Here is a 42850-nt window from a genome sequence, read left to right as displayed (position 1 = left end):
GGTGGCCTTGAGCTTGACGATGTGATTATCGATCGTCGGCTCGCTGGTCTCATAGCCTTCCTCGGCGATGATCATCGAGGCCTTGGGACCGAACCCGTCCTTGAGGCCCTTCAGATAATCCTTGCCGAAATCGTCATTTTGATAGAGCACGCCAATTTTGGCGTCCGGCTTCGCCTTCAGCAAATATTTAGCGTAGATCCGCGCCTCGCTCTGATAGCTCGGCTGCCAACCCATGGTCCACGGGAACTCCTTGGGCTCGTTCCATTTGGTGGCGCCGGTCGCGACGAACAGCTGCGGCACCTTCTTGCCGTTCATGTATTTCTGGATCGCCGAGTTCGGCGGCGTGCCGAGCGAATTGAAGATCAGCAGCACGTTATCGCTTTCCACCAGCTTGCGCGCCTGCTCGACCGTCTTCGGCGGCGAGTAGCCGTCGTCGTAGGAGATGAAGTTGATCTTGCGGCCGTTGATTCCGCCCTCGGCATTGATCTTGTTGAAATAGGCGGCTTCCGTCTTGCCGATCACGCTGTAGGAGGAGGCCGGGCCACTATACGGCATGATGTTGCCGATCTTGATTTCGGTGTCGGTGGCGCCGGTGTCGTATTTCTTTTGGTCAGCAGCGCTGACGCTTGTCACTGCAAGGATCGCGATGGCAGCGGTATACAGCCCCAATCGCGCGTGAATGGCAGGCATGTTGATCTCCCTGGACCTGGATGATGTGTCGATTTTCTTGGAGAGGGAACTCTTCGCGGCTCCTGTTCCCATTCAATACCCGCTTTCGGAGGGCGGCAAGGAAAAGCCCTCCGCACGGGTCAGCGTGGAGGGCGTCATTTAGTCGAAGTTGGGGCCGGTGCGCCGTTAACCAGAATGGTTATTCGCCCGGCTCACCCGAGATGATGTCGCCGAACAGCTCCCATTTTTCACCCTTAAATCGCATCATCTGCAATTGCTCGATCGGCGCGAAGTCGGCCGGGGAGGTGTTGATCTTGATGCCCGGCAAGAGCGTGTCGGGCACGAAGTCGTGGAGGCTCGCCGCCTGCTTCATGATGTTTTCGCGGGTGAGATCGTCGCCGCACATCTTGAGCACCTTCGCCATGGTCTGCGCTGCGGCGTAGCCGTACGCGGTCGAGGCGTCGAGCCGGTTGCCCTCCGGATAATACTTCGCCAGGAATGCCAGGAATTTCTTCATGCCGGGATCATCGTCCCACTGCGGATCGGCGCCATCCTTGAGATAGGCGGCCGAGAGGATCCCTTGCGAATTCTCATAGCCCGCCGGCTTGGTCACGCCGCCGACGGAAGCCGAGACGTTGGAGAGGATCTGCAGCGGGTGCCAGTCGATCTCGGCAATCTTCTTGATCGCTTGCGCTGCGAATTTGGGCGTGGTGATCGAGATGAAAACGTCGGCGCCGGCCGCCTTCAGCTTGACGACGTGTTCGTCGATCGAGGGCTCGGAGGTCTCGTAGCTTTCTTTCGCCACGATCATCGAGGCCTTGGCGCCAAGTCCGTCGTTCAGGCCCTTCAGATAATCCTTGCCGAAATCGTCGTTCTGATAGAGCACGCCGATCCGGGCGTCCGGCTTCACCTTCAGGATGTACTTGGCGTAGATGCGGGCCTCGCTCTGGTAGGAGGGTTGCCAGCCCATGGTCCAGGGAAAGTTCTTCGGATCGTTCCACTTGGAGGCGCCGGTTGCGACAAAGAGCTGCGGCACCTTCTTCGCGTTCATGTATTTCCGGATCGCTGAGTTCGAGGGGGTGCCGAGAGAATTGAAGATCAAGAGCACCCCGTCGTCCTCGACGAGCTTGCGGGCTTGCTCCACGGCCTTTGGCGGCGAGTAGCCGTCATCATAGGAAATGAAGTTGATCTTGCGGCCGTTGAAGCCGCCTTCGGCGTTGATCTTGTTGAAGTAGGCCTGTTCGGTCTTGCCGATCACGCCATAGGCCGAGGCGGGGCCGCTATAGGGCATGATATTGCCGATCTTGATCTCGGTATCGCTGGCGCCGGTGTCGTATTTCTTCTGGGCGAGGACGGCCTGGGATGCGCACACCAAGGCCGCCGCCGCGATCGCGGCGGCGCCAAGAGCTTTCAAACGCATAGTTTCTCCTCGTTGTTGCTCTTGTCCTTCAGGCCTATCTCTTGAACCGGGCCGCCAACTGCTGGCTGGCGATCGCGATCTGCCTCGCGCCGTGCGGCACGAGGAAGATGACAAGGAAGAGCAGCACGCCGAACACGGCGCCGGACAAGCCCTTGGAGACGCTTTCGGCGATGTTCGGGACGAAGATGATGAAGGCCGCGCCAATAAAGGAACCGGGCAGCCAGCCGACGCCGCCGACGACCATGCCGAGGAATAGCTGGATCGCGAGTGCATAGGTGTAGCTGTCGGGCGCCACGAACTGCACCGCGATTGCGCCGAGGGCGCCGGCGACGCCGGTGATACCGGCGGAAACGCCGAAGGCCAGCGTCTTGTACAGGGCGACGTTGACCCCCATGGCGGACGCCGCGATCTCATTGTCGCGGATCGACATCATGGCCCGCCCGGAGCGGGACCGCAGCAGATTGACCGACAAGATGTAGATTGCGACCGTGATCACCAGCGTGAAGTAATAGAGCCAGGTGTCCTGCCCGATCGGAAGTCCGAACGGCGCGTCGGGCTTGTCGACGACCTGGCCCTGAACGCCGCCGGTCCAGGGTTCGAGGAAATTGAGCTTGAGCAGTTGCGGCATGGCGACCGCCAGCGCGAAGGTCGCCAGCGCCAGGTAAATGCCGGACAGCCGCAGCGCCGGCTGGCCGAACAGGAAGCCGACCGCGAAGCAGAGGACGCCTGCGATCGGGATGGTGAGTGCATAGTTGACGTTATATTGCTCGATCAGGATCGCCGCGCAGTAGGCGCCGATGGCATAGAACGCGCTCTGGCCTAGCGAGAACTGGCCCGAGCCGCCGGTCAGGATGTTGAGCGCCAGCACGGCAACACCGTAGATCAAGAGCATCGTCATCTGGAAGACGACGAAGTTCTTGGCGAACAGCGGCACCGCGAGCAGGAGCACGAGCACCGCGAGCGAGGTGCCGGTACCCAGTGTCATGGCCCGTTTCGGAACGGCCTCTACCGCCTGACCTTCCGTGACGACTTCCTCAGCAGCGCTCATGATCAGACTCGCTTGATGATGGGCCGGCCGAGAAGTCCGGCGGGCTTGACGATAAGGACGCAGACGATCAGTGCCAGCGCGATCGGCAATTTCAGCTCGTTGCCCGCGCCGGGGATGTAGGTGCCGCAGAGATTTTCGACGATGCCGACGAGAAAGCCGCCAACCACGGCGCCAAGGGGGCTGGTCAACCCGCCAAGGACGGCTGCGGCAAACCCGTAGACCAGCACGCCGAGCATCATGTTGGGCTCGAGGAACACGACCGGGGCGATCAGGATACCGGCGATCGAGCCAATCCCGGCCGCCATGCCCCAGCCGAGCGCGATCATCCAGGATGTGTTGATGCCGACGAGCCGCGCGGATTCAGGCAATGCCGCCGCCGCGCGCATCGCAAGGCCGATGCGGGTGTACGTGAAGAAGAGGTAAAGCCCGATCAGCATCAGCACGGTGACGCCAATCATGCCGGCCTGATGGGTCGAGATGAGCTGGCTGCCGAGGAAGGGCGCGTCGCCGAACGGCGTCGGAAATTGCTTGATGGTGAAATCCCAGATCAGGCCGGAGCACGAGTTGATGATCGAGAACAGCGCAATGAAACCGGCAACATTGGTCAGGATGGGCGCCTTTGCCAGCGGCCTGAACAGCACCCGCTCCAGCGCAATGCCGCCGACAAAGGAGAAGGCGATCGTGATCACGAAAGCCCACCAATATGGCATTCCCCATTGCATCAACTGCCAGGAGATGAAGGTCGAGAACGTCGCCATTTCGCCTTGCGCGAAATTGAGATGATCGATCGCCTGGTAGATCATGACGATCGCGAGTCCAATGCAGGCGTAGATCGCGCCGGTCGAGATACCGGAGACGATTTGATTGATGAAAAGCTCCATCGTCCTCGGGCTCCCTAGTATCCGAGATAAGATTTGCGAACGTCTTCGTTGTTCGCGATGTCCTTGGCGGCGCCGGCCATCACGATGCGGCCGGTTTCGATCAAATAGGCCTGGTCGGCGAGCTCGAGCGCAAGTTGCGCGTTCTGCTCGACCACCAGGATGGTGACCTTGTCCTCGCGATTGATCTTGCCGAGAATCTTGAAGAGGTCGCGCACGACGAGCGGCGCGAGCCCGAAGGACGGCTCGTCGAGCAGCATCAGGCGCGGCCGCAGCATCAGCGCCCGTGCCACCGCGAGCATCTGTTGCTCGCCGCCCGACAGTGTGCCGGCCTGCTGGGTATGGCGCTGCTTCAGCACCGGGAAGTGCTCGTACATGCGCTCGATATCGGAGACGATCGCGGCGCCGTCGCGCCGGGTGATCGCGCCGAGCTGCAAATTCTCTTCCACCGTCAAGCTGGTGAACGTGCCGCGGCCCTGCGGCACATGGGCGATGCCGAGGCGGACGATGTTCTCGGTGGAGCGGCCCAAAAGCGGCTGGCCGTCGAACTCGATCGCGCCGGTTGAGCGCACCATGTTGCAGATCGCGCGCAGTGTCGTGGTCTTGCCGGCGCCGTTGGCACCGAGCAGCGTGGTGAGCGAGCCCTCGTTGAGGGAAAAGCTGAGCCCGTGCAGGGCCTGCACCTGGCCGTAATAGGCGCGCAGATCCTTGACGTTGAGCATCGCCGTCATTGATCCTTGCTCCCTAGATAGGCCTTGATGACGTCGGGGTCGGCCTGCACCTGGGCGGGCGTGCCTTCCGCAAGCTTGCGGCCGAAATTGAGCGCCACCACGTGGTCGGCGATCGACATCACGAGCCCCATGTGATGCTCGACAAGGAGCACGGTGATCTTGCGGTCGCTGCGGATCTTCCGGATCAGGTCGCCGAGGACGTGGACTTCCTCATGGTTGAGGCCGCCGGCCGGCTCGTCCAGCAGCAGGATCTTCGGGTCGGCGGCAAGCGCGCGGGCGAGCTCGACGCGCTTCTGGGTGCCAAAGGGCAGGCCCGCCACCGTGGTATGCGCCACGCCTTCGAGGTCGAGATAGTCGAGGATGTCATGAACTTTCTTGTTCACGGCAGCCTCGCCGCGGCGGACCCAGGCGAGCTTCAGCGAGTCGCTGATGATGTCGCTGGAGGTGCGGGAGTGGGTGCCGACACGGACGTTGTCCAGCACCGAGAGGTTGGGGAAGAGGGCGACGTTCTGGAAGGTGCGGCCGATGCCGATCTCCGCAATCCGATGCGGCGGCCGCGTCAGAATGCTCACGCCTTCCATCAGGATATCGCCCTTGCTCGGCTGATAGAGCCTGGAGAGGCAATTGAAGAGAGTGGTCTTGCCGGCGCCGTTCGGACCGATCAGGCCAAGGATCTTGCCCTGATGCATGTCGAAGGACACGCCATTCAACGCAACGATGCCGCCGAACACGACGCTGACGTCGCGGACCGCGAGCAGGGGATCTCGTCCCTGCGCGAGCTGGGCCTGCGTCATGTCGTCCCGTCCAGCTCGATCATCGGGCCGGATTGACCAAACGATAGGCATCGCCGGTCGCGCCTGGGCAGGCTATCTGATGTCCTCGGCCACACGTGCAAATTTCCCTCCTGACTTCAATTTCCTGCCTTGTTGTTTTTTTGATTGTGTCGGTTGCGGCGCCATTCCACCGAGGGCCGCTTCGATGTTCCTTACCATCGCCACGAGACGAGGTCCAATATCGCTGACCAGCCGGTCTTCCGTGAAGCGGAATGCCGGCGCGCCACAGTTAAACGCATAAGGGCCGGTCCCGTCATTTAACTTTAGTGCTACGCCGGCCGCGGCGACGTCGGCCTGCCAGTCGCCGGTCGACATCGCAAAGCCGCGCTTGGCAATCTGATCGCCGGCGCGCTCGATGCCGTCGCGCATCTTGGGCCAGCGGCTGCCGTAATGCTCGCGCAGGTCGCGCATCACGGCGGCGCGCTCCTCCGGTGGCAGCGCCCAGATATAGGCCCGGCCCATCGCGGTGGTCGCAATCGGAATGCGCGAGCCGACATCGAGCTGGACGCCGAGCGTCAAGCCGTTACGGCTCTGGCCGAAATAGATCATGCTGTGACGGTCGCGCCCGCCGACCGCCACTGCGCCGCCGGTTGCACGCATCACCTCCTCGCGGAACGGCTCGGACAAATGCCGAACGCCGAGATTGGCCAGCGCCGCATAGCCGAGCGCCATGGCGGAAGGGGCAAGCTGATACTTCTCAAAGCGAGGAACCGGCGTAAGATAACCGAGCTTGGTCAACGTATAAGTCAGCCGCGACACCGTCGGTTTCGGCAGATTGGTTCGGGCCGCGATCTCCTGGTTGCCGAGCAGTCCGTCGTTGGGCTGGAAGGCGCGCAGCACATCGAGACCGCGGGAAAGCGCGACGACAAAGCTGCGATCGGTCGCGCCTTTCTTGCCTGAACGTTTCATGCCCCTGTCGCAGGTCCTGCGGTCCTCGTTGACAACGGACGTGCTTCAAAATAACCCTCGCTGTCAAGGTGTGGAATTTAGTTTCGCTGTGCGAAATTAGTCGGAGACGTAGCCGGTAAACGCAAGCGAGGCGGCGGCTCAACACAAATCAGCAAGCAACCAAGAACAACATCCAAGGAGCGTAGCGTGAACGAAGTGGTCAAGCTCGAACGTCGCGACGTCATCGGCATCGTCACCGTCGACAGTCCTCCCGTCAATGCACTGAGCGCCGCCGTTCGCGGCGGCATTCTGGAATGCGTGAAGGCCGCAATCGCCGATCCCGAAATCAAGGCGATCGTGCTCACCTGCGCCGGCCGCACCTTCATCGCCGGTGCCGACATCACCGAATTCGGCAAGCCGCCGAAGCCGCCCGGCCTCAATGAAGTGCTGACCGAGATGGAGAACTCGCCGAAGCCGATCGTGGCCGCGATCCACGGCACCGCGCTGGGCGGCGGCCTCGAGGTCGCACTCGCCTGTCATTTCCGCGTCGCCGTGAAGGAGGCGCGGCTCGGCCTGCCCGAGGTCAAGCTCGGGCTTTTGCCCGGCGCCGGCGGCACGCAGCGCCTGCCGCGCGCGGTGGGACCCGAACTCGCCGTCAAGATGATCGTCGGCGGCGATCCGATCTCGGCCTCCGAAGCGCTCAAGAACGGCCTGATCGAGGAGATCGTCGAGGGGCCGGCAGCCGGTGGCGAAGCGTTTGCGCGAAAAGTGCTGGCCGAGAAGCGGCCGCTCCGCAAGCTGCGCGATGACGACTCCAAGCTCGCCGCCGCCAGGGCCGACCGTTCGATCTTCACCAATGCGGTCGCCGCCATGACCAAGCGCGCACGCGGGCTGGAAGCCCCTTTCGCCGCCGCTGACGCCGTCGGCGCCGCGATCGACCTGCCGTTCGACGAGGGGTTGAAGAAGGAGCGCGAGGGCTTCCTCAAGCTCGTCTCCAGTGACCAGTCGAAGGCGCAGCGCTACGCCTTCTTTGCCGAGCGCGAGGCCAACAAGATCGCGGGCGTGCCTGATGGCACCAGGCCGCGCAATGTGGCGCGCGTCGCCGTCATCGGCGCCGGCACTATGGGCGGCGGTATTGCGATGTCGTTCGCCAACGCCGGGGTCCCGGTCACGCTGATCGAGACCGGCGAGGAGCCGCTCAAGCGTGGCATGGGCGTGATGCGCAAAAACTACGAGGCGACCGCCGCGCGCGGCGGCATCCCGGCCGATGCGCCGGCCAAGCGCATGGCGCTGATCAGCGGCGTCGTCGGCCTCGAGAACGTCAAGGACGCGGACCTCGTGATCGAGGCCGTGTTCGAGACCATGGCGGTGAAGAAGGAGGTGTTCGGCAAGCTCGACCAGTATGCCAAACCCGGCGCAGTGCTTGCCTCCAACACGTCGTATCTCAACATCGACGAGATCGCGAAAGAGACCAAGCGCCCGCAGGACGTATTGGGCATGCATTTCTTCTCGCCGGCCAACGTCATGAAGCTGTGCGAGATCGTGCGCGCCGCGAAGACCGCGCCGGATGCGCTGGTGACCGCAGTGACGATCGCTCGCAAGATCGCCAAGGTGCCGGCCGTGGTCGGCGTCTGCGACGGCTTTGTCGGCAACCGCATGCTGGCCCAGCGTGGCAAGCAATCGGAGAAGCTGCTGTTCGAAGGCGCCTTGCCGCAACAGGTCGACGCCGTGGTGACGAAATTCGGCATGCCGATGGGGCCGTTTGCGATGAGCGATCTCGCCGGCCTCGATATCGGCTGGCGCTCGCGCAAGGACCGCGGCATCAAGTCGGAGATTGCCGATGCGCTCTGCGAAGCCGGCCGATTCGGCCAGAAGACCGGCAAGGGCTATTACAAATATGAAGGCGGCTCGCGCAGCCCCTTGCCCGATCCCGACGTCGAGAAGCTGATCGACGAGACGCTGACACGCCTCGGGCGCAAGCGCCGCGTCGTGAGTGACGACGAGATCCTCGAGCGCATGATGTACCCGATGATCAACGAGGGCGCCCGCATCCTTGATGAAGGCATCGCGGCGCGTCCGAGCGACATCGACGTGGTCTGGCTCTACGGCTACGGCTGGCCGATCTACCGCGGCGGCCCGATGTACTGGGCCGATACGGTGGGACTGAAGCACATCGCCGATCGTCTCTCCTATTATGCCAGGGAGACCAACGATCCCTCGCTCGAACCCGCGCCGCTGCTCAAGCGCCTCGCCGCCGAAGGCAAGACCTTCGCGTCGCTGGCAACAGAGAAATCGAAAGCGGCGTGATTGGTGCGTCAAGCTCTCACCCTCGTCATTCCGGGATGGCCCGTAGGGCCAGGCCCGGAATCCATAACCCCAGGGCGCGCTTGGCCCTTGGGCCATTCGCGCAAACAAAGACGAGGGCGCGCCTGGCTCTTTTTGCCGCGAATCCGGCAAGCCGCACGCGCCGGTGGTTATGGATTCCGGGCTCGCGGCTTCGCCGCGCCCCGGAATGACGACCTCATTTGTTTTGCTCGCTGAGTCCAACATGACCCATCCCGGCGAACAATTCTATCCCGAGGGCGTGCACTGGAGCGATCCGATCATCCGCGGCACGCTGCCGGACCTGCTGTCGAAGGCGGCAGCGGATTATGGCGATCGCGTCGTGATCGAATTCCGCGACCGCCCGATCTCCTATAACGAGCTCGAAGAACTCGTCGAGGTCGCAGCCTCCGCCTTCCTGCGTGCGGGCTACGGCAAGGACACCTCCGTTGCGCTGTTCCTCGGCAACACGCCGGACCATCCGATCAATTTCTTCGGCGCGCTGAAAGCGGGCGCGCGCATCGTGCATCTGTCGCCGCTCGACGGCGAGATCGCGCTGTCGCACAAGCTCTCCGATTCCAACGCGCGGGTGCTCGTCACCAGCAATCTCTCCGCGCTGCTGCCGACTGCGCTCAAATTCCTGGAGAAGGGTCTGCTCGATCGCCTGATCGTTTGCGAGGACGATCACTGGGGCAAGGCCGGCACGCCGCAGACCGCGCTGCCGAATCATGCGGCGATCATCACCTACAGCCAGTTCATCGACGGCGCGACGAAGCCGGTGCATTGGCCCGCGATCGGCGTCGATGACGTCGCACTGTTGCAATACACCGGCGGCACCACGGGCTTGCCGAAGGGCGCCATGCTGACCCACGGCAACCTCACCGCGGCAGTCTCGATCTATGACGTCTGGGGCAAGCCTTCCCGCGCCAAGCGCGGCGGCGTGATCGAGCGCGTGATCTGCGTGCTGCCGCTGTTCCACATCTTTGCGCTGACGGTGGTGATGCTGTCCTCGATCCGGCGCGGCAACCTGATCTCGCTGCACCAGCGCTTCGACGTCAACGCGGTCATGCGCGACATCGAAGTGAAGCGCGCGACCGCGTTCCCGGGCGTGCCCACGATGTGGATCGCGATCGCAGCCCTTCCCGATCTCGACAAGCGCGATTTCTCCTCGCTGGTGAGCGTCGGCTCCGGCGGCGCGCCGTTGCCGGTGGAGGTGGCAAAGTTCTTCGAGCGCAAGGTCGGCATGAAGCTCCGGAGCGGCTGGGGCATGACCGAAACGTCGCCCGCCGGCACCGCGCATCCGGAAAGCGGGCCGGACAAGCCGGGCTCGATCGGCGTGGCCTTGCCGGGCATCGAGATGGATGTGGTGTCGCTTGACGACCCCGCGAAGGTGCTGGCGAACGGCGAAGTGGGCGAGATCCGCATCCGGGGGCCGAACGTCACCAAGGGGTACTGGAACCGGCTCGAGGAGACCGCGCAGGCTTTTGTCGGCGACCGCTTCCTCACCGGCGATATCGGCTATCGCGATGACGACGGCTACTACTTCCTCGTCGACCGCAAGAAGGACATGATCATCTCCGGCGGCTTCAACGTCTATCCGCAGATGATCGAGCAGGCGATCTACACGCATCCCTCCGTGTATGAGGTGATCGTGATCGGCATTCCCGATGACTACCGCGGCGAAGCGGCAAAGGCCTTCATCACGCTGCGCGAAGGCGCCAAGCCCTTCAGCGTCGACGAGCTGCGCGCGTTCCTGACCGGAAAGCTCGGCAAGCACGAACTGCCGTCCGCGGTCGAGTTCGTCAAGGAATTGCCGCGCACGCCGGTCGGAAAGCTCTCGCGCCACGAATTGCGGCAGCAGCAGGCCACGGTCAGGAAGAAGATCGCGTAGGACAATTCATTCGCTTCAAAAGGAGGATCCGATGGATCTCGCTTTCACCAAGGAAGAAATGGCGTTCCGCGAGGACGTGCGGGCGTTTTTCCGCGACAACGTGCCGCCGGACACAAGGCGGAAGCTGCAGGAGGGCCGTCATCTGTCGAAAGACGAGATGATCACCTGGTGGCGCATCCTCAACAAGAAGGGCTGGGGCGTCTCGCACTGGCCGAAGGAATATGGCGGCACGGGCTGGACCTCGGTGCAGCACTACATCTTCAACGAGGAGTTGCAGATGCACCCCGCGCCGGCGCCGCTCGCCTTTGGCGTCAGCATGGTCGGCCCGGTGATCTACACCTTCGGCAATGAGCAGCAGAAGAAGCAGTATCTGCCGCGCATTGCGAACGTCGACGACTGGTGGTGCCAGGGCTTTTCCGAGCCCGGCTCCGGCTCCGACCTCGCTTCGCTGAAAACCAAGGCCGAGCGCAAGGGCGACAAGTGGATCATCAACGGCCAGAAGACCTGGACCACGCTTGCCCAGCACGCCGACATGATCTTCTGCCTCTGCCGCACCGATCCCGCCGCGAAGAAGCAGACCGGCATCTCCTTCATCGTCTTCAGCATGAAGTCGAAGGGCGTCACGGTGCGTCCGATCGAGACCATCGACGGCGGCCACGAGGTCAACGAAGTGTTCTTCGACGACGTCGAGGTGCCTTACGAGAACCTGATCGGCGAGGAGAACAAGGGCTGGGACTACGCGAAGTTTCTGCTCGGCAATGAGCGCACCGGGATCGCGCGCGTCGGCGTCTCCAAGGAGCGCATCCGCCGCATCAAGGAGCTCGCCGGCAAGGTCGAGTCGGGCGGCCGCCCCGTGCTGCAAGACCCGGCTTTCCGCGAGAAGCTCACGGCCTGCGAGATCGAGCTGAAGGCGCTTGAGCTGACGCAGCTTCGCGTCGTCGCGGATGAAGGCAAGCACGGCAAGGGCAAGCCCAATCCGGCGTCCTCCGTCTTGAAGATCAAGGGCTCGGAGATCCAGCAGACCACCACCGAGCTTCTGATGGAAGTGATCGGCCCGTTCGCCGCGCCCTATGACGTGCATGGCGAGGACGGCTCCAACGAGGCGATGGACTGGACCGCGCAGATCGCGCCGAGCTACTTCAACAATCGCAAGGTCTCGATCTACGGCGGCTCCAACGAGATTCAGCGCAACATCATCGCCAAGGCGGTGCTGGGGCTTTAGTCCGCGCGCGGGCGACCACATACGTCATCATGGCCGGGCTTGACCCGGTCATCCACGTCTTGACGAGAAGGAATGCGTGGATGCCCGGCGCAAGGCCGGGCATGACGAAGAGTAGAACCGGGGAGAGTGAGAGAAAATGGATTTCGATTTGTCCGAGGAGCAGCGCCTTCTGAAAGAGAGCATCGACGGCCTGCTCACCGATGCGTACGATTTCGAGCAGCGCAAGAAATACATGAAGGAGAAGGGCGGCTGGAGCAAAGCCATCTGGGGCAAGCTCGCCGAGCAGGGCTTGCTCGGCCTTCCGTTTGCGGAAGCCGACGGCGGTTTCGGCGGCGGCGGCGTCGAGACCATGATCGTGATGGAAGCGCTGGGAAAGGCGCTGGTGCTCGAGCCGTATTTGGCTACCGTCGTGATCGGCGGCGGCTTCCTGCGCCACGGCGGCTCCGCCGAGCAGAAGGCGACGCATATCCCGGGCATCGTCGACGGCAGCAAGACCCTTGCGTTCGCGCAGCTCGAGAAAGGCTCGCGCTACGATTTGCATGACGTCGCCACGACGGCGAAGAAGAAGGGCAACGATTGGGTCATCGACGGCGAGAAGTTCGTCGTCATCAATGGCGAGAACGCGGATACGCTCATTGTCACCGCGCGCACCAAAGGCGAGCGCCGCGACAAGACTGGCATCGGCGTGTTCCTGGTGCCCGCGAACGCCAAGGGCGTCACGAAAAAGTCCTATCCGACGCAGGACGGCCTGCATGCGGCCGACATCTCCTTCACCGGCGTCGAGGTCGGTGCAGATGCTGCGATCGGCGATCCCGAAAATGCGCTGCCGCTGATCGAACGCGTGGTGGATGATGCCCGCATCGCGCTCTGCGCGGAGGCGGTCGGATTGATGGACGAGTCGCTGAAGACCACCGTCGAATACATCAAGACGCGCAAGCAATTCGGCGTGCCGATCGGCAGCTTCCAGTCGCTGCAGCACCGCGCCTCCGACATGTTCGTTGCGCTGGAGCAGGCGCGCTCGATGTCGATGTTCGCGACCATGGCGATGGATTTCGAGGATGCGAAGGAGCGCGCCACGGCGATCGCGGCCGCGAAGGTGCAGATCGGCAAATCGGGCAAATACGTCGGCCAACAGTCGATCCAGCTTCACGGCGGCATCGGCATGACCCAGGAGGCGAAGATCGGCCACTACTTCAAGCGGCTGACCATGATCGAGAATACCTTCGGCGACACCGACTACCAGCTCCGCCGCGTGTCTGAAGGCGGGGGATTGGTGTAGCTAACCGTCATTGCGAGCGCAGCGAAGCAATCCAGAGTCACGCAAGCGGTCTGGAGTGCTTCGTCGCTTGCGCTCCTCGCAATGACGAGGGAATCAGGAGGAAACCAACAATGAAAAACACCCCGTTCGATCTCACCGGCCAGGTCGCCGTCGTCACCGGTTCGAGCCGCGGCATCGGCCGTTCTTCGGCGGAGCTCCTGGCAAAGCTCGGCGCCAAGGTCGTGATCTCCTCACGCAAGGCTGACGCCTGCAAGGACGTCGCCGATGGCATCAACAAGGCCGGCGGCGAGGCCATGGTCATCCCCTGCAACATTTCGCGGCATGACGAATGCAAGGCGCTGATCGATGGCGCGACGAAGCATTTCGGCAAGATCGACATCCTGGTCTGCAACGCCGCCGTGAACCCGTATTACGGTCCGCTGCTCGACATCAAGGACGAGGCCTTCGACAAGATCATGGGCTCGAACGTCAAGAGCAACATCTGGCTCTGCGCGCTCGCGATCCCGCAGATGGCCGCGAGGGCCAAGGGCTCGGTCGTGATCATCTCCTCCATCGGCGGCATGCGCGGCTCGACCGTGATCGGCGCCTACGGCATCTCGAAAGCGGCCGACTTTGCGCTGTGCCGCAGCCTCGCTGGCGAGTGGGGACCGAAGGGCGTCCGCGTCAATTGCGTGGCGCCGGGTCTGGTCAAGACCGATTTCGCGCGCGCGCTGTGGGAGGACGAGGAACGGCTGAAGCGCCGCTGCGCCACCACGCCGCTGCGCCGCATCGGCGAGCCAGACGAGATTGCCGGTGCGGTGGCCTATCTCGCCTCCGATGCCTCGACGTTCATGACCGGCCAGACGATTGTGGTGGATGGCGGCGTGACGACGGCTGCGGCGTAGTTCAGTTTCGTCATTGCCGGGCTTGACCTGGCAATCCATCACTAAACAAAGAATCTTTTTGAGTTGATGGATGCCCGGGTCAAGCCCGGGCATGACGATGGATATTGACGAACTAGCGCCAATCCGCTGTCTTTGGCCGCGACACAACCACCACAACAAGAACGCCCCAAGGAAATTCCAATGTCTTTCGTGCTGGCCATCGATCAGGGCACCACCTCCTCGCGTGCCATTGTGTTTCGCGAGGACATTTCCATCGCGGCGGTGGCGCAGCAGGAATTCCCGCAGCATTTCCCGGCCTCCGGCTGGGTCGAGCATGAGCCGGAGGACATCTGGACCTCGACGCTTGCGGTCTGCCGCGAGGCGCTGAAGAAGGCCGGCCTCACGGCGAAGGATATCGCCGCGATCGGTATCACCAACCAGCGCGAGACCACGGTGGTATGGGACCGCGCCACGGGCCAGTCCGTGCACCGCGCCGTCGTCTGGCAGGACCGCCGCACTGCAGACATCTGCGCGCAGTTGAAGCAAGAAGGCTGCGAGCCGGTGATCTCGCAAAAGACCGGGCTGATCATCGATCCCTATTTCTCCGGAACGAAAGTCGCGTGGATCCTCGATCACGTTCCCGGCGCGCGAAAGCGCGCGGAAGCAGGCGAACTCCTGTTCGGCACCGTCGACTGCTATCTGATGTGGCGGCTCACCGGCGGAAGGTCGCATGTGACGGATGCTACCAACGCCTCGCGCACGCTGCTGTTCAATATCCACACCGGCCAGTGGGACGACGAGCTGCTGAAGATCCTGCGCGTGCCGCGCTCGATGCTGCCTGAAGTGAAGGATTCCTCCGCCAAGTTCGGCGAATGCGTGCCCGATATCTTCGGTGGTGCGATCGTGATCTCCGGCATCGCCGGCGATCAGCAGGCTGCGACGATTGGACAAGCCTGCTTCACGCCAGGCATGATCAAATCGACCTACGGCACCGGCTGCTTCGCGCTGCTCAACACCGGCGCAACACCCGTTGCCTCGAAGAACAAGCTGCTCACCACCATCGCCTATCAGCTCGGGGGAAAGCGCACCTACGCGCTCGAAGGCTCGATCTTTGTCGCAGGAAGCGCGGTGCAATGGCTGCGCGACGGGCTCGGTATCATCAAGCAGGCCGCCGAGACCGGCCCGCTCGCCGACAAATCGGACTCCATGCAGAGCGTTTATCTCGTGCCGGCGTTCGTTGGCCTGGGCGCGCCCTACTGGAATCCGAACGTGCGCGGTGCGCTGTTTGGCCTCACGCGCAACACCGGCCCCGCGGAGCTTGCGCATGCCGCGCTGGAAAGCGTCTGCTACCAGACCTTCGACCTCTGGGCCGCGATGCGCGCCGACTGGCCGGATGCGAAAGCCGCCAACATCGTGCTCCGCGTCGACGGCGGCATGACGGCCTCCGACTGGACCATGCAGCGCCTCGCCGATCTTCTCGATGCGCCGGTCGACCGCCCGATGATCCAGGAGACCACGGCGCTGGGCGCGGCCTATCTCGCGGGCCTGCAAGCCGGCGTCTATCCCGAGCCCGCGAAGTTCGCCGACAACTGGCGGCTGGAGCATCGCTTCAAGCCGAACATGAGCGCAGCCACGCGCGAGCGCAAATTGAAGGGATGGGCTCGCGCGGTGAAGGGCGTGCTCGCCAGCGATGCGGGGGAATAGGCGTCGCCGCACGCCGCTCATAACCACGACAGGAGCCAAGACGATGAACACGGATTTCAACCGGGTCGTTCGCACGCTGTTCGGCGCTGCGCTGTGCGTCGCGCTGATCACCTCAGTCGCCGCAGCGCGCGAGAAGGAAAACTCCAAGCAAAGCCGGATGCCTGCGGCGCGGCGGACCACCACCTCCGTCGCCGGCCTGAAGGCGCCCGGCGAGATCCTGGTCGATGTCTGGGGCATCCCGCACATCTATGCCGGCAACGAGCACGACCTGTTCTTCCTGCAGGGCTTCAATGCCGCGCGCGACCGGCTCTGGCAGATCGACCTCTGGCGGAAGCGCGGGCTCGGCCTGCTCGCGAAGGATTTCGGCCCGGCCTATGTGGAGCAGGACCGGGCTCTGAGGCTCTTCCTCTACCGCGGCGACATGAACGCGGAATGGGCGGCTTATGGACCGAAGGCGAAATCCTATGCCGAAGCCTTCGTCGCCGGCGTCAACGCCTATGTCGCCGACGTGCGAGACGGCAAGCGACCGCTCCCGATCGAGTTCAGGATCGCGGGCAACCTGCCGGACCTGTGGTCGGCGGAAGACGTCGTGCGTATCCGCAGCCACGGGCTGACGCGCAACCTCGCCTCCGAGGTCAAGCGGTCGCTGGTTGCCTGTGCCGCCGGCCTCGAGGCCGACCGCTTCCGCGTCAAGCTGGAGCCGGCCTGGACCACCAAAATTCCTGATGGACTCGACCCCTGCAGTGTGCCGAAAGACGTGCTCGCGGCCTATCATCTCGCCACGCGTCCGGTGAGCTTTGCGGCGCTGAAGGACCACCGCGCCGCGATCACGGACGATCCCGATACTGATCTTGCCGAAGCCGACGATGAGCGCGACACCGTCGGCTCCAACAACTGGGTCGTCGCGGGCTCGCGGACCGTGACGGGACGGCCGATCCTGGCCAACGATCCGCATCGCACACATTCGGTGCCGTCGCTGCGCTACATTGTCGGCCTCAACGCGCCCGGGATCAGCGTGATCGGCGCGGGCGAGCCGGCGCTGCCCGGCATCTCCATCGGTCACAACGAAGCCATCGCCTTCGGCCTGACCGTCTTCGACATCGATCAGGAGGACCTCTACGTCTACGAGCTCAACCCGGCGAACCCGAACCAGTACCGTTACGGCAACGGCTGGGAGGACATGCGCATCGTCCACGAGAAGGAAGTAGTGAAGGGCGAGGGCGAGCGCGATCTCGAGCTGAAATTCACCCGGCACGGTCCCGTCATCTATGTCGACGAGGCGAACAAGCGTGCCTTTGCGGTGCGCTCGATCTGGTTCGAGCCGGGCACCTCGGCCTATTTCGGCTCCTCCGACTACATGACCGCGAAGGACTGGAACGGCTTCCTCGCCGCGATGCGGCGTTGGGGCGCTCCGTCGGAGAACCAGGTCTATGCCGATACCAGGGGCAATATCGGGTGGGTACCGGCCGGCAAGGCGCCGCGGCGCGTGAATTACGACGGCCTGATGCCGGTGCCCGGCGACGGCCGCTACGAATGGCAGGGTTTTCTCTCGTTCGATGAATTGCCGCGCGCCTATCGGCCCAAGCAGGGCTGGATTGCCACCGCCAACCAGATGGATCTCCCGAGCGGCTATCCGATCAAGGACCGCAAGATCGGTTTCGAATGGGCCGATAGCGCGCGCTGGCAGCGCATCGCCGAGGTGCTCAAGGCCAACGACAAGTTCTCGCTGGCGGACGCGATGGACCTGCAGAACGACGACACCTCGATGCTGGGGCGGCGGCTGGTCGCGCTGCTGAAGCCGCTCTCTTCCGACGATGCCAATGTGAAGAAGGGGCTCGAGCTGCTGAAGAGCTGGGACGCGCGCGACACCGAGGGGAGCGCAGCCGCCGCGGTGTTCGAGGTCTGGATCCGCAATCATCTCGGCGCGACGCTCTTGAAGACCGCAGCCCCCAAGGCCGCCGGCCTCATCGCGCCCGAGATATCGAGCATGCCTGTCATCGTCGCCTATCTCGAGGCTCTGGATTCGGCGCTCGGCGCCGACCCCAAAGCAGAGCGCGATCGCATCCTGCGCGACAGCCTGGGGGCTGCGGTCGCCGAGGTGACCGGGAAGCTCGGTGCGGATTCCTCCGCCTGGCGCTGGGGCCGCCTGCATATGGCGAAATTCGATCACGCGCTGATGCCGCTCGCAGACCCGGCGACCGCCTCGCAGCTCTCGGTCGGCCCGTTCGCGCTCGGAGGCGCGAGCAACGTGCCACATGCCGCAACTTACCGCCGCACCGATTATCGGATCACCTCCGGCGCCTCGTTCCGCATGGTGCTCGACGTCGGCGCCTGGGATAACAGCCGCACCATCAACACGCCCGGCCAGTCCGGCGATCCCTTCAGCGGACACTATCGCGACCTGGCCCCGCTCTGGGCCACCGGGCAATACGTGCCGCTGCTCTACACCCGCGCTGCCGTGGAAGCCGCGACCGCGGAGGCGATCACGCTGACGCCGAGGTGAGGGGGCGGGCACGTTTAACTGTCGAAATTCACCGCCGTCGTATTGGCTCCACAAACCAGCACCGCGACGCGTTCGCCTTGCGCTGGGCGATATCGGTCGGAGAGGAGCGCTGCAAATGCCGCCGCGCCGCCGGGCTCGGCGACCACGCGCAGGCTCGACCACAGCGCGGCCTGCGCCTGCCGGATGGCGTCATCGCTGACCAGCAGGACTTTCTCGACATAGGCGCGCGCGATCGGAAACATCAATTGGCCGACCTGGCGCGGCGCGAGCGAGTCGGCCGCGATGCCGCCCGCGGGCGCATCGACCGGAGCGCCGGCCGCAAGCGCAGCGTGCAGCGTCGGCGATAGCTCCGGTTCGACGGCGATGACGCGCATCCGCCCCGAGCACCAGGCCGCGACACCGCCGATCAGCCCACCGCCGCCGACTGCGACCAGGAGCGTATCGATGGCCGGCGCATCCTGCTCCAGCTCCATTCCGACCGAGCCTTGGCCGAGCAGCGTCTCCGTCTGGTCATACGCATGCACCGCCATCGCGCCCGTCTTGTCGACATAAGCTTCGCTCGCCGCCAGCGCATCGGCGTAGCGCGATCCCGCGATCACCAGCCGCGCACCGTAATTCCTGATGCGCTCGGCCTTCGCGGGCGAGGTGATGTCGGGCACAAAAATCGTCGCGGGCACGCCGAGCCTTTGCGCGGCATAGGCCACGGCGACGCCGTGATTGCCGCCGGAGGCCGCAACCACGCCGGCTTCCGGCGCCTTGCGCAAGAGCAGATTGGCGAACGCGCCGCGCGCCTTGAACGAGCCGGAATGCTGCAGCATTTCGAGCTTGAAGGTCGCGGGCGCTGAAGGTAGCCCAAAATCGGCGAGGTCGGCGTGCAGCAGCGGCGTGCGGCGGACATAGGGGCGGATCACGGCTTCGGTCGCCGCAATGCGCTCGCGCGTGATCTCCGTGATCGCTGCCATGATGTCCCCTGGATAGCGCATCCGGGCCTTGACATCAATTAGGTAATTAGCAAAATGGCTAAATGAAGATCGCGATCGCCCTGCGCGCGCTGGCCAACGAGCGGCGGCTGCAGATCCTGGAATGGCTGCGCGAGCCGCGGAAGCATTTCCGCGAGCAGGTCGACGGCGACCTGGTCGAGGACGGCGTCTGCGGCCTGCTCATTGCCGAGAAGCTCGGGGTCAGTCAGCCCACGGTCAGCGAGCACATGCGGGTGCTGACGGCGGCAAAATTGGTGCGCGCCAAGCGCATCAAGCAGTGGACCATGTACCGCCGCAACGAGGCGGCGATCGAGGCGGTGAAGCGCGCGATCGAGGAGAAGGTGTAGGTGCAAACACATCTCGTCATGCCCGGACTTGATCCGGGCATCCATCACGTTAAGAATCGGTTTTAAGAATCCGTTTTGAAGATCGATGGATTGCCGGGTCAAGCCCGGCAATGACGAGGTGAGAGGAGTGCAGCATCCATGTTCCTGATCGGCCAGTACGACTCCCCCTTCGTGCGCCGCGTCGCGATCGCGATGCGGCTCTATGGTGTCGCCTTCGAGCACAAGCCGTGGTCGACCTTCGGCGATGCCGACAAGATCGCGCCCTATAATCCGTTGCGGCGGGTGCCGACCTTGGTGCTCGACAGTGGCGAAGCGCTGATCGAGAGCTTCATCATTCTTGATTATCTCGACGAGCTGGTCGGCGAAGCGAAAGCGATGATTGCGCCCCATGGAGGGGAGCGCCGGCGGGATTTGCGGCTCTGCGCGCTCGCGACCGGGCTCGGCGACAAGTCGGTGAGCCTCGTCTACGAAAGCGTGCTGCGCAAGGAGCAGCTCAAGCTGTGGGTCGAGCGCTGCGAGGCGCAGGTCTCGGGCGCGCTCGACGTGCTGGAGCAGGAGCGCGCCGCTGTGCAGACGCCATACTTGTTCGGCGATCGCATTGGTCATTCCGACATCGCGATCGCCTGTGTGCTCCGCTTCACCAGCGAAGCTCATCCGCACCTCTACAGCGCCGCACGCTATCCGGCGCTGGCCGCGCATGCGGCGCGCTGCGAAGCGCTGCCGGCATTCAAGGAGATCGTCCAGCCGCTCGCGCCGCCAAAGGGCTAATCGGTTCGTTGTCCGGATGAGATCGTAGGGTGGCAAAGCGGAGCGCGCCCACCATTCAAGAGGACCGATGTCGAGAGAGATGGTGGGCACGGCGCAAGTGCGCCTTTGCCCACCCTACGCTCACTGCCATGTCGCGATATTGCGAGACGTGGATGGCCGGGACAAGCCCGGCCATGACGACGACATAAGGTTGACGGTGGAGATGCGGCGCCGACGGAGTTTACCCTGCACCCACGGCCTTCTTGCGCCAGGCGAGGTGCACGGCGCAGGTGCAGCCGGGCGGATGCGAGGCGATATCGTTGGCCGGAGCGGCGGCGGGCTTGACCGTCGGCATTGCCTCTTTCACCGCGCGCACCTCGGCGGATTGATCCTGCGAGGGAATGTAATTCAGGATCGGCGCGAGCCAGCGCTCGACCTCCGCTGCCGTCATGCCCTTGCGCGCGGCGTAATCCTCGACCTGATCGCGCTCGATCTTGCCGACGCCGAAGTAGAAGCTCTCGGCATTGCCAAGGTAGAGACCGGACACGGACGAGCCCGGCCACATCGCAAAGCTCTCGGTCAGCTTGACGCCGGCGTTTGTCTCGGCGTCGAGCAGATGAAACAGCGTCGCCTTCTCGGTGTGATCGGGTTGCGCGGGATAGCCGGGCGCGGGACGAATCCCGGCGTATTTCTCCAGGATCATCTCCTCGTTGGTGAGGCTCTCGTCCGGCGCGTAGCCCCAGAACTCGCGGCGCACGCGTGCATGCATGTGCTCGGCAAAGGCTTCGGCAAGCCGATCGGCGAGCGCCTTGGTGAGGATCGAGGAGTAATCGTCATTGGCATTCTTGAAGCGGTCGGCGATCACGTCCTCGCCGATCCCCGCGGTAACCACGAAGCCGCCGACATAGTCGGGTACGCCGGAGGTCGCGGGCGCGATGAAGTCGGAGAGCGCGGCGTTGAAGCGGCCCTCGCGCTTCTCGAGCTGCTGGCGCAGCGTGTGCAGCGTCGCGATCTTGCTCGTCCGCGCCTCATCGGCATAGACGACGATGTCGTCGCCGACCGCATTGGCCGGCCAGAAGCCGATCACGGCGCGCGCGGTGAACCATTTCTCCTTGACGATGCGGTCCAGCATCTTGCGCGCGTCGTCATAGAGCGCGCGGGCCGCCTCGCCGACCTTGGGGTCGTCGAGAATGGCGGGGAAGCGACCGGCAAGCTCCCAGGTCTGGAAGAACGGCGTCCAGTCGATGGTCTCGACGAGCTTGGTCAGATCGTAATCGGCAAAGCTCTGCACGCCCAGGAAGGTCGGTTTCTTCGGCAGCGCTGCGGCAAAGTCGATCTTCACGGCATTGGCGCGGGCGGCGGAAAGCTTCAGCCGCTTCTTGTCCGCCTGCGCGCGGAAATGCGCCGCCGAAATCTTCGCATACTCGGCGCGCACGTCGGCGGCATAGGCCTCGCGCTTGTCCGGAGACATCAGCGCGGAGGCGACGCCGACCGCGCGACTCGCGTCGTTGACATGCACCACCGGACCAGCGCGATAGTTCGGGTCGATCTTGACGGCGGTATGCACGCGGCTCGTGGTGGCGCCGCCGATGAGGAGCGGCACCTTCAGCCCTTCGCGCTCGAGCTCCGAGGCGAAGAAGGCCATCTCGTCGAGCGAAGGCGTGATCAGCCCGGAGAGGCCGACGATGTCGGCCTTCTCGCTCCTGACGGTCTCGACGATCTTGGCGGCCGGCACCATCACGCCGAGATCGATGACCTCGAAATTGTTGCACTGGAGCACGATGCCGACGATGTTCTTGCCGATGTCGTGGACGTCGCCCTTCACTGTCGCCATCACGATCTTGCCGGCGGAATGGCTGGCATCGCCGACCACGCCGCTTGCGAGGTTACGCGCCTTCTCCTCCTCCATGAACGGCATGAGGTAGGCGACCGCCTGCTTCATCACGCGCGCGGACTTCACCACCTGCGGCAAAAACATCTTGCCGTCGCCGAAGAGATCGCCGACGACGTTCATGCCGGCCATCAAGGGACCCTCGATCACGTCGAGCGGACGCGACGCGTTTTGCCGCGCGGCCTCGGTGTCCTCCTCGATGAACTCGGTGATGCCGTGCACCAGCGCATGAGAGAGGCGCTTCTCGACCGGCCATTCGCGCCAGGCGAGGTCGCTCTCCTTGGCCTGTGTCTGCTTGCCCCGGAATTTCTCGGCGAGCGCCAGCAACCGCTCGGAGGCACCGGGGTCGCGGTTGAGGACGACGTCCTCGCACACCTGGCGCAGCTCCGGATCGATGTCGTCATAGACGATCATCTGCCCGGCATTGACGATGCCCATGTCCATGCCGGCATGAATCGCATGATACAGGAACACCGAATGCATCGCTTCGCGGACCGGCTCGTTGCCGCGGAACGAGAAGGAGAGATTGGAGACGCCACCGGAGACATGCGCGCCCGGCAGGTTCTGGCGGATCCAGCGCGTGGCCTCGATGAAATCGACGCCGTAATTGTTGTGTTCCTCGATCCCCGTCGCGATCGCGAAGATATTGGGATCGAAGATGATGTCTTCCGGCGGGAAGCCGAGCTGGTCGACCAGAATGCCGTAGGCGCGTTTGCAGATTTCGGTCTTGCGCTTGAACGTGTCGGCCTGGCCCTTCTCGTCGAAGGCCATCACCACGACCGCCGCGCCGTGGCGCCGCGCGATCTTCGCCTCGTGGATGAACTTCGCCTCGCCTTCCTTCATCGAGATCGAGTTCACGATCGCCTTGCCCTGCACGCATTTCAGGCCGGCCTCGATCACATGGAATTTCGAGGAGTCGACCATCACGGGGACGCGCGCGATGTCGGGCTCGGCAGCGACGAGGTTGAGGAAGGTCCGCATCGCGGCTTCGGAATCGAGCAGCCCCTCGTCCATGTTGACGTCGACCACCTGGGCGCCATTCTCGACCTGGTCGCGTGCGACCTGAAGCGCCGCGGTGTAATCGCCCGCGGTGATCAGCTTGCGAAAGCGCGCGGAGCCCGTGACGTTGGTGCGCTCGCCGACATTGACGAAGGGGATGGCCGGCGTCAGCGCAAAGGGCTCGAGGCCGGAGAGGCGGAGCCGCGGCTCGATGGCTGGGACGATGCGCGGCCTGTGCGGGGCGACGGCCGCGGCAATTGCGGCGATGTGCTCCGGCGTAGTGCCGCAGCAGCCGCCGACGATATTGACGAGGCCGTCGCGGGCGAACTCGCCGATCAGGCGGGCCATGTAGCCGGGCGTCTCGTCATATTGCCCGAATTCATTGGGCAGGCCGGCATTGGGATAGGCGCACACCAGCGTATCGGCGACGCGGCCGATATCGGCGATGTGGGCGCGCAGGTCCTCGGCGCCGAGCGCACAGTTGAAGCCGATGGTGATGGGCTTCGAATGCCGGACAGAATTCCAGAATGCCTCCGGCATCTGCCCCGAGAGCAGACGGCCGGATTTGTCGGTGATGGTGCCGGACACCATCACGGGCACGTCGATGCCGCGCTCTTCGAGGAGCTCGGAGATCGCGTAGAGCGCCGCCTTGGCATTCAACGTGTCGAAGATGGTCTCGACCAGCAGCAGGTCGACGCCGGCGTCGAGCAGGCCTCTCGCCTGATCGCCATAGGCCCGGCGCAGATCGTCGAAGGTGACGGCGCGGTAGCCGGGATTGGAGACGTCGGGCGAGATCGAAGCGGTGCGGTTGGTGGGGCCAAGGGCGCCGGCGACAAGGCGCGGCTTGCCGTCCTCGCGTGCGACGCGCTCGGCTGCCGCGCGCGCGAGTTTTGCGCCCTCGCGGTTCAGCTCATAGGCGAGGTCCGACATGTCGTAGTCGGCCTGCGCGATCGCGGTCGAGGAAAAGGTGTTGGTCGCGACGATATCGGCGCCGGCGCGCAAATAGGCAGCGTGGATGTCCTCGATCGCCTTGGGCTGGGTGAGGATCAGAAGATCGTTGTTGCCGCGAACGTCGCGATGGAAATCCTTGAAACGCTCGCCACGGAAGGCGGCTTCGTCGAGTGCGAGGGCCTGGATCATGGTGCCCATGGCGCCGTCGAGCACGAGGATGCGTTCGCGGGCGGCGGCGATCAGCGCGGTGCGTTTGGGCGAGACGGATACGGACATCAGGCGGCCTTCGTTAAGCAGCTTTCTTGGCGCCGTTCGGACGGATGCCGAGCAGGTGGCTGATCGCGAACACGAGATCGGCGCGGTTCATGGTGTAGAAATGGAAGGTGTCGACGCCATGCTTGGCGAGCTTTTGCACCTGGCCGGCCGCGACGGTGGCGGCGACCAGCTTCCGTGTCTCGCCGTCGTCGTCGAGGCCTTCGAATTTTTCCGCAAGCCAGCCCGGCACGGAAGTACCGGCGCGGGTGACGAAATTGCGGGCCTGCTTGAAATTGTGCATCGGCATGATGCCGGGCACGACCGGAATGGTGATGCCGCGCCCGCGCACGCGGTCGAGGTAGCGGAAGTAAAGGTCGTTATCGAAGAAGACTTGCGTGATCGCGCGCGTCGCGCCGGCGTCGACCTTGGCCTTCAGCGTGTCGATGTCGGCGTCGAGGTCACGCGCCTCCGGGTGCTTCTCGGGATAGCCCGCCACCGAGATTTCGATGTCGGGATGGCGCTTCTTGATGCCGGCGACGAGCTCGGGCGAGGTCTTGTAGCCGTCGGGATGGGCGACAAAGGCCGTGCCGATGCCGGTCGCGGGGTCGCCGCGCAGCGCCACGATATGGCGGACGCCGACCTCGTGATAACGGTCGACGATCTCGTCGATCTCGCCGCGCGCCGCTCCCACACAGGTCAGATGCGCGGCCGGCAGCAGCGCGGTCTCGCGCAGGATACGAGCGATGGTCGAATGGGTGCGCTCGCGGGTCGATCCGCCCGCGCCGTAGGTCACGGAGACGAAATTCGGCGCCAGCGGCGCCAGGCGGTTGATGGTCTCCCAGAGGTTCTTCTCCATCTCCGCGGTCTTGGGCGGAAAGAACTCGAAGGAGATATTGGGCCGTCGCGGCGCATGGGGCCCGTCGTGGCTGGTCGGCGGTACCTCGGTCATTGCAACATCAACTCCGCTTCGTTCGGCTCGGGGGCGCCGGATTTAGCTTGGGAAGCGCTAAGATAGGTCAAACGCGGTCGCCCAGACAGCCCAATAGCAATGGGAAATTGCCCAATTTACGCAGAAAATTGCTACTTTGGTTCGAATAACGCATCAATTGGGCCAAGCAGTAAATAATAAATATGATTAATATCAATGTGATATTTGATATCGTGGAGTTGGGCAGTCCTGAAACATGATTGAATAGTCCATTCCATGTCCCAATAGCTCAGTCGTCGGCTGTTGCTGCAGCGCATCGGCTATGCCCGCCAATCCCCATTGCCCGCCCGCGCGCGGCCACTAGCTTACAGCCATGATCCCGCTCTCCGTCCTCGACCTCTCCGTCGTCACCACCGAGACCAGGCCCGCGGCGGCGCTGCGCAACAGCATCGATCTGGCGCGCCATGTCGATGGGCTCGGCTATGTGCGCTACTGGCTCGCCGAGCATCACAATCTGGCTTCCGTCGCTAGCCCCGCGCCGGACGTGATGATCGGGCAGATCGCCGCCGTCACGAAAAATCTTCGCGTCGGCTCCGGCGGGGTGATGCTGCCCAACCATGCGCCGCTTGTCGTCGCCGAGCGCTTCAAGATGCTGGAGGCGCTGTTTCCGGGCCGCATCGATCTAGGGCTCGGCCGCGCCCCAGGGACCGATGGCGCCACGGCCTATGCGCTGCGCAGCCGGCTCGACCGCCGCGAGGGCGACGATTTCCTGGAGCGCTTGCATGAATTGACGCTGTGGGAGACACGCGATTTCCCGCAAGGTCACCCCTACAACAGCGTGGTGGCGATGCCGGACGATACGCCGCTGCCGCCGATCTGGCTGCTTGGCTCGAGCGACTATAGTTCGGAGCTCGCCGCGCAGGTGGGGATGGGTTTCGCCTTCGCGCATCATTTCGCCATGCACGACGCGGTCGATGCGATGATCAACTACCGCGCCCACTTCAAGCCGTCGGGCTGGCGCACCACGCCGCATGCGATCCTCGCGGTCGCCATTGCCGCAGCCGAAACCGACGCGGAAGCCGAGCGGCTGGCATCATCAATGGATCTCAATCGGCTGCGCCGCGACCGCGGCCAATATGCGCCGTTGCCGAGCCCGGAGGAGGCGTTGACCTACGGTTACACGGATTCCGAACGCGCTTCGATCGCGCGCAACCGCTCGCGGCTGTTTGTCGGCAGTCCTGCCACCGTGATGGCCAAGCTGCAGCCGATGATCGATGCGAGCAAGCCGGATGAGCTGATGGTGATCAGCGCGATCTACGACCACGAGGCACGCAAGACGTCATATTCGCTGCTCGCGGAGGCGTTTGGGCTGGCGAAGCAGGTGGCGGCCTGATTGTCATTCCGGGGCACGCGCACAGCGCGTGAACCCGGAATCCAGAAGTGATGTGGGCCGAGATCCCGGGTCTGGTCCGGAGCCTGTCATCGGGCCGCGCTTCGCGCGGACCCGTTGGGACCATCCCGGAATGACCTTGGCTCACTCCAGCTTCTCGCTGAATGTCGCGCGGAAGGGGTGGCCGGGATAGACGCCGACGATGCGGAATTCGCGCGAGAAGAATTTCAGCTCCTCCAGCGCAAAGGCGAGCGCCTTGTCGTGGGGATGGCCGTCGACATCGGCGTAGAACTGCGTGGCGAAGAAATTGCCGTCGACCATGTAGCTTTCGAGCTTGGTCATGTTGACGCCGTTGGTGGCAAAGCCGCCAAGCGCCTTGTAGAGCGCCGCGGGCAGGTTGCGCACGCGGAAGACAAAGGTGGTGACCAGCGGCCCGGAGCCCTGCTCGGCCCATTTCTCCTCGCGCGCCAGCACCACGAAGCGCGTGGTGTTGTGGGCCTCGTCCTCGACGTCCTCGGCGAGGATGTCGAGGCCGTAGATTTTCGCCGCCAGGCGCGAGGCGATCGCAGCAACGGTCTTGTCGCCGCGCTCGGCGATGTCACGGGCACTGCCCGCGGTATCGGCTGCCACGATCGGCTTCAAGCCAAGCTTGCGGATGATGCGGCGGCATTGCCCGAGCGCATGGACATGGCTCTCGACGGTCTTGATGTCCGCGAGCCGGGCGCCCTTCGGCGCCATCAATTGGTGGCGGATCGGCAGGAACCATTCGCCGACGATATGAAGCCTTGAATCGGGCAGGAGGTGATGAATGTCGGCGACGCGGCCGGCAACCGAATTCTCGATCGGGATCATGCCGAGATCGGCATCGCCCGAGGAGATCGCGGCGAGCGCATCCTCGAAGGTCGCGCAGGGCAAAGGCTCGGCGTCGGGATAGGCCTCGACGATGGCGATGTGGGAATTGGCGCCCGGCTCGCCCTGGAACGCGATTTTCAGCTTCTGGGTCATGGTGTTGTTACTATCGTTTCTCGGTCGCCTTGTAGCAGCCGCTTAAGGTTTCGCCAGTATCCGGCGGGCGGTTTCGAGGTCGGCGAGGGTGTCGACCCCGCGCGGCACGGTATCGACGATGGTGATGTCGATCCGCATGCCGGCTTCCAGCGCCCGGAGCTGTTCCAGGCTCTCCTGCATTTCCAAGGGCGAGGGCGGCAGCGACACGAAGCGCTCCAGCGCCGCCCGTCGATAGGCGTAGAGGCCGATATGGTGATAGCGCGGGCCGTCGCCGTGGGGGGCGGTCGCGCGGGTGAAATAGAGCGCCCGCATCCGCCGTCCGCCGAGCGAGGTTCCCACCGCCTTCACCACGCTCGGTGCGCGGTCTTCCTCCTCGGTGTGGATCCGGGAGGCCAGGGTTGCGATGTCGACGGCGGGATCGGCCAGCGGGGGCAGCACGTCGCGGATATTGTCCGCCGAGATGGTCGGAAAATCGCCCTGCAGATTGACCACGATCTCGGCCGCGGCTTTCGGATCGAGCTTCTGCATGGCCTCATGGATGCGGTCCGACCCCGAGGGGTGGTCGGGACTGGTCATGATGGCCTCGCCGCCATGGGCTTTCACGACGTCAGCGATCTCGGGCGTATCGGTGGCGACAGCCACGCGTCCGATTGCGGCTTCCTCCGCTCGTCGCAACACGTGCACGATCATGGGCAGGCCGGCGATCTCAAGGAGCGGCTTGTATGGCAGCCGGGTCGAGGCGAGGCGGGCCGGAATCAGCACCAAAGTGCGGTCTGGGGTCATCGGAGGCGCGTTCTGGAGGCGGTTGACAGGGGACGGAAATGGTGGGGATGGCGAAAAAGTCGGCGCGTTTATACGGGTTGCCAGAGCCTGGGCAAACCGATATCTCCTGCCTGCCCGGGATGCGCTGCGACAGCGAATCCTGGGCCTTTCCTGCGGCCGGTTCGGCCGTATTTCTCGACCCTTTCCGGCCTGGAGCCTGAGCCAAGATGGACTCCTTCGAACTGAATAAGATCATCGGTGCGGTGCTCGCCACCTGTATCGTCTTGCTGGTGACGAGCTTTACCGCCAGCGCGCTGTTTGCCTCCAAGCCGCCGCAGAAGCCGGGCTTTGCCATCGCCGTCAAGGAGAAGGGGGCAGCGACCAAGGAGGCCGCGGCCGCTCCCTCCGAGCCGATCGAGAAGCTCCTGCAGACCGCTTCGGTCGAGAAGGGCCAGGCCGCCGCGAAGGTTTGCCTGACTTGCCACACCTTCGAGAAGAACGGCCCCAACCGTGTTGGTCCCAATCTCTACGGCATCGTCGGCGACAAGAGAGGCGAGGGCCGAAACGGCTTCAATTTCTCGGCTGCCATGAAGGCCAAGGGCGGCACTTGGACTTATGACGACCTGAACAAGTTTCTCACCAACCCCAAGGCCTTTATTCCCGGAACAGCAATGGGTTTCGCCGGTATTCAGAAGGACAGCCAGCGCGCCGACGTGATCGACTATCTGCACACGCTGTCGGACAACCCGGTTCCGCTACCGGTTGCCTCGAAGTGAAGACGTGCGGCTGACGGTCCTCCGCACCTTGTGAACATCGTTTCGAAACGGCCAGGCTTGCCTGGCCGTTTTCATTTGCGACTTTGGTCTCGCAACCCGGTCATTGGGACGTTTCGCCGCACAAGCGCCTGCTTACATGAGGAAAAAGCAACGTCAGTGGTCGAATCGTTGCCTTATATTGCCCTGAAATGGCAGGGCGATCGCACGAAAAGGATTTCTGATTTGGCAATTACCCGACGGCAGCTCCTGCAGAGCGGCACTTTTGCCGCTGTCACTCCGGCCCTCGGTACGCTCGCGGGCGTGCCCATCATCGAAACCGCCAAAGCCCAAGCGCAAACCGAGCTGCCCTGGCACCACGCACTGTCGCTGTTCGGCGGTGTGAAGTACCCCGCCGATTTCAAGCGTTTCGACTATGTCAATCCCGATGCCCCCAGGGGCGGTTCGGTGCGGCAGTATCAGGTCGGTACCTTCGATAATTTCAACATCGTGGTCGCCGGCTTCAAGGGAAACACGGCCGGCGCCGTCGGGCTGATCTATGAGACGCTCTTGACCCCGTCGCTTGACGAGCCCGACGCCAACTACGGCCTGCTGGCTGAGGCCGCGGCCCATCCCGAGGATCGCTCCTACGTGATCTACCGCCTGCGCACGGCGGCGCGCTGGCACGACGGCAAGCCGGTCACGCCCGACGACGTGATTTTCTCCTTCAACGCGCTGAAGAAGAACAGTCCGATGTTCAGCGCGTACTACCGGCATATCACAAAATGCGAGCAGGTTGGCGACCGCGACGTCAAGTTCACGTTCGACGGCCCGGGCAACCGCGAGCTGCCGACGATCACCGGGCAGCTCACCGTGTTTCCGAAGCATTGGTGGGAGGGCACGGACGCGCAGGGCAAGAAGCGCGACATCACCCAGACGACGCTGGAAATTCCGCTGGGCTCTGGACCCTATCGCGTCAAGCAATTCGACGCCGGCCGCAGCATCGTGCTGGAGCGGGTCAAGGATTATTGGGGCAAGGATATTCCCGTCAATATCGGTCAGAACAACTTCGATGAGCTGCGCTGGGACTATTTCCGCGACGATCTGCCGGCCCGGGAAGCCTTCAAGGCCGACGACATCGACTGGATGCTGGAGCGCAGCGCCAAGGAATGGGCATCGTCCTATGACTTTCCCGCAGCGCGCGACAAGCGAGTGATCAAGGAGCTGTTTCCGATTCGTAACAGCGGCCGGATGCAGGGCTGGGCGATCAATCTCCGCCGCCCGCAATTCCAGGACGTGAGGGTGCGTCGCGCGCTCAATTTCGCCTTCGATTTCGAGGAAGAGAACCGCGTGCTCTCCACTGGCGTGTACAAGCGCGACGACAGCTATTTCGACGGTATTCCGGAGTTCATGGCTACGGGCCTGCCCGAAGGCAAGGAGCTGGAGATCCTTGAGCCGCTTCGCGACAAGGTGCCGCCGGAAGTCTTCACGACGCCTTATCAGAACCCGGTCAACGGCAATTCGGAGAACGTGCGCACCAACCTGCGCGAGGCCCTGCACCTTCTGAAGGACGCGGGTTTCGTGGCCAAGGATCGCAAGCTGGTCGACGCCAAGGGCCAGCCCGTCAGCCTGGAAATCCTTTGCAGGGATCCAAATGACGAACGCATCGCGCTGTTCTACAAGCAGGGCCTGGACCGGCTCGGCCTCACCGTGAGCGTTCGTACCGTCGACGATGTGCAGTATCAGAATCGCATCCGCAGTTTCGACTTTGATCTCACAACCACACTGTGGGGGCAGTCGATCTCGCCCGGCAACGAGCAGCGTGATTACTTCGGCTCCGCTTCCGCCGACCATCCCGGCAGCCGCAACCTTCCCGGCATCAAGAACCCCGCGATCGACACGCTGATCGACCGCATCATTTTTGCCAAGGATCGCGCGGAACTGGTCGCCGCCTGCAAGGCGATGGACCGCGTGCTGTTGTGGAATTTCTACGTGGTGCCGCAGTTCACCTATGGCTTTGAGCGCTATGCGCGCTGGGACCGCTTCAGCCATCCCGATCCGCTGCCCAAGTACGGCGTTTCGGCCTTCCCCACGGTGTGGTGGTGGGATGCCGCGAAGGCGGCCAAGACGGGCGGACGCTCTTGAACCGGCCGCCTCGCCCGCTTCTGCTGTCGCGCCGGCACGCGCTCGGCCTTGCTGCCGGTGCGCTATCGGCGCCATGGTTGCGGCCCGCTATAGCGGCGGACCCAGAAGGCGGCGCCGCGGCCGCGGCCGAGGTTCATGGCCTCTCGTCCTTTGGGGATCTGAAATACGCTGCGGATTTCCCTCACCTCGATTACGTCAATCCGAACGCTCCCAAGGGTGGCCTCTTTTCAACGATCCCATCGACCCGCGCCTATAACCAGAACTTTTTTACCTTCAATTCGCTCAACGCCTATGTGCTGAAGGGCGAGGGGGCGCAGGGCATGGACCTGACCTTTGCGTCCCTGATGGGGCGGGCCAACGACGAGCCGGACGCGATGTATGGCCTTGTCGCGAAGTCGGTGCGGATTTCGCCGGACAAACTCACCTATCGTTTCACGCTCCGTCCCGAGGCGCGGTTTCATGACGGCTCGAAGATCACCGCGGCCGACGTGGCCTTCTCGTTCAATACGCTGAAGGAAAAAGGTCACCCGCTGATCGTGGTTCAGCTTCGCGACTTCGTGAAGGCGGAAGCGGTTGACGATGCCACCGTCGTCGCGACCTTCAAGCCGAAGCGCGCGCGCGACGTTCCGCTCTATGTCGCGGGCCTGCCGATCTTCTCGAAGGCCTATTACGCCACACGTTCATTCGAGGAGAGCACGCTCGATGCGCCGCTCGGCTCGGGCCCCTACAAGGTCGGCAATTTCGAGATCAACCGCTTCATCGAGTTCAATCGGGTGAAGGACTGGTGGGCGGCCGATCTTCCGATCAACCGTGGAAGCTACAATTTCGACACGGTGCGCTACGAATTCTATCGGGACCGCGACGTCGCCTTCGAAGGCTTCACCGCGAAGAGCTACCTGTACCGCGAAGAGTTCACCGCGCGCATCTGGGCCACGCGGTACGACTTCCCGGCGATCAAGGACGGGCGGGTCAAGCGCGAATTGATTCCGGACGACACGCCGTCGGGCGGTCAGGGCTGGATGATCAATACCCGCCGCGAGCAGTTCAGGGATGCGCGGGTGCGCGAGGCGCTGATCAACTGTTTCGATTTCGAATGGACCAACAAGACCATCATGTACGGCGCCTATACGCGCACCGTCTCGCCGTTCCAGAACTCCGATATGGTGGCCGCAGGCGAGCCTTCTCCGGAAGAGCTGAAGCTGCTCGAGCCATTTCGCGGTCAGGTGCCGGACGAAGTGTTCGGCGAGCCCTATGTGCCGCCGGCTTCCGATGGCTCGGGACAGGACCGCGCCATGCTGCGCAAGGCGCAGCAATTGCTGCAGGACGCCGGTCTGCCGATCAAGGACGGCAAGCGCGTTCTGCCGAACGGCAACGTGCTGAAAATCGAGTTTCTGATCGACGAGCCCTCGTTCGAGCCGCATCACGGGACCTTCATCAAGAATCTCGCTCGTATCGGAGTTCAAGCCGAGATCCGCCTCGTCGACGCGGTGCAGTACCGCGCCCGGGTCGAGGAATTCGACTTCGACGTCACAATCCAGCGCATGAATTTCTCGCCGACGCCGGGCGACAGCCTGCGTTCATATTTTTCGTCGCAGGTTGCCGCCATCAAGGGCTCGTATAACCTGTCCGGCATCGCGAGTCCGGCCATCGACGCGCTGATCGAAAAGGCCATCGCGGCTGGAACGCGCCAGGAGTTGAACATCGCTTGCCGCGCCCTCGATCGCGTGTTCCGCGCGGGGCGCTATTGGGTGCCGCAATGGTATCGCACCACGCATCCGGTCGCCTATTGGGATCAGTTCAGTCACCCGGAGAAGCCGCCGAAATATGCGTCAGGGACGGGTGCGCCCGAGAACTGGTGGTTCGATGCCGTCAAGGCGGCCAAACTTGATCAGGCGAAGTAGATCATGAGCGCCTATATCGCCCGCCGAATCCTGCTGATGCTGCCGACCCTGCTCGGGATTCTCTTTGTCTCCTTCCTGGTCGTGCAGTTTGCGCCGGGCGGTCCGGTGGACCGCGTCATCGCCCAGCTCTCGGGCGCTGACACCGGCGGCCTGTCGCGCGTCTCCGGCGGCGGCGGCGATCTCGCCAATCGCGGCCCGGTCAACGGCGCCGGGGCGGAAGCCGTCAACTCGAAATACCGGGGCGCGCAGGGCCTCGATCCGGAATTCGTCAAGAGCCTGGAAAAGCAGTTCGGCTTCGACAAGCCGGCGCCGGAACGCTTCGCGCTGATGGTGTGGAACTACGCGCGGTTCGATTTCGGCAAGAGCTATTTCCGCGACATCAGCGTGATCGACCTGATCAAGGAAAAGCTGCCGGTATCGATGTCGCTCGGCATCTGGATGACGCTGCTCGGCTATCTCATCTCGATTCCACTCGGCATCCGCAAGGCGGTCAAGGACGGGACGCCGTTCGACACCTGGACCTCGGCCGTGATCATCATCGGCTTTGCGATCCCGGGATTCCTGTTTGCGATCCTGTTGATCATCCTGTTCGCCGGCGGCTCGTTCCTCAACTGGTTTCCGCTGCGCGGCTTGACCTCGGACGGCTGGTCGCAATTTCCCTGGTACTGGAAGATCATCGACTATTTCTGGCACCTCACGCTGCCCCTGATCGCGATGGGGCTCTCCGCCTTCGCGACCATGACGTTGCTCACCAAGAACTCGTTCCTCGACGAGATCCGCAAGCAATATGTCATGACCGCGCGCGCCAAGGGCTGCAGCCAGCGGCAGGTGCTCTACAATCATGTGTTCCGCAACGCCATGCTGATCGTGATCGCGGGCTTCCCGGGCGCGTTCATCCACGCCTTCTTCTCCGGCTCGCTGTTGATCGAGACCATCTTCTCGCTCGACGGGCTCGGCCTGCTCTCATTCGAAAGCGTGCTCAACCGCGATTATCCCGTGGTGTTCGGGACGCTCTACATCTTCGCGTTGCTGGGCCTCGTGGTCAATCTGATCTCCGATCTTACCTATATGTGGGTCGATCCGAGGATCGATTTCGAGGCGCGGGAGGTCTGATGACGATTACGGAGCGCAAGCCCGTTGAGAGCACCACGACCTCGCCGCTCGGCGAGGCCGCGCCGGCCACACAGCATGCGTTTGTCCCTTCGCCGCTGAATCGTCGACGCTGGGAGAACTTCAAGGCCAACAAGCGCGGCTACTGGTCGTTCTGGATCTTCCTCGTCCTGTTCGTGACGTCGCTGTTTGCCAATGTGATCGCCAACGACCAACCGCTGATGGTCAGGTATGACGGCCATCTCTACTGGCCGGTGCTGTTCAGCTATGCCGAAACCACCTTCGGCGGCGACTTCGAGACCGCGGCCGACTATCGCGATCCCTATTTGCAGAAGCAGATCGCGGCCAAGGGCGGCAGCATCATCTGGCCGCCGGTCCACTATTCCTACAGCACCATCAATCGCGACTCGCCGACGCCAGCGCCCTCGCCACCGACCTGGCATTTGACCGAGAAGCAGTGCAAGCCCATTGTCGAGCAGAAGCACTTGAGCGGCTGCCGCGACCTCGAATACAACTGGCTCGGCACCGATGCGAACGGCCGCGACGTGCTGGCGCGCCTGATCTACGGCTTCCGCATTTCCGTGCTGTTCGGCCTCAGCCTGACCGTGATCTCCTCGATCGTCGGCGTCATCGCCGGCGGCGTGCAGGGCTATTTCGGCGGCTGGATCGATCTCGGCTTCCAGCGCTTCATCGAAATCTGGAATTCGATTCCCTACCTCTATCTGCTGCTGATCATCTCGGCTGTGCTGCCGCCGGGCTTCTTCGTTCTGCTCGGCATCATGGCGCTGTTCTCCTGGGTGACGCTGGTCGGCCTTGTGCGCGCCGAATTCCTGCGCGGCCGCAATTTCGAGTACATCCAGGCTGCCCGCGCGCTCGGCGTCTCCAACGTCACCATCATGTTCCGCCATCTGCTGCCGAACGCGATGGTTGCCACCATGACTTTCCTGCCTTTCATCGTGTCGTCGTCGGTGATGACGCTGACCGCGCTCGACTTCCTGGGCTTTGGCCTGCCGCCGGGCTCGCCGTCGCTCGGCGAATTGCTGTCGCAGGCCAAGGCCAACATCCAGGCGCCGTGGCTCGGCCTTGCCGGCTTCTTCTCGGTCGCCATCATGCTGTCGCTGTTGATCTTCATCGGCGAAGCGGTGCGCGACGCCTTCGATCCACGCAAGACGTTTGTTTGAGGGGATCGCATGGACGCCGTCAACCAGCCGCTGCTCACTATTCGCGATCTCTCGGTGGCCTTCCGCCAGCAGGGCAAGACCTCGCTCGCGGTCGACCGCATCTCGTTCGAGATCAAGCGCGGCGAATGCGTGGCCCTTGTCGGCGAATCCGGCTCCGGCAAGTCGGTCAGCGCGCTGTCGGTGCTGAAGCTCTTGCCCTATCCGGCGGCATCGCATCCGACCGGCAGCATCCGCTTCAAGGGGCAGGAGCTGCTGTCGCTGTCGGAGAGCCGGATCCGCGGCATCCGCGGCAACGACATCTCGATCATCTTCCAGGAGCCGATGACCTCGCTCAATCCGTTGCACACGATTGAGGCGCAGATCACCGAGATGATCCAGCTCCACAACCCCGTCAGCAACCAGATGGCGCGGGCGCGGACGCTCGAGCTGTTGCGGCAGGTCGGAATTCCCGATCCGGAAACGCGCCTCGGAGCCTATCCGCATCAGTTGTCCGGCGGCCAGCGCCAGCGCGTCATGATCGCGATGGCGCTGGCCAACGAGCCCGACCTGTTGATCGCCGACGAGCCGACCACCGCGCTCGACGTCACCGTGCAGGCGCAGATCCTGGCGTTGCTCGCGGAGATCCGCGGGCGGCTCGGCATGAGCCTGCTGTTCATCACCCATGATCTCGGCATCGTCCGCCGCATCGCGGACAGCGTCTGCGTCATGAAGAATGGCGAGATCGTGGAGCAGGGGCCGGTCGAGCAGGTCTTCAATGCGCCGAAGCATCCGTACACCAAGGCGCTGCTCGCCGCCGAGCCCCGGCCCGACCCGGCGCCGCCGCGGCCGGGACAGCCCGTCGTGATCTCCGCCAAGGACCTCAAGGTCTGGTTCCCGATCAAGCGCGGGTTCCTGCGATCCGTTGTCGGGCATATCAAGGCGGTCGATGGCGTCAGCCTCGCGGTGCGCAAGGGCGAGACGCTCGGCGTGGTCGGCGAATCCGGCTCCGGCAAGACCACGCTCGGGCTGGCGCTCTTGCGGCTGATTTCCTCCGAGGGGCCGATCGTGTTCCTGGGCAACAACATCCAGGGGCTGAAATTCAAGGCAATGCGGCCGTTCCGCCGCGACATGCAGATCGTGTTCCAGGATCCCTTCGGCTCCTTGAGCCCGCGCATGTCGGTCGGCGACATCATCGCCGAAGGCCTCCTGGTTCATCAAAAGCAGCTCTCGCGCGAGGAGCGCGAGGCGCGGGTGGTCAAGGCGATGGAGGATGTCGGCCTCAAGCCGGAATGGCGGACCCGCTATCCGCACGAATTTTCCGGCGGCCAGCGCCAGCGCATCTCGATTGCGCGCGCGGCGGTGCTGGAACCGAATTTCGTGGTGCTGGACGAGCCGACCAGCGCGCTCGACATGCTGCTGCAGGCGCAGATGGTCGATCTGTTGCGCGAGCTGCAGCGCAAGCGCGATCTGACCTACATGTTCATATCGCACGATCTGCGCGTGGTCGCTTCGCTCGCGAGCCATCTGATCGTGATGCGGCAGGGCAAGGTGGTGGAGGAGGGGCCGGCCTCGGCCTTGTTCAAGGCCCCGAAGACCGACTATACCCGCGCGCTGTTCGCCGCCGCCTTCCGCAACGAAGCCACCGCCGACAGCTCGGTCGCGAGCTAAAACGGGACGACGCGTTTTTATTGAATCGTTCGCCGCGCCTCGGTCTACCTCTCCCCTTGTGGGAGAGGTCGGAACGCATCGAAGATGCGTTCCGGGTGAGGGGTTTCTCTCCGTCCGGTGAATGGCCTGTTGTGCCCGCGGATGCAACCCCTCATCCGGCGCGCTTCGCGCGCCACCTTCTCCCACAAGGGGAGAAGGAAGATTTGCGGGCGGAGCGATCCTTATCAAAACCTCATCACGCTCTACCTAGAGCCGCTTCACCGCGACCAGCTCGCTCCCCGCCGCCTTGATGCGCGCGATCGCTTCGCCAGTGCCCTCGATCACGGTCGCCATGTGATGCGCGTTGGCGTGCACGATGGTGTTCTCGTCGCGCGCGATTGCGACGTGGCCGGTCCAGAACAGGAGATCGCCGCGCTTGAGTCTCGTCCACTCGGCGGGATCGAGCGGATGCCCGAGCGAGGCCTGCTGCATGTCGCTGTCGCGCAAGGCTGCGATGCCGGCGGCGTGCAGCGAGAGCTGCACGAGGCCGGAGCAGTCGATGCCAAGGCTGCTCTTGCCGCCCCAGAGATAGGGCGTGCCGACGAAGCGTTCGGCGATAGCGACGAAATCCGCCGCCTTCGCGTCCAGCGGTCCGAGATGCACTCGCGGCAGATAGCGGCCCTCACGCGTGATCGCGAATGCGCCGTCTTCGCGCGTCACCGTCGTCTTCGCGGTCATGGGAAGCATCTCGACCGGCGGCAGCTTGATCGAGGGGCCGGGAAAGGCGAGGGTCGACAGCGCCGTCACCGTATGCGTCGGCGCGGCAGTCGGCTTGCCAAGCGCGCCGTCCGGCAGCCAGCCGACGTAGCCGTCGGCCTTGAGCTGACCCCAGGCCCAGCCCACGCCGTTGCGGTCGTAGATGGTGACGCGCTCGCCCTTCAACGCCTGCGTCATCAGCTCGGCATCGGAAGCCGGCGCGCGGCGAAGCGGCGCGATCGCCTCGATCACCTCCAACTCTTCGCCAGCGACAAAGCGCGCCGCGGAAACCTTGCCCTCGAGATGTTTCGCGGCGAGGTCGGGACGGGCGGGCGTCAGGCGAGGATCACGCATAGCGTTCGCCCAGGAGCTTGTAGATCGCCCGCGCGGCCTGGCATTCACCGCCCTCGGGCCGCGCCGGTTTTGCCGATGGCGTCCAGGCATAGATATCGCAATGCAGCCAGCTTTTCGCGTGCTCGACAAAGCGTTGCAGGAACAGCGCGCAGGTGATCGAGCCCGCGAACGTGCCCGACGGCGCGTTGGTGATGGTGGCGGCCTTCGAATCGAGCCAGCTATCGTAAGGCGGCCACAGCGGCATGCGCCACAACGGATCGTTCTCCTCTCTTGCGCAGCGCGCGACGTTGAGCGCAAGCGTCTCATCGTCGGTGTAAAAGGGAGGTAAATCCGGCCCCAGTGCCACCCGCGCCGCGCCGGTCAGCGTGCCCATGTCGATCAGGAGCTCAGGCTTCTCCTCGTCGGCCAGCGCCAGCGCGTCGGCGAGGATCAGCCGGCCCTCGGCATCGGTGTTGCCGATCTCGACCGTGATGCCCTTGCGCGAGTTGAAGATGTCGAGCGGCCGGAACGCATTGCCGGCCACCGCATTCTCGACCGCAGGGATGATCACGCGCAGCCGCATCTTCAAGGCGGCATCCATCACCATCTGCGCCAGCGCCAGAACATTGGCCGCGCCGCCCATGTCCTTCTTCATGACCAGCATGCCGCTCGATGGTTTCAGGTCGAGCCCGCCGGTGTCGAAGCAGACGCCTTTGCCGACCAGCGTCACCTTGGGATGGCTGGGGTCGCCCCATGACAACTCGATCAGCCGCGGCGCCCGGGGCGAGGCCATGCCGACAGCATGGATCAGCGGGAAATTCTGGGTGAGCAGATCGTCGCCGATGATGCACTTGAAGCTCGCGCCATAGCTTTCGGCGAGCTCCTGGGCGGCGCGCTGCAGCTCGACCGGGCCCATATCGTTCGAAGGGGTGTTGATGAGGTCGCGCGCCAGCGTCGCGGCTTCGGCCATGCGCGTGATGTCGGCGGCGTCGACGCCGTCTGGCGGCACCAGCTTGATGTCGGGCGGCTCCGCCTTGCGGTAGCGGCCAAAGCGATAGCTGCCGAGCGCAAAGGCGAGCGCGGCAAGCCGCGTATCATGCGGCGCATTGGCAAAGCGATAGACACCCGCGGGCAACAGGCCGGGCAGGGCGCCAGGCCGGAACAGATCGCGGGATTTCGCGGCCTCGTCCTCCAGGCCGAACAGCACGTACGCGATTGTCCCGTCGGAATTGGGCAGCGCCAGATACGCGCCTGGCTTGGCGGCAAATCCGTTCGCGGCTGCGAACCGGGCGGCGGACGCCGGCAGCGTGGCGCGGATCGCGTCCCAGCTTGATTTTGTCGCAAATGTGATCGGGATAACGGGAGCGTTCGGATCGGTCGCGAATATCGATGGCATGCGTTGCTTGTCTTCGGGTTGGAGCACTGAGACTTCGCAGAGTTTTCGCAATCGTCAAGGCCGGCGCAGCGCGTGATCCGGAAAAGTGTGTAGCGGTTTCCCGCCTGCGCGAAGCCCTGGGACGAGCAGTCCATGTGGCTTGACGCTTCGGCGGGCGAAGGCAGGTCCGAAAAGATCATGCGCAAACAAAAGACCTAAAGCGCGATGCGTCATCCGCAAATCATCGCGCTTTAGGTTGCAAATGCGCTACACGCGGCTTGGCCCGCCATGGTAGATTTCGGCCGCTTCTGGATGCCGGGGAAACAAGATGGACGTAGTGTGGAGCATCGGTGCTTTCATGGGTCACTCGGTCGAGGCGGTGCTGGGCTATGTCGAGACCCATCACTGGATCTTCGGCTTTCTCGTTGGCGGCTACCTGTTCTACCTGCACGACCGCGCCGTGCATGAGCGCTTCAGTGCGATCGAGAAGCGCCTCGACGAGATCAGGAAGCGCCTGGCGATCGAATATTGAGACGACCCATTTCGCCGCAAATTAACCAGCCGTTAGGGTTAACCATTTATTGCTGACGCGTTCGGCTCGGTCCAGCGCGAGAGTCACAGTGCAGCAGCGTCAGCAGCCCGGCTTGGCCCGGTTTCTTGCATCCGCGGCGGTCGCCGCCCTCTTGGCCGCGAGTCTCGGCGGTTGCCAGACCATGTCCGACGTCACGGGTTCGCTGACGTCGAGCGCCGAACCGAGCCCCGTTACCGATCCGCAGCGCGCCGTCGACTATTACGGCGAGCGCTACCGGGCCAATACCAAGGATGCCGATATCGCGCTCGCCTATGGCCAGGCGCTGCGCCTCAACGGCCAGCACACCCAGGCCGCTGCCGTGCTCGAGCAGGCCTGCATCACCCATCCCGGCAACAAGGCGCTGCTCGCCGGCTGGGGCCGCGCGCTCGCCGACAACGGCGAGTTCCAGCAGGCGTTCGACGTGCTGTCGCGCGCGCATACGCCCGACAATCCCGACTGGCGCATCCTGTCGGTGCAGGGCACCACGCTCGACCAGATGGGCCGCCACGACGAGGCGCGCCGCTATTACGAGAGCGCGCTGAAGATCGTGCCCGGTGAGCCCTCCGTGCTTTCCAACATGGGCATGTCCTACATGCTGTCGAAGGATCTGCCGAACGCGGAGGCGGCGCTGCGTCAGGCCTACGCCAACCCCAAGGCGAGCGCGACGGTGCGGCAGAACCTCGGTCTCGTGGTCGGCTTGCAGGGCCGCTTTGCCGAGGCCGAGGAAATCGTCAAACGCGACCTGCCGCCGGACGAGGCGGCCGCCAACGTCGCCTATCTGAAAGAGATGCTGAAGAACAAGGACAAGGACAATTCGCGTCCCCACCGCGACAAGGGCGGCATGAGCAACATCCCCGTCGCCGAGCTGACGCGGCCGGATTGATTGCCTAAATCCGTAGGGCGGATCAGCGCTAGCGTAATCCGCCGCTCATCCACAACGCGCAAAAACGCTTCGCTGTGGCAATGGCCGACGAGATCGCACAACAACTTCAGCCGCGCCGCGATTTAAGACTCGATCATTTTGTGACGGCCATCACAAACCGAATGAGACTCTCTGCTGTACCAACGGGCAACGGCGGACCCTGCTGGCCCGCCAGTTCACAAGGAGAGAGTCTCATGAAATCCACATCGATAATCAGAACGTCCATCGTCCTCGTCGCGGCGACGCTGACAGTCGTGATCGCGAGTGAGCCGGCCCTGGCACTGTGTAATCCCGGTACGCGCAACTGCATCAAGCAGGGGCCGAACCTGGGTCATTTCAAGAACACTGTCGGGAATGCGGGCGACTGCGTCGGCACGACGAATGACACCTGCGGCTTGAAGACCCATCCCTGGTTTTCGGGACGCACAGGGAACGCCATCAATCTGCATCCGACCGCATCGGCTGGAACCCGCCGTTAGTCGCGTTTTTGGGCGATTCGGCGTCCAAACGTCGTCGGTGGAGTACCCGCGGATGAACCGAGGAGGGCTGATCTCCCGTCCCGGCCCATAGCCCGTAGGAATCGTCCCGCGTATCGCGGCGCTCACGCGGGCTACGTTGACCGCGACCTTGAATGGTGGCGAGATTGCGATGACCCGACGGACGGCGAAGTCGTGTAGTCCCGGTCCCCGACGCTGGGATCAAGTCTCGCGGATTGGCGATATCGGCCTTCGGCCCGATACGCCGTGATCTCGCGAGGCGACGGAGCCTAACAAGCCCGGTACCCCGAGGAGCGCACGTACTAGCGTTAAAGCTATCGCGCGGGTGTTCGGCGCAATTTGCCGCGATGCATGAGTCAGAAAGTGGTCCTTCCGCTGTCTCCGGCGACGTCCGCTATTGCAGGAGCCGCCTTACGAGCGGCCATCGGGTCTACGTCATGTGGAATTCGAACGAACCAGCGGGAGATTTTCGAAAATCAATCGTGTCAATGACTCTTGGGGCGGCACCCGGCTTCGAGCGGGCGACGTATTCCACCCTGATGGTATGAAGCTTCTTGAACTCCGGGGACCCCGCAATCGCTTTCGAAGCAATCGGCGCAATTGCATTTGCTTCGTTATCGCGACCAGCATGGGTAGATTGGTTCATGCTGCTGTTGACGCGCAAGATCGTCAAGACGTTCCCGCTCACAACGATTTCGACAGTGTCGGGCTGTGCGCCAATGGTCTGGCCTATCGTCGTTCGCAATTGATCTATTATTGCAGATGACGTCTGCGCGTTGACCCCCCAACTAGCTTGAATCAAGAGCAAAAGCAGTACTACCGCGCCAGCGTAGAGGTTTCTAAACATCTTGCGGTCTCTCGTATTTCCTATTGGAGCTAAGAACGATCACCAGGAAAAGGAATTGATATGGATCAAGTCGGATGCGCAACAAGCGAAGCCCGAATAAGCGAAGCGAAATCGAGGAAATTGTCCCACGTATCACTACGCGCACGCGGGCTACGACCTTGAAAATTGGCGAGATTGCGATGACCCGTCGAGGCTGGGCAAGAACTCGGCATTTCCGGCAATTGATGTACGATTCGGTTTATGACGAATCACACATTCAAGAGCGGCGAGAGCCGGGACCAGGTCTGCCTGCTTCCTGCGCGGATAGAAGACTATGTCGGCCCCGACA

At 63.6% G+C, this 42850-nt stretch carries 34 protein-coding genes; 19 read left to right on the top strand and 15 right to left on the bottom strand.

The window, feature by feature from the left end:
- From VKR55_RS23735 to VKR55_RS23705, 7 genes are all read right to left on the bottom strand, one after another.
- On the bottom strand, nucleotides 1–690 hold a 690-nt coding region (locus VKR55_RS23735; RefSeq protein ID WP_324407144.1), incomplete at its 3' end, for an ABC transporter substrate-binding protein.
- A 178-nt stretch (nucleotides 691–868) separates the two neighbouring features.
- Nucleotides 869–2089 carry an ABC transporter substrate-binding protein gene (locus VKR55_RS23730; RefSeq protein ID WP_324407143.1) on the bottom strand — a complete coding sequence of 407 codons (1221 nt, stop codon included), beginning with the start codon at nucleotides 2087–2089 and terminating at the stop codon, nucleotides 869–871.
- A 34-nt stretch (nucleotides 2090–2123) separates the two neighbouring features.
- Nucleotides 2124–3137 (bottom strand): branched-chain amino acid ABC transporter permease, encoded by a 1014-nt coding sequence (locus VKR55_RS23725; protein WP_324407141.1) that lies wholly within the window; start codon nucleotides 3135–3137, stop codon nucleotides 2124–2126.
- Nucleotides 3138–3139: 2 nt separating this feature from the next.
- Nucleotides 3140–4018 (bottom strand): branched-chain amino acid ABC transporter permease, encoded by an 879-nt coding sequence (locus VKR55_RS23720; RefSeq protein ID WP_324407139.1) that lies wholly within the window; start codon nucleotides 4016–4018, stop codon nucleotides 3140–3142.
- 14 nt (nucleotides 4019–4032) lie between these two features.
- Nucleotides 4033–4746 carry an ABC transporter ATP-binding protein gene (locus VKR55_RS23715; RefSeq protein WP_324407137.1) on the bottom strand — a complete coding sequence of 238 codons (714 nt, stop codon included), beginning with the start codon at nucleotides 4744–4746 and terminating at the stop codon, nucleotides 4033–4035.
- On the bottom strand, nucleotides 4743–5540 hold the full coding sequence (locus tag VKR55_RS23710) for an ABC transporter ATP-binding protein (protein WP_324407135.1): 798 nt from the start codon (nucleotides 5538–5540) through the stop codon (nucleotides 4743–4745). The genes VKR55_RS23715 and VKR55_RS23710 overlap by 4 nt, the downstream gene beginning before the upstream one ends.
- A 72-nt stretch (nucleotides 5541–5612) precedes the next feature.
- Nucleotides 5613–6488, bottom strand: coding sequence for an IclR family transcriptional regulator (locus VKR55_RS23705; protein ID WP_324407133.1), 876 nt, complete (start codon nucleotides 6486–6488; stop codon nucleotides 5613–5615).
- A gap of 186 nt (nucleotides 6489–6674) precedes the next feature.
- Between VKR55_RS23705 and VKR55_RS23700 the strand changes: the two genes are divergently transcribed.
- The 7 genes from VKR55_RS23700 to VKR55_RS23670 all read left to right on the top strand — a co-directional run bounded on the left by VKR55_RS23700 (nucleotide 6675) and on the right by VKR55_RS23670 (nucleotide 18251).
- Nucleotides 6675–8774, top strand: coding sequence for a 3-hydroxyacyl-CoA dehydrogenase NAD-binding domain-containing protein (locus tag VKR55_RS23700; protein ID WP_324407131.1), 2100 nt, complete (start codon nucleotides 6675–6677; stop codon nucleotides 8772–8774).
- Between the two features lie 241 nt (nucleotides 8775–9015).
- Nucleotides 9016–10680, top strand: a complete 1665-nt coding sequence (pimA, locus tag VKR55_RS23695; protein ID WP_324407129.1) for a dicarboxylate--CoA ligase PimA — start codon at nucleotides 9016–9018, stop codon at nucleotides 10678–10680.
- 31 nt (nucleotides 10681–10711) lie between these two features.
- The gene (pimC, locus tag VKR55_RS23690; protein WP_324407128.1) at nucleotides 10712–11902 is read left to right on the top strand and encodes a pimeloyl-CoA dehydrogenase large subunit; all 1191 of its coding nucleotides are present in this window, start codon (nucleotides 10712–10714) and stop codon (nucleotides 11900–11902) included.
- Between the two features lie 136 nt (nucleotides 11903–12038).
- Nucleotides 12039–13181 (top strand): pimeloyl-CoA dehydrogenase small subunit, encoded by a 1143-nt coding sequence (pimD, locus tag VKR55_RS23685; RefSeq protein WP_324407126.1) that lies wholly within the window; start codon nucleotides 12039–12041, stop codon nucleotides 13179–13181.
- Between the two features lie 110 nt (nucleotides 13182–13291).
- The gene (locus VKR55_RS23680) at nucleotides 13292–14065 is read left to right on the top strand and encodes an SDR family NAD(P)-dependent oxidoreductase (protein WP_324407124.1); all 774 of its coding nucleotides are present in this window, start codon (nucleotides 13292–13294) and stop codon (nucleotides 14063–14065) included.
- Between the two features lie 180 nt (nucleotides 14066–14245).
- The gene (gene glpK / locus VKR55_RS23675; RefSeq protein WP_324407123.1) at nucleotides 14246–15748 is read left to right on the top strand and encodes a glycerol kinase GlpK; all 1503 of its coding nucleotides are present in this window, start codon (nucleotides 14246–14248) and stop codon (nucleotides 15746–15748) included.
- Nucleotides 15749–15791: 43 nt separating this feature from the next.
- Nucleotides 15792–18251: a penicillin acylase family protein gene (locus VKR55_RS23670; RefSeq protein ID WP_324407122.1), complete on the top strand. Its 2460-nt coding sequence runs from the start codon at nucleotides 15792–15794 to the stop codon at nucleotides 18249–18251.
- A 14-nt stretch (nucleotides 18252–18265) separates the two neighbouring features.
- Here the strand turns inward: VKR55_RS23670 and VKR55_RS23665 are convergent, their stop codons facing one another.
- Nucleotides 18266–19213, bottom strand: a complete 948-nt coding sequence (locus tag VKR55_RS23665) for a threonine/serine dehydratase (RefSeq protein ID WP_324407121.1) — start codon at nucleotides 19211–19213, stop codon at nucleotides 18266–18268.
- 62 nt (nucleotides 19214–19275) lie between these two features.
- On the opposite strand from VKR55_RS23665, the gene VKR55_RS23660 reads away from it, so the two are divergent.
- Together VKR55_RS23660 and VKR55_RS23655 are read left to right on the top strand one after the other, a co-directional pair.
- Entirely contained in the window at nucleotides 19276–19578 is a 303-nt protein-coding gene (locus tag VKR55_RS23660) for an ArsR/SmtB family transcription factor (RefSeq protein ID WP_324407120.1), read from the top strand.
- 138 nt (nucleotides 19579–19716) lie between these two features.
- Complete coding sequence (locus VKR55_RS23655; RefSeq protein ID WP_324407118.1) at nucleotides 19717–20346, top strand: glutathione S-transferase family protein; 630 nt, start codon at nucleotides 19717–19719, stop codon at nucleotides 20344–20346.
- 220 nt (nucleotides 20347–20566) lie between these two features.
- Here VKR55_RS23655 and metH read toward each other — a convergent pair whose 3' ends face one another.
- The gene (metH, locus tag VKR55_RS23650) at nucleotides 20567–24442 is read right to left on the bottom strand and encodes a methionine synthase (protein ID WP_324407117.1); all 3876 of its coding nucleotides are present in this window, start codon (nucleotides 24440–24442) and stop codon (nucleotides 20567–20569) included.
- A gap of 13 nt (nucleotides 24443–24455) precedes the next feature.
- The gene (gene metF / locus VKR55_RS23645) at nucleotides 24456–25370 is read right to left on the bottom strand and encodes a methylenetetrahydrofolate reductase [NAD(P)H] (protein WP_324407116.1); all 915 of its coding nucleotides are present in this window, start codon (nucleotides 25368–25370) and stop codon (nucleotides 24456–24458) included.
- Between the two features lie 352 nt (nucleotides 25371–25722).
- Here metF and VKR55_RS23640 point away from each other — a divergent pair, with 352 nt between their 5' ends.
- On the top strand, nucleotides 25723–26742 hold the full coding sequence (locus tag VKR55_RS23640) for an LLM class flavin-dependent oxidoreductase (protein WP_324407114.1): 1020 nt from the start codon (nucleotides 25723–25725) through the stop codon (nucleotides 26740–26742).
- Between the two features lie 141 nt (nucleotides 26743–26883).
- Here the strand turns inward: VKR55_RS23640 and VKR55_RS23635 are convergent, their stop codons facing one another.
- Nucleotides 26884–27744: a prephenate dehydratase gene (locus tag VKR55_RS23635; RefSeq protein WP_324407113.1), complete on the bottom strand. Its 861-nt coding sequence runs from the start codon at nucleotides 27742–27744 to the stop codon at nucleotides 26884–26886.
- A 42-nt stretch (nucleotides 27745–27786) separates the two neighbouring features.
- Nucleotides 27787–28527 (bottom strand): 3-deoxy-manno-octulosonate cytidylyltransferase, encoded by a 741-nt coding sequence (locus VKR55_RS23630; RefSeq protein ID WP_324407111.1) that lies wholly within the window; start codon nucleotides 28525–28527, stop codon nucleotides 27787–27789.
- 206 nt (nucleotides 28528–28733) lie between these two features.
- Here VKR55_RS23630 and VKR55_RS23625 point away from each other — a divergent pair, with 206 nt between their 5' ends.
- The 6 genes from VKR55_RS23625 (at nucleotide 28734) to VKR55_RS23600 (ending at nucleotide 37242) form a co-directional block, all read left to right on the top strand.
- Nucleotides 28734–29282 carry a c-type cytochrome gene (locus tag VKR55_RS23625; protein WP_324407109.1) on the top strand — a complete coding sequence of 183 codons (549 nt, stop codon included), beginning with the start codon at nucleotides 28734–28736 and terminating at the stop codon, nucleotides 29280–29282.
- Nucleotides 29283–29504: 222 nt separating this feature from the next.
- Nucleotides 29505–31403 carry an extracellular solute-binding protein gene (locus VKR55_RS23620; protein ID WP_324407108.1) on the top strand — a complete coding sequence of 633 codons (1899 nt, stop codon included), beginning with the start codon at nucleotides 29505–29507 and terminating at the stop codon, nucleotides 31401–31403.
- Complete coding sequence (locus VKR55_RS23615; RefSeq protein ID WP_324407106.1) at nucleotides 31400–33304, top strand: extracellular solute-binding protein; 1905 nt, start codon at nucleotides 31400–31402, stop codon at nucleotides 33302–33304. Before VKR55_RS23620 ends, VKR55_RS23615 begins: the two co-directional genes overlap by 4 nt.
- Before the next feature lie 3 nt (nucleotides 33305–33307).
- Nucleotides 33308–34417 carry a microcin C ABC transporter permease YejB gene (locus tag VKR55_RS23610; RefSeq protein WP_324407104.1) on the top strand — a complete coding sequence of 370 codons (1110 nt, stop codon included), beginning with the start codon at nucleotides 33308–33310 and terminating at the stop codon, nucleotides 34415–34417.
- Nucleotides 34417–35595: an ABC transporter permease gene (locus tag VKR55_RS23605; protein WP_324407102.1), complete on the top strand. Its 1179-nt coding sequence runs from the start codon at nucleotides 34417–34419 to the stop codon at nucleotides 35593–35595. Before VKR55_RS23610 ends, VKR55_RS23605 begins: the two co-directional genes overlap by 1 nt.
- A gap of 9 nt (nucleotides 35596–35604) precedes the next feature.
- On the top strand, nucleotides 35605–37242 hold the full coding sequence (locus tag VKR55_RS23600) for an ABC transporter ATP-binding protein (RefSeq protein ID WP_324407100.1): 1638 nt from the start codon (nucleotides 35605–35607) through the stop codon (nucleotides 37240–37242).
- A gap of 246 nt (nucleotides 37243–37488) precedes the next feature.
- Here the strand turns inward: VKR55_RS23600 and VKR55_RS23595 are convergent, their stop codons facing one another.
- Together VKR55_RS23595 and VKR55_RS23590 are read right to left on the bottom strand one after the other, a co-directional pair.
- Complete coding sequence (locus VKR55_RS23595) at nucleotides 37489–38331, bottom strand: C40 family peptidase (protein ID WP_324407098.1); 843 nt, start codon at nucleotides 38329–38331, stop codon at nucleotides 37489–37491.
- Nucleotides 38324–39706 carry a leucyl aminopeptidase family protein gene (locus tag VKR55_RS23590; RefSeq protein WP_324407096.1) on the bottom strand — a complete coding sequence of 461 codons (1383 nt, stop codon included), beginning with the start codon at nucleotides 39704–39706 and terminating at the stop codon, nucleotides 38324–38326. The genes VKR55_RS23595 and VKR55_RS23590 overlap by 8 nt, the downstream gene beginning before the upstream one ends.
- A gap of 307 nt (nucleotides 39707–40013) precedes the next feature.
- On the opposite strand from VKR55_RS23590, the gene VKR55_RS23585 reads away from it, so the two are divergent.
- The 3 genes from VKR55_RS23585 (at nucleotide 40014) to VKR55_RS23575 (ending at nucleotide 41657) form a co-directional block, all read left to right on the top strand.
- Nucleotides 40014–40217: a hypothetical protein gene (locus VKR55_RS23585; RefSeq protein WP_324407094.1), complete on the top strand. Its 204-nt coding sequence runs from the start codon at nucleotides 40014–40016 to the stop codon at nucleotides 40215–40217.
- Nucleotides 40218–40329: 112 nt separating this feature from the next.
- Nucleotides 40330–41139, top strand: a complete 810-nt coding sequence (locus tag VKR55_RS23580) for a tetratricopeptide repeat protein (RefSeq protein WP_324407092.1) — start codon at nucleotides 40330–40332, stop codon at nucleotides 41137–41139.
- Between the two features lie 233 nt (nucleotides 41140–41372).
- Nucleotides 41373–41657: a hypothetical protein gene (locus VKR55_RS23575; RefSeq protein WP_324407090.1), complete on the top strand. Its 285-nt coding sequence runs from the start codon at nucleotides 41373–41375 to the stop codon at nucleotides 41655–41657.
- A 448-nt stretch (nucleotides 41658–42105) separates the two neighbouring features.
- On the opposite strand, the gene VKR55_RS23570 is transcribed toward VKR55_RS23575, so the two are convergent.
- Nucleotides 42106–42522 carry a hypothetical protein gene (locus tag VKR55_RS23570; RefSeq protein ID WP_324407089.1) on the bottom strand — a complete coding sequence of 139 codons (417 nt, stop codon included), beginning with the start codon at nucleotides 42520–42522 and terminating at the stop codon, nucleotides 42106–42108.
- Between the last annotated feature and the right edge of the window lie 328 nt (nucleotides 42523–42850).

Source organism: Bradyrhizobium sp., from assembly GCF_035309285.1.
GTDB lineage: Bacteria > Pseudomonadota > Alphaproteobacteria > Rhizobiales > Xanthobacteraceae > Bradyrhizobium.
Note: the sequence above shows the minus strand (reverse complement) of the source record. Positions and strands in the feature narration are given on the sequence as shown.

What these genes read in the sequence shown, in the direction of transcription:
- VKR55_RS23730 (WP_324407143.1), bottom strand. Translation starts at nt 2,089, where the DNA reads ATGCGTTTGAAAGCTCTTGGCGCCGCCGCGATCGCGGCGGCGGCCTTG.
- VKR55_RS23725 (WP_324407141.1), bottom strand. Translation starts at nt 3,137, where the DNA reads ATGAGCGCTGCTGAGGAAGTCGTCACGGAAGGTCAGGCGGTAGAGGCC.
- VKR55_RS23720 (WP_324407139.1), bottom strand. Translation starts at nt 4,018, where the DNA reads ATGGAGCTTTTCATCAATCAAATCGTCTCCGGTATCTCGACCGGCGCG.
- VKR55_RS23715 (WP_324407137.1), bottom strand. Translation starts at nt 4,746, where the DNA reads ATGACGGCGATGCTCAACGTCAAGGATCTGCGCGCCTATTACGGCCAG.
- VKR55_RS23710 (WP_324407135.1), bottom strand. Translation starts at nt 5,540, where the DNA reads ATGACGCAGGCCCAGCTCGCGCAGGGACGAGATCCCCTGCTCGCGGTC.
- VKR55_RS23705 (WP_324407133.1), bottom strand. Translation starts at nt 6,488, where the DNA reads ATGAAACGTTCAGGCAAGAAAGGCGCGACCGATCGCAGCTTTGTCGTC.
- pimA (WP_324407129.1), top strand. Translation starts at nt 9,016, where the DNA reads ATGACCCATCCCGGCGAACAATTCTATCCCGAGGGCGTGCACTGGAGC.
- pimC (WP_324407128.1), top strand. Translation starts at nt 10,712, where the DNA reads ATGGATCTCGCTTTCACCAAGGAAGAAATGGCGTTCCGCGAGGACGTG.
- pimD (WP_324407126.1), top strand. Translation starts at nt 12,039, where the DNA reads ATGGATTTCGATTTGTCCGAGGAGCAGCGCCTTCTGAAAGAGAGCATC.
- VKR55_RS23680 (WP_324407124.1), top strand. Translation starts at nt 13,292, where the DNA reads ATGAAAAACACCCCGTTCGATCTCACCGGCCAGGTCGCCGTCGTCACC.
- glpK (WP_324407123.1), top strand. Translation starts at nt 14,246, where the DNA reads ATGTCTTTCGTGCTGGCCATCGATCAGGGCACCACCTCCTCGCGTGCC.
- VKR55_RS23670 (WP_324407122.1), top strand. Translation starts at nt 15,792, where the DNA reads ATGAACACGGATTTCAACCGGGTCGTTCGCACGCTGTTCGGCGCTGCG.
- VKR55_RS23665 (WP_324407121.1), bottom strand. Translation starts at nt 19,213, where the DNA reads ATGGCAGCGATCACGGAGATCACGCGCGAGCGCATTGCGGCGACCGAA.
- VKR55_RS23660 (WP_324407120.1), top strand. Translation starts at nt 19,276, where the DNA reads ATGAAGATCGCGATCGCCCTGCGCGCGCTGGCCAACGAGCGGCGGCTG.
- VKR55_RS23655 (WP_324407118.1), top strand. Translation starts at nt 19,717, where the DNA reads ATGTTCCTGATCGGCCAGTACGACTCCCCCTTCGTGCGCCGCGTCGCG.
- metH (WP_324407117.1), bottom strand. Translation starts at nt 24,442, where the DNA reads ATGTCCGTATCCGTCTCGCCCAAACGCACCGCGCTGATCGCCGCCGCC.
- metF (WP_324407116.1), bottom strand. Translation starts at nt 25,370, where the DNA reads ATGACCGAGGTACCGCCGACCAGCCACGACGGGCCCCATGCGCCGCGA.
- VKR55_RS23640 (WP_324407114.1), top strand. Translation starts at nt 25,723, where the DNA reads ATGATCCCGCTCTCCGTCCTCGACCTCTCCGTCGTCACCACCGAGACC.
- VKR55_RS23635 (WP_324407113.1), bottom strand. Translation starts at nt 27,744, where the DNA reads ATGACCCAGAAGCTGAAAATCGCGTTCCAGGGCGAGCCGGGCGCCAAT.
- VKR55_RS23630 (WP_324407111.1), bottom strand. Translation starts at nt 28,527, where the DNA reads ATGACCCCAGACCGCACTTTGGTGCTGATTCCGGCCCGCCTCGCCTCG.
- VKR55_RS23625 (WP_324407109.1), top strand. Translation starts at nt 28,734, where the DNA reads ATGGACTCCTTCGAACTGAATAAGATCATCGGTGCGGTGCTCGCCACC.
- VKR55_RS23610 (WP_324407104.1), top strand. Translation starts at nt 33,308, where the DNA reads ATGAGCGCCTATATCGCCCGCCGAATCCTGCTGATGCTGCCGACCCTG.
- VKR55_RS23605 (WP_324407102.1), top strand. Translation starts at nt 34,417, where the DNA reads ATGACGATTACGGAGCGCAAGCCCGTTGAGAGCACCACGACCTCGCCG.
- VKR55_RS23600 (WP_324407100.1), top strand. Translation starts at nt 35,605, where the DNA reads ATGGACGCCGTCAACCAGCCGCTGCTCACTATTCGCGATCTCTCGGTG.
- VKR55_RS23595 (WP_324407098.1), bottom strand. Translation starts at nt 38,331, where the DNA reads ATGCGTGATCCTCGCCTGACGCCCGCCCGTCCCGACCTCGCCGCGAAA.
- VKR55_RS23590 (WP_324407096.1), bottom strand. Translation starts at nt 39,706, where the DNA reads ATGCCATCGATATTCGCGACCGATCCGAACGCTCCCGTTATCCCGATC.
- VKR55_RS23585 (WP_324407094.1), top strand. Translation starts at nt 40,014, where the DNA reads ATGGACGTAGTGTGGAGCATCGGTGCTTTCATGGGTCACTCGGTCGAG.
- VKR55_RS23575 (WP_324407090.1), top strand. Translation starts at nt 41,373, where the DNA reads ATGAAATCCACATCGATAATCAGAACGTCCATCGTCCTCGTCGCGGCG.
- VKR55_RS23570 (WP_324407089.1), bottom strand. Translation starts at nt 42,522, where the DNA reads ATGTTTAGAAACCTCTACGCTGGCGCGGTAGTACTGCTTTTGCTCTTG.